At 39.6% G+C, this 57,671-nt stretch carries 52 protein-coding genes and 1 pseudogene (1 of these 53 only partly in view); 13 read left to right on the top strand and 40 right to left on the bottom strand.

The genetic code is table 11. The features are described from left to right. The 3 genes from gmk to metK form a co-directional block, all read right to left on the bottom strand. Positions 1–133, bottom strand: the 5' portion of a protein-coding gene (gene gmk, locus LACDD01_RS08750) for a guanylate kinase (protein WP_017369120.1). It extends 497 nt beyond the left edge of the window; 133 of the gene's 630 nt are visible here — the first part of the coding sequence; its start codon is at positions 131–133; its stop codon lies beyond the left edge, outside the window. A 152-nt stretch (positions 134–285) separates the two neighbouring features. After that, positions 286–1,902 carry a ribonuclease Y gene (rny, locus tag LACDD01_RS08745; protein ID WP_061414476.1) on the bottom strand — a complete coding sequence of 539 codons (1,617 nt, stop codon included), beginning with the start codon at positions 1,900–1,902 and terminating at the stop codon, positions 286–288. A 299-nt stretch (positions 1,903–2,201) separates the two neighbouring features. Next, entirely contained in the window at positions 2,202–3,395 is a 1,194-nt protein-coding gene (metK, locus tag LACDD01_RS08740) for a methionine adenosyltransferase (RefSeq protein ID WP_017370549.1), read from the bottom strand. Positions 3,396–3,540: 145 nt separating this feature from the next. Between metK and LACDD01_RS08735 the strand changes: the two genes are divergently transcribed. Continuing rightward, on the top strand, positions 3,541–4,290 hold the full coding sequence (locus tag LACDD01_RS08735; protein WP_061414472.1) for a biotin--[acetyl-CoA-carboxylase] ligase: 750 nt from the start codon (positions 3,541–3,543) through the stop codon (positions 4,288–4,290). Positions 4,291–4,357: 67 nt separating this feature from the next. On the opposite strand, the gene LACDD01_RS08730 is transcribed toward LACDD01_RS08735, so the two are convergent. The 4 genes from LACDD01_RS08730 to LACDD01_RS08715 all read right to left on the bottom strand — a co-directional run bounded on the left by LACDD01_RS08730 (position 4,358) and on the right by LACDD01_RS08715 (position 7,842). Beyond that, positions 4,358–4,717: a PspC domain-containing protein gene (locus tag LACDD01_RS08730; protein ID WP_017370547.1), complete on the bottom strand. Its 360-nt coding sequence runs from the start codon at positions 4,715–4,717 to the stop codon at positions 4,358–4,360. Between the two features lie 34 nt (positions 4,718–4,751). After that, complete coding sequence (locus LACDD01_RS08725; RefSeq protein ID WP_230316018.1) at positions 4,752–4,913, bottom strand: PspC domain-containing protein; 162 nt, start codon at positions 4,911–4,913, stop codon at positions 4,752–4,754. Between the two features lie 76 nt (positions 4,914–4,989). Then, the gene (locus LACDD01_RS08720; protein ID WP_061414469.1) at positions 4,990–6,078 is read right to left on the bottom strand and encodes a DUF4097 family beta strand repeat-containing protein; all 1,089 of its coding nucleotides are present in this window, start codon (positions 6,076–6,078) and stop codon (positions 4,990–4,992) included. A gap of 150 nt (positions 6,079–6,228) precedes the next feature. Then, positions 6,229–7,842, bottom strand: a complete 1,614-nt coding sequence (locus LACDD01_RS08715; RefSeq protein WP_061414466.1) for a glucosaminidase domain-containing protein — start codon at positions 7,840–7,842, stop codon at positions 6,229–6,231. A 199-nt stretch (positions 7,843–8,041) separates the two neighbouring features. Here LACDD01_RS08715 and LACDD01_RS08710 point away from each other — a divergent pair, with 199 nt between their 5' ends. Then, positions 8,042–8,773, top strand: coding sequence for an alpha/beta fold hydrolase (locus tag LACDD01_RS08710; protein ID WP_061414463.1), 732 nt, complete (start codon positions 8,042–8,044; stop codon positions 8,771–8,773). 15 nt (positions 8,774–8,788) lie between these two features. Here the strand turns inward: LACDD01_RS08710 and LACDD01_RS08705 are convergent, their stop codons facing one another. The 20 genes from LACDD01_RS08705 to rsgA all read right to left on the bottom strand — a co-directional run bounded on the left by LACDD01_RS08705 (position 8,789) and on the right by rsgA (position 33,547). Beyond that, entirely contained in the window at positions 8,789–10,225 is a 1,437-nt protein-coding gene (locus LACDD01_RS08705; RefSeq protein WP_061414460.1) for a glycoside hydrolase family 1 protein, read from the bottom strand. 1 nt (position 10,226) lies between these two features. Further along, positions 10,227–11,672, bottom strand: a complete 1,446-nt coding sequence (locus tag LACDD01_RS08700; protein ID WP_061414457.1) for a glycoside hydrolase family 1 protein — start codon at positions 11,670–11,672, stop codon at positions 10,227–10,229. Positions 11,673–11,686: 14 nt separating this feature from the next. Next, positions 11,687–13,612 (bottom strand): beta-glucoside-specific PTS transporter subunit IIABC, encoded by a 1,926-nt coding sequence (locus LACDD01_RS08695; RefSeq protein WP_061414454.1) that lies wholly within the window; start codon positions 13,610–13,612, stop codon positions 11,687–11,689. An 80-nt stretch (positions 13,613–13,692) separates the two neighbouring features. After that, complete coding sequence (licT, locus tag LACDD01_RS08690; protein ID WP_061414451.1) at positions 13,693–14,532, bottom strand: BglG family transcription antiterminator LicT; 840 nt, start codon at positions 14,530–14,532, stop codon at positions 13,693–13,695. A gap of 181 nt (positions 14,533–14,713) precedes the next feature. Further along, positions 14,714–15,214: a YcjF family protein gene (locus LACDD01_RS08685; protein WP_061414447.1), complete on the bottom strand. Its 501-nt coding sequence runs from the start codon at positions 15,212–15,214 to the stop codon at positions 14,714–14,716. Between the two features lie 313 nt (positions 15,215–15,527). Continuing rightward, positions 15,528–16,424: a class II fructose-bisphosphate aldolase gene (locus LACDD01_RS08680; RefSeq protein ID WP_017370538.1), complete on the bottom strand. Its 897-nt coding sequence runs from the start codon at positions 16,422–16,424 to the stop codon at positions 15,528–15,530. Between the two features lie 157 nt (positions 16,425–16,581). Continuing rightward, positions 16,582–18,522, bottom strand: coding sequence for a threonine--tRNA ligase (thrS, locus tag LACDD01_RS08675; protein ID WP_061414444.1), 1,941 nt, complete (start codon positions 18,520–18,522; stop codon positions 16,582–16,584). Between the two features lie 364 nt (positions 18,523–18,886). After that, on the bottom strand, positions 18,887–19,834 hold the full coding sequence (hemH, locus tag LACDD01_RS08670; RefSeq protein WP_061414440.1) for a ferrochelatase: 948 nt from the start codon (positions 19,832–19,834) through the stop codon (positions 18,887–18,889). A 192-nt stretch (positions 19,835–20,026) separates the two neighbouring features. After that, the gene (locus LACDD01_RS08665; RefSeq protein ID WP_061414437.1) at positions 20,027–20,257 is read right to left on the bottom strand and encodes an LPXTG cell wall anchor domain-containing protein; all 231 of its coding nucleotides are present in this window, start codon (positions 20,255–20,257) and stop codon (positions 20,027–20,029) included. Between the two features lie 128 nt (positions 20,258–20,385). Then, entirely contained in the window at positions 20,386–24,918 is a 4,533-nt protein-coding gene (locus tag LACDD01_RS08655) for a hypothetical protein (protein ID WP_231863415.1), read from the bottom strand. Positions 24,919–25,502: 584 nt separating this feature from the next. Then, positions 25,503–25,820: an ATP cone domain-containing protein gene (locus LACDD01_RS08650; RefSeq protein WP_003133409.1), complete on the bottom strand. Its 318-nt coding sequence runs from the start codon at positions 25,818–25,820 to the stop codon at positions 25,503–25,505. Positions 25,821–26,025: 205 nt separating this feature from the next. Further along, entirely contained in the window at positions 26,026–26,634 is a 609-nt protein-coding gene (locus LACDD01_RS08645; RefSeq protein WP_019292184.1) for a nitroreductase family protein, read from the bottom strand. 149 nt (positions 26,635–26,783) lie between these two features. Beyond that, entirely contained in the window at positions 26,784–27,413 is a 630-nt protein-coding gene (gene upp, locus LACDD01_RS08640) for a uracil phosphoribosyltransferase (RefSeq protein ID WP_003133406.1), read from the bottom strand. 74 nt (positions 27,414–27,487) lie between these two features. Beyond that, positions 27,488–28,615, bottom strand: a complete 1,128-nt coding sequence (locus LACDD01_RS08635) for a cation:proton antiporter (RefSeq protein ID WP_061414434.1) — start codon at positions 28,613–28,615, stop codon at positions 27,488–27,490. A 90-nt stretch (positions 28,616–28,705) separates the two neighbouring features. Next, positions 28,706–29,575, bottom strand: coding sequence for an aldose 1-epimerase family protein (locus tag LACDD01_RS08630; RefSeq protein ID WP_061414430.1), 870 nt, complete (start codon positions 29,573–29,575; stop codon positions 28,706–28,708). A gap of 15 nt (positions 29,576–29,590) precedes the next feature. Continuing rightward, on the bottom strand, positions 29,591–30,535 hold the full coding sequence (locus tag LACDD01_RS08625) for a 3'-5' exoribonuclease YhaM family protein (RefSeq protein ID WP_003133400.1): 945 nt from the start codon (positions 30,533–30,535) through the stop codon (positions 29,591–29,593). A gap of 1 nt (position 30,536) precedes the next feature. Beyond that, on the bottom strand, positions 30,537–31,823 hold the full coding sequence (gene rmuC, locus LACDD01_RS08620) for a DNA recombination protein RmuC (protein ID WP_061414427.1): 1,287 nt from the start codon (positions 31,821–31,823) through the stop codon (positions 30,537–30,539). Next, a complete protein-coding gene (rpe, locus tag LACDD01_RS08615; protein ID WP_061414424.1) occupies positions 31,820–32,479 on the bottom strand; it encodes a ribulose-phosphate 3-epimerase in 660 nt (219 codons plus the stop codon). The genes rmuC and rpe overlap by 4 nt, the downstream gene beginning before the upstream one ends. 8 nt (positions 32,480–32,487) lie before the next feature. Further along, positions 32,488–32,694, bottom strand: a complete 207-nt coding sequence (locus LACDD01_RS08610) for a hypothetical protein (RefSeq protein ID WP_019292188.1) — start codon at positions 32,692–32,694, stop codon at positions 32,488–32,490. Further along, positions 32,666–33,547, bottom strand: a complete 882-nt coding sequence (gene rsgA / locus LACDD01_RS08605; RefSeq protein WP_019292189.1) for a ribosome small subunit-dependent GTPase A — start codon at positions 33,545–33,547, stop codon at positions 32,666–32,668. Before rsgA ends, LACDD01_RS08610 begins: the two co-directional genes overlap by 29 nt. Positions 33,548–33,639: 92 nt before the next feature. On the opposite strand from rsgA, the gene LACDD01_RS08600 reads away from it, so the two are divergent. The 4 genes from LACDD01_RS08600 (at position 33,640) to LACDD01_RS08585 (ending at position 35,548) form a co-directional block, all read left to right on the top strand. Continuing rightward, the gene (locus LACDD01_RS08600) at positions 33,640–34,221 is read left to right on the top strand and encodes a DUF2975 domain-containing protein (protein WP_231863414.1); all 582 of its coding nucleotides are present in this window, start codon (positions 33,640–33,642) and stop codon (positions 34,219–34,221) included. A 14-nt stretch (positions 34,222–34,235) separates the two neighbouring features. Then, a complete protein-coding gene (locus tag LACDD01_RS08595; protein ID WP_019292191.1) occupies positions 34,236–34,442 on the top strand; it encodes a helix-turn-helix domain-containing protein in 207 nt (68 codons plus the stop codon). A gap of 114 nt (positions 34,443–34,556) precedes the next feature. After that, positions 34,557–35,330, top strand: coding sequence for a S24 family peptidase (locus LACDD01_RS08590; protein WP_061414421.1), 774 nt, complete (start codon positions 34,557–34,559; stop codon positions 35,328–35,330). Between the two features lie 23 nt (positions 35,331–35,353). Next, a complete protein-coding gene (locus LACDD01_RS08585) occupies positions 35,354–35,548 on the top strand; it encodes a hypothetical protein (protein WP_061414418.1) in 195 nt (64 codons plus the stop codon). A gap of 151 nt (positions 35,549–35,699) precedes the next feature. Here the strand turns inward: LACDD01_RS08585 and LACDD01_RS08580 are convergent, their stop codons facing one another. From LACDD01_RS08580 to LACDD01_RS08560, 5 genes are all read right to left on the bottom strand, one after another. Further along, positions 35,700–36,731, bottom strand: coding sequence for a 3D domain-containing protein (locus LACDD01_RS08580; protein WP_061414416.1), 1,032 nt, complete (start codon positions 36,729–36,731; stop codon positions 35,700–35,702). A 159-nt stretch (positions 36,732–36,890) separates the two neighbouring features. Continuing rightward, a complete protein-coding gene (gene pheT, locus LACDD01_RS08575) occupies positions 36,891–39,299 on the bottom strand; it encodes a phenylalanine--tRNA ligase subunit beta (RefSeq protein ID WP_061414413.1) in 2,409 nt (802 codons plus the stop codon). 48 nt (positions 39,300–39,347) lie between these two features. Further along, positions 39,348–40,388 (bottom strand): phenylalanine--tRNA ligase subunit alpha, encoded by a 1,041-nt coding sequence (gene pheS / locus LACDD01_RS08570; RefSeq protein WP_061414411.1) that lies wholly within the window; start codon positions 40,386–40,388, stop codon positions 39,348–39,350. Between the two features lie 364 nt (positions 40,389–40,752). Further along, positions 40,753–40,893, bottom strand: a complete 141-nt coding sequence (locus tag LACDD01_RS12085; protein ID WP_231863413.1) for a hypothetical protein — start codon at positions 40,891–40,893, stop codon at positions 40,753–40,755. Between the two features lie 184 nt (positions 40,894–41,077). After that, positions 41,078–42,367, bottom strand: coding sequence for an adenylosuccinate synthase (locus tag LACDD01_RS08560; RefSeq protein WP_017368598.1), 1,290 nt, complete (start codon positions 42,365–42,367; stop codon positions 41,078–41,080). A 308-nt stretch (positions 42,368–42,675) separates the two neighbouring features. Between LACDD01_RS08560 and hslO the strand changes: the two genes are divergently transcribed. From hslO to LACDD01_RS08540, 4 genes are all read left to right on the top strand, one after another. Then, complete coding sequence (gene hslO, locus LACDD01_RS08555) at positions 42,676–43,560, top strand: Hsp33 family molecular chaperone HslO (protein WP_061414405.1); 885 nt, start codon at positions 42,676–42,678, stop codon at positions 43,558–43,560. Next, complete coding sequence (locus tag LACDD01_RS08550) at positions 43,557–45,101, top strand: ClC family H(+)/Cl(-) exchange transporter (RefSeq protein WP_061414402.1); 1,545 nt, start codon at positions 43,557–43,559, stop codon at positions 45,099–45,101. Before hslO ends, LACDD01_RS08550 begins: the two co-directional genes overlap by 4 nt. Positions 45,102–45,188: 87 nt before the next feature. Continuing rightward, on the top strand, positions 45,189–46,184 hold the full coding sequence (dusB, locus tag LACDD01_RS08545; RefSeq protein WP_003133380.1) for a tRNA dihydrouridine synthase DusB: 996 nt from the start codon (positions 45,189–45,191) through the stop codon (positions 46,182–46,184). A gap of 66 nt (positions 46,185–46,250) precedes the next feature. Beyond that, positions 46,251–46,493: a hypothetical protein gene (locus tag LACDD01_RS08540; RefSeq protein WP_019292200.1), complete on the top strand. Its 243-nt coding sequence runs from the start codon at positions 46,251–46,253 to the stop codon at positions 46,491–46,493. Between the two features lie 39 nt (positions 46,494–46,532). Here LACDD01_RS08540 and LACDD01_RS08535 read toward each other — a convergent pair whose 3' ends face one another. The 8 genes and pseudogenes from LACDD01_RS08535 to yfmF all read right to left on the bottom strand — a co-directional run bounded on the left by LACDD01_RS08535 (position 46,533) and on the right by yfmF (position 55,889). Further along, positions 46,533–47,414, bottom strand: coding sequence for a YitT family protein (locus tag LACDD01_RS08535; RefSeq protein WP_017368602.1), 882 nt, complete (start codon positions 47,412–47,414; stop codon positions 46,533–46,535). A 122-nt stretch (positions 47,415–47,536) separates the two neighbouring features. Beyond that, positions 47,537–48,401 (bottom strand): annotated as a pseudogene (locus LACDD01_RS08530) (YitT family protein). Between the two features lie 10 nt (positions 48,402–48,411). Beyond that, a complete protein-coding gene (gene aspS, locus LACDD01_RS08525; RefSeq protein WP_061414399.1) occupies positions 48,412–50,160 on the bottom strand; it encodes an aspartate--tRNA ligase in 1,749 nt (582 codons plus the stop codon). Positions 50,161–50,215: 55 nt separating this feature from the next. Then, a complete protein-coding gene (gene hisS / locus LACDD01_RS08520; RefSeq protein ID WP_019292203.1) occupies positions 50,216–51,499 on the bottom strand; it encodes a histidine--tRNA ligase in 1,284 nt (427 codons plus the stop codon). 321 nt (positions 51,500–51,820) lie between these two features. Further along, the gene (gene pgsA, locus LACDD01_RS08515) at positions 51,821–52,372 is read right to left on the bottom strand and encodes a CDP-diacylglycerol--glycerol-3-phosphate 3-phosphatidyltransferase (RefSeq protein ID WP_061414397.1); all 552 of its coding nucleotides are present in this window, start codon (positions 52,370–52,372) and stop codon (positions 51,821–51,823) included. 48 nt (positions 52,373–52,420) lie between these two features. Further along, a complete protein-coding gene (locus LACDD01_RS08510; protein ID WP_061414393.1) occupies positions 52,421–53,329 on the bottom strand; it encodes a helix-turn-helix domain-containing protein in 909 nt (302 codons plus the stop codon). Between the two features lie 51 nt (positions 53,330–53,380). Next, on the bottom strand, positions 53,381–54,664 hold the full coding sequence (gene yfmH, locus LACDD01_RS08505) for an EF-P 5-aminopentanol modification-associated protein YfmH (protein WP_061414391.1): 1,284 nt from the start codon (positions 54,662–54,664) through the stop codon (positions 53,381–53,383). After that, entirely contained in the window at positions 54,645–55,889 is a 1,245-nt protein-coding gene (gene yfmF / locus LACDD01_RS08500; protein ID WP_061414388.1) for an EF-P 5-aminopentanol modification-associated protein YfmF, read from the bottom strand. The genes yfmH and yfmF overlap by 20 nt, the downstream gene beginning before the upstream one ends. 133 nt (positions 55,890–56,022) lie before the next feature. On the opposite strand from yfmF, the gene LACDD01_RS08495 reads away from it, so the two are divergent. From LACDD01_RS08495 to LACDD01_RS08485, 3 genes are all read left to right on the top strand, one after another. Further along, positions 56,023–56,385 carry an RNA-binding S4 domain-containing protein gene (locus tag LACDD01_RS08495; RefSeq protein WP_019292208.1) on the top strand — a complete coding sequence of 121 codons (363 nt, stop codon included), beginning with the start codon at positions 56,023–56,025 and terminating at the stop codon, positions 56,383–56,385. Positions 56,386–56,387: 2 nt separating this feature from the next. Then, positions 56,388–57,482 carry a DNA replication/repair protein RecF gene (recF, locus tag LACDD01_RS08490; protein ID WP_061414385.1) on the top strand — a complete coding sequence of 365 codons (1,095 nt, stop codon included), beginning with the start codon at positions 56,388–56,390 and terminating at the stop codon, positions 57,480–57,482. After that, positions 57,454–57,671: hypothetical protein (locus LACDD01_RS08485; protein ID WP_061414382.1), on the top strand; the 218-nt coding region annotated here is incomplete at its 3' end. The genes recF and LACDD01_RS08485, both read left to right, overlap by 29 nt.

Raw genomic sequence — 57,671 nt, 5'->3', positions numbered from 1 at the left:
GGCGTTGTGCACGTGTTGTCATTGATACAGAGTAATCAAAGTTATTTTCATTTTCAAAAATTTTCGCACGGACAGTACCTTTTCCTACTCCCGAAGGACCAGAAAAGACAATTAATAAACCACGTTCGGGCATCTTTTTAACCTCACTTATTGTTTACAATCTATTCTAGCAAAGTTGGGCTTATATATCCACTTTACGTAACACAAAGTAACTTTAATTAACTCAATTGTAACATAACTTTTTTATTCTTCTTCAAAATAAAAAAGTACTGCTGGGAGTACTTTTTATTTTGCATAGTCAATAGCTCGTGTTTCACGAATAACTGTAACTTTAATATTTCCTGGATAATCCATCTCGTCTTCAATACGATTTTTCACATCTCGTGCAAGAATTACGATTTGATCATCTGTAAGCTTTTCTGGCTTAACCATGACACGAACTTCGCGTCCTGCTTGTAATGCAAAGGCACTTTCAACACCGTCAAAACTTGTTGAGATATTTTCCAAATCACGCAGTCGTTTAATATAATTTTCAATCGACTCACGACGTGCCCCAGGACGCGCTGCACTTAAAGCATCAGCTGCAGCAACCAAAGTAGCAATATTACTGTTTGGTTCAGTATCTCCATGGTGACTCGCAATAGTATTAATAACGATTGGATTTTCCTTGTACTTACGTGCAAGTTCTGTACCAATCTCGACGTGGCTACCTTCAACTTCATGATCCAGAGCTTTACCGATATCATGTAAGAAGCCGGCACGTTTTGCAAGACTCACATTTTCTCCCATCTCTCCAGCAAGGTTTCCAGCAACATTTGCCACCTCAACTGAATGGTCAAGAACATTTTGACCATAAGAAGTACGGAAATGCAAGCGACCCATGATTTTCATTAAATCTGGATGGAGGTTATGTGCTCCCACTTCAAAGGCAGCTTGTTCGCCATACTCGCGCATCTTGTGATCCAATGCTTTGCGATTTTTCTCAACAAGTTCCTCAATACGTGCAGGGTGAATACGACCATCTTGAACCAGTTGCTCCAAGGTCATTCGTGCAATCTCACGTCTAATCGGATCAAAGCCAGATAATACAACAGCTTCTGGAGTATCATCAATAATTACGTCAATACCCGTCAAGGCTTCAAAGGTGCGGATATTCCGACCTTCACGTCCGATAATCCGTCCCTTCATGCCATCATCTGGTAAAGTAACTACTGATACCGTTTGTTCAGCAACCGAATCACTAGAGACACGTTGGATTGCAAGTGAAACAATGTTTTTCGCACGTTTATCAGCTTCAGCATGTGCTTTTTCTTCACTTGAACGTATCAGCTGTGCCATTTCTTTGGTTAAACCATCACGGGTTTCACTAAGAATGATTTCTTTCGCTTCATCTTTTGTTAAAGCAGCGATACGTTCTAATTCTTCTTGTTTCTTTTCTTCAATTTCTAAAAGTTCTTGCTCACGTTTATTGAGTATATCAGTTTTTTTAGAGAGCGCTTCCTCTTTAGAGTCTAAGCTACGTTCTTTATTTGTAAGTTTATCATCCTTACGGTCTAGAACTTCTTCACGTTGTTTTAGGCGTTGTTCAGTTTCTTTTAACTCCTTACGATCTTGCTTAAATTCATCTTCGATTTCACGGCGTTGCTTTTGTTCTTCTTCACGAAGGTTAAAGCGTGCTTCTTTCTTGAATGCTTCTGCTTCATCCCTCAGGATCTCCGCTTCTTTTCTTACAAGAGCAGCATCACGCTGTGCATTTGCCGTTATCTCATTTGCCTTGTTTTCTGCCTGCATAAAAAGACTCTCAGCATCTTGCTTGTTTTTCTTAATATTTTGGGCATAAAAAATAAAGGCAATAACCAATACAATCAACAAGACAAGCAGAACGAGTGATATGACGTTCATTTGTCTCCTTTTATTCATACCTGCCTTATCGCGGTTCAATAAGGCAGATAGCTTGATTATAATTCATATGTGTTTGCAGAGAAACACTCCCTATATTTTACCATTTTTTAGGATATGTTTCAATTAAGTATTTTACCGCTTTCAACTTTTTGACATTTTGATTTTAAAAGCATGATATCCTGAAGAGTGAAAGATGAAAGATTATGATTAGTAAAACCAGTAAAGCAACTGCGTAATAACGTCCTGTATAGCATTTTTATAAAATAAAAAAACTGTGCATAATAACACAGTTTTGTTGTTTAAAGCAATTCTTTAAGTGTTTCAACCTTGTCTAAACGTTCCCATGGAAGATCAATGTCTGTACGACCAAAATGACCATAAGCGGCGGTTTGTCCATAAATTGGACGGAGCAAATCTAGCATTTCGATGATACCAGCCGGACGCAAATCAAAGTTTTCACGGATAGCTGCCAATAAGATGTCGTCAGAAACTTTTCCAGTACCAAAAGTTTCAATATTGACAGAGGTTGGTGTAGCTACACCAATCGCATAAGACAATTGGACTTGAGCTTTATCTGCCAAACCGGCAGCAACAATATTTTTGGCAACATAACGTGCTGCGTATGAAGCTGAACGGTCAACTTTTGTGGCATCTTTACCTGAGAAAGCACCACCACCGTGAGGTGCGTACCCACCATAAGTGTCTACGATTATTTTACGTCCAGTCAACCCAGAATCCCCTTGAGGTCCACCAATAACAAAGCGACCTGTAGGATTAATAAAGTATTTTGTTTCATCATCAAGAAGATTTTCCGGAATAACTTCCTTGATTACTTTTTCAATAACATCTCGGCGAATTTCTTCATTAGTAGCTTCAGCTGCGTGTTGTGTTGAAATAACCACTGTATCTACACGCTTAACTTGTCCTGCTTCATCATATTCTACTGTAACTTGTGATTTTGCATCTGGACGAAGGTAGCTGATATCACCTGACTTGCGTAAGTCTGCTAATTTTTTCACTAGCTTATGGCTAAGTGAAATCGCAAGTGGCATATATTCTTCTGTTTCGTTGGTTGCATAACCAAACATCATCCCTTGGTCACCAGCACCGATAAGATCGAGTGGATCAATGATTTTTCCATCTTTACCACGAACTTCTTCTGCTTCGTTTACCCCTTGGGCAATATCTGGTGACTGCTCTACAAGTGAAACATGGACACCGACTGATTTGTAGTCAAATCCATTTTCACTGTCTGTATAGCCAATATTTTTGATAGTCTCACGAACCACTCCAGCAATATCAACATAAGCTGATGTTGATATCTCCCCAAATACATTAACTGTACCTGTGTAAACTACTGTTTCACAGGCTACGTGTGCATCTGGGTCTTGTGCCACAATGGCATCAAGGATAGCATCCGAGATTTGGTCAGCAACCTTATCTGGATGTCCTTCTGAAACTGATTCTGATGTGAATAGACGTTTTTCTGACATTCTTTATTTCCCCTACTTCTTAAGTATTTTTCGGTTACAGGCTTAATGGTAGTGATTGCTCACTTGGAGAGTTCTCTCCCGCCATCGGAAATTGTAACTCCTTTATTTTAGCACAAAAAGAGAATTTTTGATATACTTTGCCTAAATGAAAAATCCTTTAGATAAAAAAATTATTTTAGATGCTAATCCTTGGTTAAACGACGTTAAAATCCTTGATGAATCCATCTCAACACAGTTGGATGCTAAAGCTGATGGTCAAGCCAACACTTTATATATGTCTGAAAAGCAAACAGGTATTTATGGCCGTTTTGGGCGGGAATACTATGCCAGTCCTGAAGGAGGTATCTATATGACACTCCTCTTAAAGCCTGTCGGATCTTTGGGAACTCTGCCTAATTACACACTGCTTGCCGCTGCAGCTGTCGTTTCAGCAATTGAAACACTGACCACAAAGAAAGTAGATATTAAATGGGTCAACGATATTTATCTCAATCATAAAAAAATTGTAGGGATTCTCGCAGAGGCCCAAGTCCAACCAGATGCGAGTTTGCAGGTCGCCTTGGGCATCGGAATAAATTTTCATATTTCAACATTTCCTGAAGCAATCGCTCACAAAGCCGGCTCATTATTTACAGAAACTCCTACAATAACACGCTCTGAGCTTGTTGCCAAAATCTGGTCAGAATTTCATCAGCTCTCTAAAAGAGACTTCTTTGAAATTTATAAAACTCATTCCTTCATTCTTGGGAAAACAGTAGAATTTGAGGAAAATAAAGTCTTATATAGAGGTACCGCAGTAGACTTAACACCATCTGGTCAACTCATTGTTCACCTTGAAGACGGTCAGATAAAAACTCTCTCAAGCGGTGAAATCTCGCTAAAAAACTGGACGTGATGGACGTCCAGTTTTAATTTTTTCATTTATATTATTAGGAGTTTAGGAAATTCGGAATTATTATTTTTTAAAAATCTGACCAGTCATCTTTTTTCTCATCTTCAACTGGTTCAGCCTCTTTCATCTTACGGCCAGATGAGTGAGATGAAGATTTGCTTTGCCAACGGTCCGCATAGCTTGACCAGTTTTCTTCATTTGTTCTGCGGTAGTTTTGTCTCCCAGCATTACTTCCAGCACTTGGAATAATCCAACTGGCAATAAAGTATACAGGAATAAGACTTCCCCAACTTCCGAAAGCTAAGAGGACATACAAGATCCGTACAAAAGTAATGATATCAGGGCTCCAACCAAAGTATTCACAGATACCTGCAATCGTACCCGTCAACATTCGATTGTTTGGTGATTTTGTTAATTGTTTTTGAGACATTTTCTTTCCTTTCTAGAAGCTGTCCTTCGAATGATTAATGAGGGCTAGGTATTAGCCAACTCGCTACGATATATACAAGTGCAAGTGTTCCAAAACTTCCTAAAGCGAAGAACACATACAAAATACGCATTAGTGTAATTATATCACGACTTAAGCCAAAATACTCGCCTACGCCAGCTATGGTCCCCGTCAGCATACGGTTACTCGATGATTTTGTAAGTTGTCTTTTAGACATATGTTTTCCTTTCTAAAAAGTTTGGAAGGATTTCTGCTTAGTCAATATCTTTAAGCCAGATTGTTCCTGATTTTGTTTCGAGTTCAAAGGTTAAAGTATCTGGACCAGTACGAACGACTGCCGCACCATTACGACTTGCTTCAAAAGGATTATCCAAGTTCAAACGTGTTTTATAGCCACCAAAGACTGTACGCACATGTCCAACAAGACCGAGATATTCTGGTACAGAAAGTTTCACATCACCATTGACATTTTTCACCATTAATTTTCTTGGTGTATCTTGGTTTTGTGTCAAGAGAATATTCCCATTAACCAAGTTGACATCTCCATCTTCAAAAGCTGATGTAACTCGAATGTTACCATTGACTGAATTCAACTTCAAAACATTTGTTGAACCATCTAAAACTTTAATTTCACCATTTTTAATAGTTACGTTAATGTCTTTGTTGGTTGTTTCCACAAGTTCAACTTCACCATTGACTTGATCAATCTCTAAGTTATCCACTGCTATTTTTTCTACTTTAATATCCCCATGTGCAAACTTGAAATCAAAAGTTTCATACACTTTTTCAGGTAAGTAAAGTTCCAAATTAACAGCTGTACGCAAGCTATCAGATGTCGTAATCTCTAAAACGCCGTCGTTAACTTCGAGTTTTGTTTTTTCAGCCAGATATTCATCAATTTTTTCTTGATCCACTGCACCGTAAATTCTGTATTCAGCTTTTACATGAGCATTTTCACCAGGATAAACGGAAATTTTACCTGCCTTAATGTCTAAATTAACGGAATGAAAGTCGCCTTCAATATCTTTTTCCACAGTTTTTACTGTTGATTTTACTTTTGGAAAGCCTTTAGAGAAGTCGATATTGTCATCGATTGCTTTCGAAGCATCTTTGAACACTACTTTTCCTTTTGACACGATTTGGTCCATGATACCTTTGAAGGAGTCCATAAAGTCAACCTCGTGGTTAACAAATCCCTCTGTATCTGTATAATTAAATTTTTCTTTATTTTCGCTTTGGCCTTCTTCAGCCATAGGATTTGATTTATCAAGCAATTCCAAAGCTTCATCTTCGGTGATAATTCCCCGACGCATCAAGTCCATAATTCTATCTTTTTTATTCATTTTTGTTCCTCCTGTTATAGAACTGAGATCTGTCAATCTCTATATTTAAATTATCCCATACTTTATTGTGGATAATCTCAGTCTTTGGACTGATTTTTTTCTTTAACTTTTTTTAAAAAGAACAAAAAAAGGTTCTTACGAACCGTTTTTTTATTTTTTAGGTTGAATATATGTGGATAAACTTGCATCGCTTGCAGATATCGTACGATAGTCCACAACATTGAGGCCTTTAACATTCATTTCGGAAACAAGGATTGAACCATCCTTATTTACTTTTTCCACAAAAGCAACGTGACCATACTCAGCAGAAGCTCCAGCTACACCCGGTGGGAAACTTACCGCATAACCCACTTGTGGAATAGTCGTTGTGTAATAACCTTGTGCGGCACCGTTTGAACCCCAAACGCCACCATTACCCATGAATTGGCCAATTTTTCCACCCAATTGGAAGATACGGTTATACACATATTGTGTACAATTTCCCCAAGCATAGCTTGAGGCACCTGGATATTGTTTGCCATCATATTCTGGGAATTTCAAGTCAGTCGGCATTTTTTCCAATAATGGACTTGCAGGAGCATCGAGATTTTTAAACTCATCTGACAAGTTTTCAATATCGTCATACTGAGTCAAGTTGTATTCTTTAATAATTTGAATGAGCTTAGCGGCATACTCCGGATCCGTAGCAAAAATTCCTTGCAATGAACGTGCTGCATCCTCAACACTGTCACTATTGACCTTCCAGCTTCCAGCATAAATCTTGCTGTTCCAAGTTGTCCCATGCAACATCAAGTTGATGTAATCTACAAGGGATTGGTCAAAATTATCATAGGCCCGATAAGTTCCCGAAGAAATTGTTACGGACTGTCCATTAAATGCACCAATGATATTAAACAAATTGTGGTAGATAGATGCGACATTACTATGTCCGTAGCCTGACTCCAAAATAGCTTGGGCAATAATTAAAGAAGCATAGAGATTATTTTGTCCTGCAAGTTGTGAAATTCGAGGAGCAATGCTTTTGATAAAATCTTCAACAGTTGTGTTGTTAATTTTTGTCAATGGAAGTACTGCAATATTTGTTTTATTGAATTTCAAATCGCCATCTGTACTTGCCTGTTTATAAGTCGTTACCGCATCCTGTGCTGTATAATTTGCTCCAGAATAAACGGGTGCCACATAATTATAGTTAGGTGCAGATGGAGCTGGTGTAGGCGCCGGTGCCGGAGTGCTAGGTTTTGGCGTTGATGGTTTTGGTTTAGAAGGCTTTGGCTTTGATGGTTTCGGCTTTTCTGGTTTTGGTTTCTCAGGGTTCACAGGTTTACCAGGATCTGTTGGGTCAACTGGGTCTGTAGGATCTACTGGATCCGTTGGGTCAACCGGGTCTGTAGGATCTACTGGGTCCGTTGGGTCAACCGGGTCTGTAGGATCTACTGGATCTGTTGGGTCAACCGGGTCCGTTGGATCTACTGGATCCGTTGGGTCAACTGAGTCCGTTGGATTTGTTGAATCCGTTGAGTTTTCTGAATTACTACTGCTCAACTGCCCATCATCCCCAGCTTCAATCTTGTTTACCTCTGAGTTCTGAGTCACAGTATCTACATTCGTTACCACTTTGAAATCTGATGAAGCAGTTGTTGTACTATCCGCATGAGCATTCGCACCAAAAGCAGCGACGCCTAATACTGCCGCTGCACTTAGAGTGACCTTTGGTAGAGCTTTACGCTCCTTTACCTTCATATGTTTATATTTTTTTTCAGCCATTGTTAATTTTATCTCCTCAAGTCAATCAAAAAATCTTGGTTTTATAATCTTTTTTTAATAAAACGATTGGTCACTTTATTCTAACAAAAATTATTATTTCACTCAACCAATATGAGCGATTATTTTACAGTTATTTCATTTATTTTACAAGCCCCCATTTCCCAAGCTAATCTGCTATACTAACATCAAGGACAAAATCATGGAAAAATATATTATTACAAGTGATAAGGTGAAAATTTACTATAAAGTTGAAGGTAAAGGACCTACACTTTTACTGTTGCACGGCAACTCACAAAATAGTAATATCTTTAAGCCACTTATCAAAAGGCTAAAAGGTGATTATACTTGCATTTCAATCGATACACGCGGTCATGGAAAAAGTATTTTTAGCGGAAAAAAACTTAGTTTTAATCGTTTAATGGAGGATGTACTTGAAGTGATGCAAGCTGAAAATCTCCAGTCTATCAATCTGCTTGGTTTCAGCGATGGCGCAAATATTGCAATGCTTCTAGCCAGCAAGAACCCTACGCGCATACATCGCTTAATCCTTAACGCTGGCAATTCCACCTATGCTGGACTTTATAGCTTGGTACGCTTCACAGTAAAATCACTCAACATTTGTGCACATTTACTGCGTAGACCTTCACCTGCTTTGCAACTTCTTTTAGAAGATGTGCTTCAAAATATGGATGAACTAGAAAATATCACTGCTCCCACACTTGTCATCAATGGCCAGTTTGATGTGGTTAAAACTGCCCATGCTCATGATATTGCAAAGCATATTCCTAACAGTCAGTTTTTTATTATCCCTTGGGGAAGCCATCTGAGTTTCTATTTTCGTCCCACAAATTTCAGTCAGATTGTCCGTCATTTTCTAGAGGATACTTGGAAACCTCCTGTTAATAAATCTCTCAATAAAAAAACCACTTAAAGTGGTTTTTTTATTTCAAAGTCTTTGACCGTTGGATGCAATAACTTCTTTGTACCAGTCAAATGATTTTTTCTTCGAACGTTTTCCTGTGCCTTGGATTGTATCGTCTAAGTCTACATAAATGAAGCCATAACGTTTGCTCATTTCCCCGGTTGAGGCAGAGACAAGATCAATACAGCCCCAAGGTGTATAACCCATCAAGTCTACACCGTCTTCGACAGCTTCTTCCATAGCCACAATGTGTCTACGTAAATAGTCAATGCGGTAATCATCTTGAATGCTGCCGTCAGCTTCGACTTTATCGATAGCACCTAAACCATTTTCTACTATAAAGAGTGGAATCTGGTAACGTCCATAAAGATCATTTAAGGCGTAACGCAACCCATCAGGATCAACGGCCCAACCCCATTCACTTTCTTTAAGAAACGGATTTTTTACACCCCCGAGTACCATATTCCCACTTGCTTCAACTCCTTCTTGGGTTTTCGATTCTACAGTTGACATATAGTAACTAAAACCGATGTAATCGACTGTTCCTTTTTTCAAAGTTTCCAAATCTTCTTTCGTTATCTCTAAGTCTTCTTTTTTAATTCCATATTTTTTATGAAGTCGATGTGTAAATACAGGATACTCCCCTCGCACTTGAACATCATTACAGAAGTAATTGAATTCTTGAATACTTTGTTGACCAGCTATCTGATTGATTGGATTGGCATCAAAAGCATAAGTTGTCGAATAAATGCTCATACAACCGATGTGTAAATCTTTGTTTAAGGCATGTCCAAATTCTACAGTTAATGCACTTGCAACAAATTGATTATGCCAAGCTTGGAAGACATTCTTTTTATCATCTCCACCATTTGAAGGTACTAAACCTTGACCCAGAGCCGCAAAGAAAGTTGCAGAGTTAATTTCATTGAAAGTCATCCAGTATTTCACTTTGTCTTGATAACGCTCCAACAAAACTTTGGCATAACGAACATAGAACTCAATCAATTCCCGATTTTTCCATCCACCATATTCTTTAGCAAGATGAAGCGGCATTTCATAGTGAGAAATTGTGACTACAGGTTCGATATTGTATTTCAAACATTCGTCAATCAATTGGTCATAGAATTTAAGACCGGCTTCATTAGGTTCACTTTCGTTTCCCTTCGGAAAGATGCGGGACCAAGCTACAGAAAAGCGATAAGCTTTAAAACCCATCTCGGCGAACAAGGCGATATCTTCTTTAAAATGATGGTAATGATCAATCCCTTTGTGGTTGGGATAAACATATTTGTCTTCATCAATGGTCCAGTCAAAGTCTGGTGAATTGAGAATTCCTAAGCGTTCTTTCCCACCTGGCATCGCATCTGCGACCGAAAGTCCTTTTCCATCCACATCAAAGGCACCTTCCAATTGATTAGCAGCTGTGGCACCGCCCCATAAAAAGTCTTTTTTAAATGTCATTTTATTTCTCCCCTAAAATCGTTTCGCCATTTGAGGCAATTACTTCTTTGTACCAGTCAAATGATTTTTTCTTTGTACGTTTTAATGTTCCTTTACCGTCATTGTCCATATCCACATAGATAAAGCCATAACGTTTCCGCATTTCCCCAGTTCCTGCTGAAACCAAATCAATACAGCCCCAAGGTGTATAACCCAGGAGATCCACACCTTTATCAATTGCACGGCTCATCGCCTTGATATGTTTTTGGAAATAATCGATACGATAATCATCATTGATTGTACCATCTGCTTCGACTTTGTCTTCCATACCTAAACCATTTTCCACAACAAAGAGCGGGACTTCATAGCGGTCATACAAGTCCATTAAGGTATATTCTAACCCTGTCGCATCAATCTGCCAGCCATATTCACTGGCTTCCAAGTAAGGATTTGCTGCACCTCCCATCAAGTTCCCCATCGAAGGCTCTGCCCCTTCTTGAGTCGTTACGCAAAGTGTCATATAGTAACTGAAAGTGTACATATCAACTCTTCCTTCTTGGAGCAGCGCATCATCACCTTCTTCTTTTTGGATTTCAATTTTTTTATTTTGAAAGTATTTTTCGATGAGCGCTGGATATTTTCCTTTAACTTGGACATCACCGACAAACTTATTCACAAGCAGGTCGTATTCTTTGGTTTGCAAGATATCTTCTGGGTTTGGTGTAAGAGGGTACATAGTCAAATGAGCAATCATACAGCCAATCTTAAACTCTGGATTAATCTTATGGCCCTCAATGACCGCCTTTGCACTGGCAATAAAAGTATGGTGTAAGGCTTGAAATCTTTTATGCTCATCTTCTGGAATCGCATTGAGCGCAAAATCACCATGTGGATGAAGGCCTAAAACTGTAAGTTCACCGTGTGGCATTGTACCAAAATTTAGTTCGTTAAAAGTGATCCAGTATTTCACTTTATCTTTGTAGCGCTCAAAACATACTTTGGCATAATTCACATAGAAATCAATGGTTTCCCGGCTTAAAAAGCCATCATATTTTTCCATCAATCCCAAGGGAATTTCAAAGTGACTGAGTGTAACCAACGGTTCAATGCCATGTTTCAAACATTCATCAAATACGCGATCATAAAAGAGTAAACCTTCTTCATTAGGTTGCGTTTCGTCTCCCTGAGGGAAAATGCGCGACCAGTTTATACTCAGTCTAAATGTTTTAAAGCCCATTTCTGCAAATAAAGCAATGTCTTCTTTGTAATTATGATAGAAATCAATCGCGCGATGTGAAGGGTAATATGTCTCCTCGTCAAGCACTGGTGTAAAATGACGTTCCTTATTTTTTCCACCTACTGTTTTCATATCAGCTACAGACAGTCCTTTACCACCAACATTATAAGCACCTTCTGCTTGATTGGCCGCGATAGCTCCACCCCATAAAAAGTCTTTTTTAAAGCTCATTTCTCTCTCCTTTTTTATACCGGCTGAACGACCAAACCATCAGCTGTTTTTACAAGACCAGTTAATAACTCTTCTGCTTTATGAATAACTGTCTTGTCAGTGATTACAATATCTGCAAAATCACTGCTATTAGTTATAATAATCGGTACTTGTGTACTGAAACCTGCAGCTTCAATAGCTTCCAAATCAAACTTCAACAATAAATCGCCTTTTTGAATCTTTTGTCCCTGTGAAACAAAGGATTCAAAATATTTTCCTTCTAGCTGCACGGTATCAATACCAACATGTATAAGGAGTTCTGTTCCTTGCTCTGAAATTAAACCAATAGCGTGTTTTGTAGGGAAAACAGTCATCACTTGTCCATCAAATGGGGCATAAACTTCACCAAGTGTTGGCTCAATTACTGCTCCTTTGCCCATCACACCCGCAGCAAAAGCTGCATCATTGGCTTCAGATAATGGAAGGACTTTGCCTTCTAAAGGAGTCGTAATATGTTCTTCACCTACTGCTTGTGATACACGAGTTTGATTATTTGTTGTTTCTTTTGGTTGTTCTTCCTCTGAGTTTTCATCTTCAAAACCAAGAATCCATGTCAAGGCAAAACCTGCGATTACAGCAATGATTGCTAAAATAATCATCTTAACTGCTCCCGAAATATCACCATCTAAACTGATATTTGTTGTGAAACTAAAGACACCTAAGCCGCCCATTGTGTATCCTTTAATACCCATTCCCATAGCAAATGCACCAATAATACCACTTACCACACATGAAGCCCAGAAAGGACGTTTCTTTGGAAGTGTTAGCCCGTAGATTGCTGGCTCTGTTACGCCAAACCATCCTGAAATGAAAGCAGGGATTGCTAACTCACGTAATCGTTTATCTTTTGTTTTCACCATTACTGCTCCCACTGCACCCGTCTGAGCAAATGAAGCACCTGCTGCCGGAATAAGTAATGCAGTTGGTTCACCTTGTGCTAAAGAAATGATGGCAAAAGGAATAAGCGCCCAGTGCAAGCCAAACATAACCAAAATTTGCCACGTAAAGCCTAACACAAGTCCAAAGATAATTGGACTGAAACCTTGCAAGGCGAGAAGTCCTTTCCCTAAAGCATCAGAAGCAATATTCATGACTGGCCCAATAATGAGAAAACCTAAAGGAATTGCAATCAAAGCTGTAAAGAAAGGTGCTAAGAAAAGTTTTACCACGTCAGGGATAATTTTCTTGAGCTGTTGTTCAAGAAAGGCCGCAAAAGCTGTAATAGCGATAATAGGCATAACTGATGAACCATAACCTGCTGCTGGCACTGAAAATGGAATGCCAAAGAAGTTTAGCCCTCCACTCTCAGCGAAAGTTTTTGTGACTGAACCATCCACAAATCCAGGATAAACCAAGGCTGCAGCAATCAGCATCCCAACAAATGGCGAACCGTTAAATTTTTTCATCGCTGTATAGCCGATAAAAATTGGTAAGAACAAGAAAAGTCCATCGCCCATAGAATTAAGGACAGCATAGGTTGATGAAGCCTGGAAGCTTGCACCCAATGCAAAGGATAAAATCGCGTTCAACCCTTTAATCATACCTGCTGCCGCTAAGGGTGCTAAAATAGGCTGGAAAATTCCTGAAATCATTTCGACAAACTTATCGAAAATATTTCCCTTGGCTTTCGTCTGAGAAGAATCCATCTCTAGCTTACCGATAACATTATCTACGTCAGCGCGGACATCAGGAACATGGTTCCCAATGACAACTTGGTACTGTCCCCCAGCTTGCTTGACAGTGACAACACCATTCATCTTCTTCAGTACTTCTGTATTCGCGAGACTTTCGTCTTTCAACTTAAAACGTAGTCGCGTAATACAATTTGTCAATGAGAGGATGTTTTCTTTCCCTCCCACATTTGCTACAATGTCTTTTGCAAGAGCTTCATATTTGCCCATCACAAACCTCCATAATATAATATATTTTTAGAGGTCTCGCCAACTTAATGTCACGATCCATTTGTTACCAAAGTTTAGTTTTATTGGATTTTCTCCAAGATACGTGCCAAATGCACAGTCATGTAAATCTGTTCGCTTTCAGAGACTTCATAATCCCTTGTTTGATTTAAAAATTCGCTCACTTTACGTGTGCCAAGATAAGCATTGGGATATTTGCGCACAATAAGAGCAAAAAGTTCCTTGTCGGTTTCTTCTACTCTAGTACTACCTGCTAAAATCCGCTCCGTAAAGAATTTTAAATGTGTAATGAAGCGTTGGAAGTAAATATCTTGTTCATCAAAGGTGATTTTCAAAGTATACTTTAATGTCGTTAAAATTTCTTCCATAAGCTTGGTCAGCTGCATCGCGTACTCATGACCAGTACCAAGTGTACCGTTAACGATATGCATCGTCAGAAAACCTGCTTCATCTTCTGGCAGCTCTACACCAAATTGTTCTTTGACCTTTTCCAATGCTTTCAAACAGATTTTGAACTCTTCTGGAAAGAAACGTTTAATATCCCAGCGCAGAAAATTCTTCACCGCGATATTTTCTTCAGTACGCAGAAGCGCTGCATGAAGATGGTCCGCAAAAGCAACAAGCGTTGTATCTGAAACTTCCTTATCAAACTTAACTTTAACCTCGGATAAAGTCACCATCGAAAGCTCAATGATAGCACTCGGAATTTCGTTTAAAATCTCCGAAAAACTCTGTATATCTGAACTGGCTTTTAAACCAAAAATCTTTTCGATTTTATCAACCTCAACTGCTTGACCTATTCTTTTCTTGAAACCAATACCAAGCCCCATAAGGATGATTTCTTCATTTCTGCTATTAATTGCTATGACCACATTATTGTTTAGGATTTTTCTGATTTGCACAATTCACCCCTCATTTCACAAAAATAGACCCTATCGCCCCTATGACAAAAATAGAGTACGATAAGGTCTAGCTTAACTTAATAATCACTATCCGTTTTTACGAAACCGCTTTTATATTAGTATACTGTATTATCAAAATCTTGTCAAGGATAAATTTTAAAATAAAAAAAACTGCTAATGACTAGCAGTTTTTATTTTTTTGTTGAATTAAAGTTTTAAGTGTATCTGTCAGTATTCCTTCGAATTTTTCAGTATCTTTCGTGATATCGATGCCTTTTTCTAATGACGCAGCTGCACTCCAGCCAATCGCTTCAGTGATTACCGCAGCTATTGAAGCATTGACCACACTACCTACACCTGGAATCAAAGTAGCCAATGATCTTCCTATATACGGAATCAATGTCACCCTTATAAAGTTTACGACAAATTTATCACTAAACTTCACGTCATAAATATTATAAATATTTTTCAGCATCTTTAACTGAATAGGTACTAAAATTAAAGCATCAGCAATAGGTATCGGCAGAGCACCTACGCCCGCAGCAGTGATCGAGGCTCCGTGAATTGTTCTATGAACCTTAGAAGCTTTATCACTACTTATAGATTTTTTTACCGTTTGAGGTATTTGTCCGTTCATTTCTTTTGAAACTTCTGTATTCTTACGTTTTTTTATTCCTATCATCTCTCCCCCTCATTTCTTCACTATTTATTGTCTGAGCTTCATCGATCTAAGTTTCAGATTTATCCTGCAAATCGTATGTTCTTTGCTCTTCTTTAAGTTTAACATTTTCTTTCAAATTTTTGACTCAATCTGACTTCACTTACTTCCTACTCCGAAGTTCACACGAAAAAAGCTTGCCAAAAGTGACAAGCGTTCTTTTAATCATATTTCAAAAAACTGATTAATCTTGGTTTGCTCACAATCAAAGATTGCTTCGCAGAACAAAAACTATATTTGTTTGCTCACAATCAAAGATTGCTTCGCAGAACAAGGCTTACGCCTTGTTTGCTGAACCGAAAACGTCGATACGTTCTTCAACTGATGCAGTGATTGCGTCGAAACCAGGTTTCAAGAATTTACGTGGGTCGAAGAGTTTTTTCTTCATGTATTCAGCTTCATTAGCGTTAAATTCAACGACGAATTCACGAGTTGCTTTTGCAAATGCAAGTTGGCATTCTGTGTTTACGTTGATTTTAGCTACACCGTTAGCGATTGCTTCGCGGATTTGATCGTCAGGGATACCTGAACCACCGTGCAATACGATAGGAACATTTTTGCCCATAGCTTCAACGAGTGCTTCGTTCAATTTAGTCAAGTGATCGATGTGGAGACCTTTCCAGTTTTCTGGGTAAGGACCGTGGATGTTACCGATACCAGCTGCAAGGAAGTCAACACCAAGTTTAGCCATTGCTACTGCATCTTCGATAGGAGCAAGTTCGCCTTCACCGACGATACCGTCTTCTTCACCACCGATAGAACCAACTTCACACTCAACTGAGATACCTTTAGCGTGAGCTTTTGTGATAACTTCTTCAGCAAGTTTAAGGTTTTCTTCGATTGGAAGGTGTGAACCGTCAAACATCAATGAAGAGTAACCAACTTCGATACATTCCAAAGCATCATCAAAGTGACCGTGGTCAAGGTGAATAGCTACTGGTACAGTGATTCCCATTGATTCTACAAGAGTTTCAATGAGGAGTTTACACATTTTGTAACCACCCATGTATTTAGCAGCACCCATTGAAGTTTGGATAAGTACTGGAGTCTTTTTAGCTTCTGCTGCGCGCAAGATAGCTTGAGTCCATTCAAGGTTGTTTGTGTTGAAACCACCGATAGCGTAACCATTGTCACGAGCGGCTTGTACGAATTTTTCTGCTGAAACGATTGCCATTTCAAATTCCTCCGAATATTTTCTATTACTGTCTTAGTATAGCATTTTGTGAACTATTTTTCTAGTTATAAGTCGTGAATGCGCTTGTATTCTGGTTTTTTTAGAAAATAAAACCTATGGTAATAACAAATAAAAAGAGAGTTTCCTCTCTTTTTTATTATTTAGTACGGCTGTAGTTAGCTACGTCTTCTTGAATATTTTCGATAAATTGCTCCAAGCTAATAACTTCAGTATCTGTTGAACCATAACGGCGAATGTTTACAGTACCATCTGCCATTTCTTGGTCACCCACAACGATTTGATAAGGAACTTTACGTGTTTGGGCTTGACGGATTTTATAACCCATTTTTTCATTTGATTCATCAACAACGATACGCAATCCTTTTTCTTGGAGACGTTTTTTGATTTCCCATGCGTAATCGGCATGAATTTCGTTGTTTACAGGAATGATGATTGCTTGAGTAGGTGCCAACCAAGTTGGGAACGCACCTTTATAAAGTTCAATCAAGTAAGCTGTAAAGCGTTCCAAAGTTGAAATTACACCGCGGTGAATCATGACTGGACGGTGTTTCTCACCATCTGCACCAACATATGTGATGTCAAAGTTTTCAGGGTTAAGGAAGTCCAGCTGGATAGTTGAAAGTGTTTCTTCATTACCTAAAGCTGTCTTAACTTGGATGTCCAATTTTGGTCCATAGAAGGCTGCTTCGCCTTCAGCTTCAACGTAGTCAAGATTCATATCATCCATTGTTGCTTTAAGCATACGTTGTGATTTTTCCCACATTGCATCATCTGGGAAATATTTTTCTGTGTCTTCCGGGTCACGATATGACAGACGGAAGCTGTAATCGTCGATACCAAAATCACGGTACATTTCCATAATCAATTCAAGAATTTTTCCAAATTCTTCTTGGATTTGATCAGGTGTCACAAATGTGTGACCATCATTCAGTTGCATCACACGTACACGTTGAAGACCTGAAAGTGCGCCTGATTTTTCATAACGGTGCATTGTACCGAACTCAGCGATACGGATAGGTAATTCGCGGTAGCTGTGTACGTGGTGTTTATAGATAGCAATGTGCGATGGGCAGTTCATTGGACGAAGCTCCATTTGCTCGCCATCACCCATATCCATTGGTGGGAACATGTCTTCATGATAATGTTGCCAGTGACCTGATTGTTTATAAATGTCCAAGTTCATCAAGTTTGGTGTGTTAACGTGCAAGTAGCCTGCAGCGATTTCACGGTCTTCTACGAAACGTTGGATTGTACGGCGAATAGTTGCTCCATCTGGAAGCCAGTAAGCTGTACCTGCTCCCAAAGAAGCTTCATTGAAGAAGAGATCTAACTCACGACCGAGCTTACGGTGATCACGTTCTTTCGCTTCTTCACGCATTCTCAAGTTTTCTTCGAGGTCTTCTTTATTAAACCAAGCAGTACCGTAAACACGTTGCATCATCGCGTTATCACTATTTCCACGCCAGTAAGCTCCTGCCACATTAAGCAATTTGAAGAATTTAATAAAGCCAGTTGATGGCACATGTGGGCCACGGCAAAGATCTGTGTATTCGCCTTGACTATAGATTGTCAAGCCGCCTTCATCTTCATTGTGTTCTTCGATAAGCTCAAGCTTATAAGGATCACCAGCAAAGATTTCTTTCGCTTCTTCTTTGCTTACTTCTTTACGAATTGAAGGGAAATTTTCTTTGGAGATACGACGCATTTCTGCTTCGATTTTTTCCAAATCATCGTTTGAAATTTGTCCTTCTTCATTATCAGTATCGTAGTAGAAACCATTTTCAATAGCTGGACCTACACCAAGATGAATATTTGGAAAATGACGACGTGCTGCTTGAGCAAATAAGTGAGCTGCAGAGTGACGAAGTAACCCAAAAGCATCTTCATGATCCGGTGTTACAATTTCAAAAGTTGCATCTTCTTTGATTGGACGGGTCACGTCAATAAGTTTGCCGTTGACTTTACCAGCCAAGGCTTTTTTAGCCAAACCAGGTGAGATTGATTTCGCAATTTCAAGTGTTGAGATACCTGCCTCAAATTCTTTGACAGCACCATCTGGGAAAGTGATTTTAATCATATAAGCCTCCAATTTTTTTGTTAACATATTTTAATTTTGGGGATGAGCACTGAGGAAATAAAAAAACGCAAATCAGCTTCCTCTAAAAGGACGCGATTTGCGTGTTACCACCTTCTTAATTTTTTCGGCACAAAAGAGCCTCAAAAACATCTCATCTTTGACGTAACGTGTCAGCCGCGCTTTCTGTTCTCAGAAAGAATTATCAGAGTGGTATCTTTAGCAATCACAATACGAGTTCGCACCACACACTCGCTCTCTTGGAAAGAATTGGTTAAAGACTTGTCTCTAATGACCATTTTAGGATTTTCTTTATCTTTTGTCAAGTCCTTTTGAGTAAGTTTTTTGATTTTTTAGAAAATAATATTTATTTTTCCTCTGCAATCTCTTTGACAAGCTCAGCAAAAGCCATATCTTCATTAAACGGTGAGACATAGACATACTTTTCACCACCATTTTCAAGGAAGTATTCTTTATTTTCCTCTTCAAGCTCTTCAATCGTTTCTAAACAGTCAACTACAAAGCCAGGTGCAACGATAAGAATTTTTTTGACACCTTGTCCTGGAAGTTTCTTCAAGGTATCATCGGTTGCGGGAGTCAGCCATTCGGCGGGGCCAAATTTTGACTGATAGGTTTGATAATGTGGGAAATCGCCAAGTTCTTCCATAATTAAACGTGTCGTTTCCGTGCATTCGTCTGGGTAAGCATCTCCATCCGTTACGTAAGAAAGCGGGATACCGTGGTAAGAAAAGACCACAGCTTCAATGTCCTCTTCATTTGCAAGGGTTTCTTTTATCTTCTCAGCAAAATATTTGATATAGAGAGGTTCTTTATAAAAGGAGCGTATAAACTTTAAATCCACAATATGATCTTTTTTCAAAAAAAAGTTCATGACACTATCAAAGACCGAACCTACTGTTGTCCCTGAATATTGTGGATACATAGGAAGAACCGTTAACTCCTCCACACCTTTACTTAAGAGAGTTTCCAGACTACTTTCAATACTCGGTTCACTGTAGGACATCCCCATAGCTACTTCAATGTCAGGACAGATTTCCTGCAGGTTTTTTTCCTGAGCTGCTGTGTAGGTAAGTAGTGGAAACTCACCGTCTTTGACAATCTTTTCGTAAAGCTTAGCTGATTTTTTCGGCCGAGTATTAAGAATGATACCGTTGAGAAGCGGTTGCCAGAGCAAAGGATGAGTCTTAATTACGCGCCGGTCAGATAAAAATTTCTTCAGATATTTTCTTAGAGCTTGGGCCGATGTATTCTCAGGTGTACCAAGATTAACTAAGAGGATGCCTCTTTTTTTCATGCGATATATGTCTCCTGTATTTTCTAAAATTCAACGGACAATCCAATTATCCTATTTTCTATTTTACCTGAATTTCATAAGTTATTCATTAATATTTTGAGAAAATCTATGACTTAGAGCAAAAATGACAAGAAAAAAACGAGAAAATCCGTATATCTTCTCGTTTTGAAACATTCTTTTCAAGAGTAGAGCTTACTCTTTTTTATTCTTTTTTCGTAAAATAGCTGCGCTGGCTAGAGCTGCTAAGCCAAGGATACCAAGTCCAGAGGCAACCATATCTCCTGTCCTTGGTAATTCTGCTCTTTCATCTACCTTCCTATCAGGAATTGGACTTGAAACTGTATCTGGTGTTGGTACTGGAGTTCGTGCTGGCTCTGGTGTTGGCGTTGGTCTTGGAGTCGGAACTCTTTCTCCCAAAGTCACAACAGCAAGCCCCTCACTAACCTCCCCTTCATAACGATTATGGTGCTCTGCTTGACGCGCAAAGAGGTAGTACTCTGTAGCCGGTATCAGACCTGTGAATGTTGTTGACTGTTGCCAATCCTCTGCGTCTAAATCTGCTGGGTTATTCGTCCTGTGAAGATCAGGCGCTCAATCTCACGTAAGCCATTGTCAGCAAGAGTGATGTTGTCATGCGTAAAGCCTGCAATGCTTATGCTAAGTGGCTTGTCCGTAACATTCCCGTTATCGTATTCGACATCTTTGTCAAAGAAGCGGACATCAAGATTTACCAAGTTAGCTAGTGAAAGTGCGATTTCTTTATCTTGTGCATTGCGGAGGGCAAAGACAGGTTCGATCCGCACATCTTCGTTGAGGTCAATCTCAGCGCTACCATTATATTGCCGTTGGATATAGCCTGTCTGGATGTAAAGGACGTTGGCTTCCATCTCGTCTGGATCTGCTGGCATTGGGCGTACTTCTGTGACAGCAACTGGCTTGATGTTGGCTGGTCTGAACTCTGGTTGGTCTATTTCTCCTGCCTCGTAAGGACTTCCAAAAGTATAATTTTGCAGTGGATGATTAATGGCGTCCTCTGTCAACAGATTCCAGTTACCATCTGAATGGACCGCAATATCATCGCCGACTGCTGTCTGGCTAAATCTTGCCCAGCCTTTCTCTACAGTAATGTAATCTTGGTCACGCGCTACGATAGAGACTTCATTTCTATTGCCATGACGTCCTAATTCAGGTTCGATAAGAATTTGGTGTACTTCATCAGTGCCGTCCCACTCCTTGTTGGCAACTGTACCTGGAATCCACTCAATAAGACGTGGTGTGATTTGTGCCTCTTGATAGTCTAGGATTACCTGTATAGTATGCTCACGAATCTCTCCTTCATCCGCTGGATCGAAGAATTCATAGAGCTTCTCATCAAAGACAATATCGTAAAAGTTAAGCTCATTTGTGCCAGCATGTACTTCCTTAAAGTGCAGGCCTTTCACACGGTAAGGCAGTTGAATCTCATAACCCCCGTCAAGAACAATCGTAGCCACAAAGCTATTCTCAGCAATGTCAGATGTACCGTCATATTCTCGGCTCTCAACAGTAAAGTTATAAACCATATCATACTTTTCAATATCTAGTGGTAAGATTGACGCCCAAGTAGTACCAGAATCTGGAACGACATAGTTATTTTCATGCCTTGCGTCATCAAATACGACTCTTAAAGCCATATCATCGTACCAGCTAAATTCATAGCTTCCTACCGCTGAATCTGGGAAAGCAAGTCCATCTGTATCATACTCTACACGCACATGATTATCTAGGATATCATGTCCTGTTATTGCTGGGATTAAGTTTGGTGCGACAACTTCGCTAATATCAATTTCATCCGTATAGCCAAACGTACGTGATGGTATACGACCGCCCTCCCAGCGCAGGACACGCGGTGTGATTTTTGCCTCAAAGAGACTGTCGAAGTTAAAGTCATCAGCAAGCTTTTGGTTAGGACCAATCAAGTCATTCAGTTGCTCACGAACACCTGCCTCATTTCCAATAGTCAGTGTATTCGCAATCACATTGTTATCGTTAAAGGATAGCTCCCAACTATCAATCTCCAAGTTCTCGCCAGACAAGCGTGGCAGATGCGAGATATGCTCTTCCGTAACATGAGTTGTATCATCAAAGAGTTTGGTCGCAAAACCTGCTTGTGCACCAGCTATATCTCCCCAATGCTGTACCTCTTGAGCAGTTATTTCCCACTCAATAGTGGGAGAATCTCCTAAGCGATAGTTGGTATGGTAAGGTCCGTCAATATCCCAACCTACCAACTTCGAGCTTGCCGTACCTGCGTTAAGATTATTAACATGCGTAAAATCACCCTTAACTGCCGTTATTCTACTCCCCAACTCTTGGTCTAATACGACTTGCTTGTCATCAAGAACCGTGCGTAAAGTTGGCAGATTGAACTCGTCTCTTGCTGGGTTTATCGGCATACTTGTATATTCCCTGCTGTCGTTCTGTAAAGAGCCACCGGTGAAATGAACATCTAGCGGGTGAATCGTTGCATCAGCAAAGCTCGGGTTCAGAAGTGCGTTATGCAAGAAGTTGGGCATTCCGAAGGCAGATTGACCGAAAAGATTGTTTGGCATGTCAAAGCCAATCGTCCTTGCATCTGGATGCACCACTATGATATAGTTATCCGCATATCTTCCGCCTCCGATACTCCAATTGCCTGTAGCAGTAACTTCTTGTGCCACAATATTGCGATTTTCACGCCTAACATTTTTAGACGCGAATGCAGCTGACCTTCTGTTTACGACAAGAGCTTCAGAACCCTCTTCATCTATAGCAAAGATACCAGTACTTCCATCACTTGCTGCCAAAAGTTGTGGATATACTGAAATCTCGGCTGTGTCAGTTCCATCATAATCCTTGTCTTTCACCTCACCCATGCCCCAGAAAACCTCACGTGGCGTAATTTTGCCGAGGAAAAGTTCTCCACGTAGAGCCTCTTGCAAGTCTGAGGAAAGTTGAACAGGTTGATCCGTACTTCCCTGACTTTGTAAACCAATCGCTGAGTTTTCCAAAACTACCGAAACCAAACCATATGTGACATGTCGCTCAGGAAAACGTAGAAGAGCAGCTGCTTCAAAGACAAACTGATAGGTATTTTCATCATGCACACCTTCAATAGCGACATTAATTCGTGGCAAGTTATTTGTGAAAACATCTGTTGCATCATATTCACGATTAACCGGAGCTTTATCAAAAACAAGGCGGTCAATATCGTCAACATCTAGAACCAAAGGATGAATGGTCGCAGGATTAAAGGTCGGAGTGCCAACAATCTCATAGTTGAAATTACCAGCTATATTCTCATCCAGACGATTGAGCGTACTTTCATCGAAATCAAGCCCTTCAATCTTCCACGTCCCCGGTAAACTTTGAGCAAACTGCAAACGTTCTGCCAAGTTAGTACCAAAGTCAACAGTAATGATATTATCGTCACCATCAACGAAACCAGTTAATTCAGGTGCGACAAAGCTTATTACATTCGTAGTCCCGTCATAATTCTTGTCAGCAACAGTTCCTGCTGTCCATGTGACTGGTCGAGGTGTAATCTGTGCATAGCTAAAGAGTCCGCCATTCTCTGCCAGAGTCTGAATTTTCGCTTCGAGTTCCTCACGGTATTCCGCTTCGAAAACTGTCAAATCTTCTGCGTTGAAAGCATCAGTTGCTCCAGCAGTGAAGTCCAAGGTCGTGTAAACATAAGGCGAGATTATGATTTTGTGAGTGCCTGCATGAGAGCCGGCGAATTTCAAATATTCACGCTCGATAACCAAGCTTGCTGTGGCAAAACGTTGTGTTCCACCAGGACTATCTCCCATGATTGCAAACTCAAAGACATATTCGTCTTGGGCACCCACGACAAGGTCAGTATTATCAAAAACCTTATTGGGCACACTTTGGAGTTGACCAATAGTCGTTGGCGTAAAACTGGCATCAGCAAGGCTTATCTGACCGTCGTAGAGACCATTTGCGTTAGGTTGATTACGTACCATTGACTGAGCGATGATGCTCTCGGTCAGTTGTTGGAGCAATTTTTCGCTAAGTTCTTCTGGAAGCGAAACCTCAGCAACGGCTTGCGCTACAGCTTCCTGAACTGCTGCACGCTGATCGCCATGTCCTGCCAGATGAACGAAAGATGCCCAAAGTCCTGCTTGGTCGTAAAGCAAACTCTCTACGGGCAGTTCAATCGTTAACGGTGGGGTGTCATCAATAATTTCACCGTTCGCCATTTCAATTTCAAAGGAAAGTGAGAGGTGCTCCTCGATATGTTTTACTGTCCGAGTTGCATCGAAAGGACGTGTCTCTACCCGACCACGATTGACCACGATATTTTGAAGCACCACAGGTACATTTTCACGGATTTGTGCTTGCTCGAAAAGACCTGTGTTAGTAAAATTTTGTAAGGTAGAAAGGTCGACTTGATAGTACTGCCCTGTTGAGAGATTGGTTTGGTCATAAAGTTCATCTTCAATAGCTCCACGTATCTTTTCCCAATCAACAGCTCCATAATTGATTTGTGACGGTCCAACAGTAGCTGTGCTTGCAAAGACGATATCTGCTATGTTATCGGTAAAACGGACCTCCCCTGTAAATCCCAACTGTGACAAGTCCAAGGATGGCCACTGAACAACATTAGCTGTTAGTGGATCATTGACAAACTTATCTGTCACTCTACCAAGACGAATGTGTTCCTCTGTGATAGCGATTGGTACGAAAGGGTTGGGTGGTAAGACACCGCCATGGAGGCGGAAGGAGTTATCATGTCTGTGATGAGTATCACGTATATAAATGCCGATATCACCAAAGGAATCTTGCGGTATCCCCTCCAAAACAATAGCATATGTGTTACCACCTTCTGAACCAACGAGTTGCACATCCAAGAAACCATCACTGCTTATTATCCCTACTCTCAATTCCATGTCCTTAATCTGACCACCACCTAGAGTTGTAGAGCCGTCAGAAAGAGTTGTTGAAAACTCAATCCTAACACGAGTTTGGGTAGCCCACTGCACACTAAGAATAGCCGCATAAGGCCATGTATCTTTAACCGCCCAATCCCCTGCCAAAGGCACAATCCCACATAAGCATCACTGGCCTCAAACTGAGTCAATCCCCCTTCAGAAAAACGTGGTGCCTCAAATTTTTGTGGCGCTTCAAAAGTAGCTGGAGTTTCGGAAATTTCCTGTATCTCCAGTTCTTCTAACACTTCGGTTTCTTTTTCTTCTTCATAATCTGCTTCAGCAGGCATTTCTGGCAAGACAACGTCTGCGATTTCCTGCTCAGGCATTTCGACAACTTGTTCGATACCGGGCACTTCTTCATCATGTCGGCCCCGGATGAGTGTAGCTACAGGTGCACCTTTGGACATTACAAGTGGCAACATTGCAGCGACAGTGCCTGCTTTTTTAAGTCGCGCACGGCGTATGGCTTGCTTCTTTGCTTTGATTACTTTTCTTTCTGTCATATATTCTTCTCCTGAAATCTTTGGGGAATCTCATGATACCGGTCGGATATAACGTAATGTTTCTCATATTACAAATTATATCAAAGATTAAAATTATAAAGAAGTAATATTACACTCATTTATTTTTAATTAAGGAACACAAAAAGCAGATTCTTTGAGAATCTGCTTTTTATGTTCAATCTAGTCTGGCTATTAGTGCTTACGATTAATTTCTTGTTTCACTTTATATTCAAGGAAATCTTTTGCCACTTCTTTGTCAAAGTCATTGAGCTGATTGACCACTTGGTTTTGAATTGTGTCAATCTCAATCTTATCAAAAGGAATTTCAGCGATGACTTTCTCAACAACCTTGGCAACATTGTTGGCAATCATATTGGCATGCAAGGGTTTGTCTTTGTATTTTCCATTAATTGCAGCTTTAAAAACTGCTGTTTGTATACGAAATGAATCCCAATCGACAACGCGACCATTACGTTTTATCACTACTTTATTGAGCAATTTTGCTTCCATATCTTCTCCTTTATGTGCTGTATCTTGCGTCCTTAGTTCTAAGGAATTTTTCGAAATCATATTTTGGCTCATATCTTGATTATTTCAAAATATTTTATTGCCTCAAACAGTAGCAACGCTAGTCTTTTTCGAGTAGTATTACTTTCTTTTATTATAGCAAATTATCATTTTTCCTACAAAAAAAAGCCCTAAGGCCTTTATTAACTTATTTTACGATAATGAAACGATCATCATCTGCCATGTAAGTTTTTTCTCCTGCTTCGTCTTCGATAGAACCGAATACGAGTTGACCACGTAGTTTCCAGTTTGCTGGAACGTTCCATTCTTTAGCAACTGCTTCATCAATAACTGGATTGTAGTGTTGCAAGTTTGCCCCAATACCAAGTTCTGCAAGCGCAGTCCATGCATTGACTGAAGTAATACCTGAAGCTTGCTCGCTCCATACTGGGAAGTTGTCTGCATAAAGGGCAAATTGTTCTTGCAAACCTTTTACAACGTCTTGATCTTCGAAGAAGAGGGCTGTACCATAAGCTGCTTTGAAACCATCAAGTTTTGCTTTTGTACCTTCCCAAGCTGACTCAGGAACACCTTGTGCTTTCATTGTTGCTTTCAATTCGTCAGCCACGATTTGGCCCCAAAGTTTTTCTTGCGCCTCACCTGTAACGATAAGTACACGTGTTGTTTGGCTGTTGAAAGCTGATGGGCTGTGTTTTACTGCTTCTTTAATTGTTTCGATAGCTTGGTCTGCATCTTTAACATCTTTACCAAGTGCATAGATTGAACGACGATTTTTGAGTGAGTTGATAAATGACATAGTAATGTCTCCTTTTATTTTCTTATTTATGTTTACAAGTGTAATCTTAACACATAAATTTACGTTTGTAAACTATTTAGCTCAGGATTATTATTTTTTTATAAAAAAAACGCTAGAAAGCTTTTACTCTCCAACGTCTTAAAGTTTTATTATTTTGTTCCGAACAAACGGTCTCCAGCATCACCAAGTCCTGGAACGATGTAGCCATGTTCGTTAAGGTGATCATCAAGTGCTGCAACATAGATATCAATATCTGGATGCGCTTCTTGTACTGCTTTTACACCTTCTGGTGCTGCAACAAGACAAACGAACTTGATATTGTTGGCATTACGTTTTTTAAGGCTATCAATTGCAAGAATTGCTGAACCACCTGTAGCTAACATTGGATCAACCAAAAAGATTTGGCGCTCAGCGATATCTGTTGGGAGTTTAACCAAGTATTCAACTGGTTTGAACGTTTCTTCATCACGATACATACCAATGTGGCCCACGCGCGCTGCTGGGATAAGTTTCAAGATACCATCTACCATACCGATACCTGCACGAAGAATTGGCACAACTGCTAATTTCTTACCTGCAAGTTCTTGCGCAGTCATGTGCGCAACAGGAGTATCAATTTCGACATCTTGTACAGGCAAGTCACGAGATACTTCATAAGCCATAAGCATACCAATCTCGTCAACGAGTTCGCGGAACTCTTTTGTTGAAACGTCTGCACGACGCAAGATTGAAAGTTTGTGTTGGATAAGTGGATGTTTTACTACTTGACAGTTTGACATAAGAAACCCCTTCATTTTATATACTTTGACTATTTTATCATTTTTCTTGTCATAAGTCTGTTATTATTGTTATTTTAGTCTTTTTTCAAAGAGAGCTTGATTAGGAACGGTGCAATCAGCGTGCTGAGGATAATCACGATAACCAGCTCTGAATAAATATCGCTATTAATCACTTGTGAAGCAAGACCAATCTGCGCGATGATTAAAGCCATTTCACCACGAGAAACCATTCCTGTACCAACCAAGGCACTGTCTGAGGTTGTAAGTCCTGTCGATTTCCCGATGAAATAAGCCGGAATAAACTTCGTCAATACGGTTAATAAAGTAAAGAAGAGAATCAAGATTGGATGTTCAAAGATGCTCTCGAAAGTTACGGAAATCGCAATGGAAACGAAGAAAACTGGGATGAAGACGACATAAGCAATAGCGGAACTGTATTCCTCAATCTTATGAGAAACGTCTGTTTGACTTAAAGCTAATCCAGCAAAGAAAGAACCAATCACAGCTGACATACCCGCTGCATCAGCAAGGAGGCTTAAAACCAAACAGAGAATGAGCGCTGCTGTTGTATTTTTTGCGTAGACCGGAAGTTTCTCCACAAAACGCCAAACTTTAGGGATTGACTTGTGTACCAAGACAAGGAAAAGAAGGAAGAGAAATTCCATGAAAAACTGCTTTGGCAAGTTACCAGAAGAGCTTTGTGTAGATGTGAAGATAGATAAAGCTAAAACAGCCAGAATATCGTCTACAACAGCCGCACCCAAGATAATAGAGCCTGCCTTTGTGGAAAGCTTACCGTATTCTTGCAAAACTTCAACTGTAATCGAGACAGAGGTTGCTGCAAAGACGATACCATAAAAGATAGCCGTTGAGAAGGCATAGCCCATCATCGTTGTTACGCCCCAGAAAACCAGTAAAGGAACAAGGACACCCGCTAGGGCAACCAGTAAAGCAGGTTTAAAGTTTTTCTTTAAGACCCCTAGGTCACTCTCTAGCCCTGCCAGAAACATGAGCAGAATCACCCCAATTTCGGAGAGGACCTCAATGGTGTGTCCTCCTTGCAACCATCCCAAAGCAGCAGGCGCTAAGACAATACCAATCAGTATTTGACCGACTACTGCGGGAATTCTTATTCTTCTTGCGATTAAAGTTGCGACTAATGAAGCCACTAAAATCAGTGTAAGTTGGAAAATATCATTCATACTTTCTATTATAGCAATTTACAGCTGCTTTTTCTCGCGGTCTTTCTTAAAAATATAGAAAAAGATAGACTTACTGTCTATCTTTTTGTCTTAGTTTATTTCAATAATATATTCACAGCTAAAAGTTTCATGTGGAGCAAGTTGATTCATCCCAAATTTTTCGGTAAGTTCGCCCGTTGTGCTAACTTCATCTGCTATACCAGCCCAAGGTTCGATACAAACAAAAGGAGCTTCAGCTGGATAGGGACTCCAAAGACCAAAGAAAGGCATGTTTTCCCAAGTGACTTTCACACTTCGGCTATCTAAACGGTTTGTTAAGGCCACTGACATTTCATCTGATGATGTATAAACGAGCGCGTCTTTTGAAAAGCGTTCATGATTCAGTGTTATATCCCTCACCTCAACCTCAGATTGCTCTTCTCTCTTAAGCGTACCCGTTGGTAAATCCAAAGGAATAAATGTACGTTTTTCGGCTGGGGCTATCGTCAAGGTGTAATCTTCAAAGCTGCCTTTTTCGAGAGGAACATTAAAGGCTGGATGAGCACCCACGCCAAAAATCATCGTCTTTTCATCTTTGTTTTCCACTTGATAACGTACGCGCACTTGATTTCCTATCAATTTGTAACTTACCTTAAAGCTAAATTCAAAAGGATATTGTGCAAGTGTATCAGCATTCGAGGTAATTTCATAAACCAACTCATCCTCTTTTTCCTGTACGAGTTGGAATTCTGTATCACGTGCAAAGCCGTGTCCTGACATCTCATAGTTTTTACCTGCGTAGCTGTAATGTCCGTCTTTTAACTTCCCAACAATCGGGAAAAGAACAGGAGCATGACGTCCCCAAAACGCTGGGTCTGCTTGCCAAAGATATTCGATACCCTCTTTTTGAACAGAGTGTAATTCTGCACCAAAAGTGTCAACTGCAACCGTTAATGTATTATTTTTAAGTGTGTGTTTCATCTTTTCTTCTTCTCTTTAGTTATCTAATGGTTTATAAAAGTTACGATTTTCCAAGGCAAAGACGCGTTGACTTGATTGTCCCGGTTCAACATTATTTAGAGCGGTCATCATCATCATCATGCTAGCATCCATCATATCAATCTGATGAATGATTTCTGCTTCCATGATTTTAGGGCGGACAGGACTGCCATATTCTAACTGGCCGTGATGACTCAGTAAAACATGACGCAGTAAAAGCAAGTCCTCTTTTTCATCACTGATGTCAAGTTCGATCGCTGCTTTACTGACTTCTTCATCGATAAGAACGATGTGTCCTAAGAGATTTCCACGCAACGTATAACTTGTGTTTTCATAACCAGTAAACTCTAAACATTTGGCCATATCATGCAAAAGAATACCTGCAAACATCAAAGATTCATTGAGCTGTGGATAAACTTCACATACTTTTTCGGCCAGTTGGAGCATCGTGGTTGTATGATAAGCCAAGCCACCTTCAAAGGCATGATGATTGGTTTTTGCAGCAGGAAACTGATAAAATTCACGGTCAAATTTTTTCAAGATATGACGAACGATACGATTCCATGTTGCATTTTCAATACGGAAAACGATACTTTCAACATATTTACGGAGATCCGTCTCATTTACCGGTGATTTTTCGCGATAATCTGCAGGATTAGCTGGTTCGTTACCTTCTGGCAAACGTAGGCTAATGCGATTGACTTGCGGCATGCCGTTGTAGAGTTCTTTTAAGGCTTTCATATGAACCACACGCCCCGCAACAAACTGCTTGACAGCTTTAGGATTGGCATCCCAAATATTGCCCGAGATTGTTCCTGTCCGATCTTGAAAAACAATCGCAAGGAAATCCTTACCTGCGCGTGTTCGACGAAGCTCGACTGATTTTATCAGGTAGAATCCTTCAAAAAATTCTCCCATAGCTATGTTTTTTATCAGAACCATCTTAGTCCCCTTCTATTTCTAAAAGCGCAGCACTCGTGTCTTTGTCAACGGCATCAATCGTGCGCAATTTACGATTCATGACATTCGTTCTTGTCGTAATCAGCGTATTGATTTCTTTTTCGGACTGTTGCAAACGTTCGTGAACTTTCTTAAGCGAGGTTTCAAACTTACCAAATTCGGTTTTAACAGCCCCAAGCATTTCATAAACTTCACTTGATTTTTGCTCGATTTGTAGAGTTTTAAAGCCCATTTGCAAGCTATTCAAGACTGCTGTCATGGTTGTTGGACCAGTAACATTTACCTTATAATCACGGCTGAGTTGCTCATAAAGCTCTGTGTTATTTACCACTTCCATGAAAAGTCCCTCAATAGGTAAAAACATGATTGCAAAGTCGGTTGTCTTTGGCGGTAAGATGTATTTCTCCGAAATTGATTTTGCCTGAGCTTTAACCGCGGCAAACAAGGCTTTTCGTGATGCTTCAATCGCTAGCATATCGTTTGTTTCAAGCGCAGTTTGCAGGCGTTGGTAGTCTTCCAAAGGAAACTTTGAGTCAATCGGCAATAAAACATCACTGCCTGCTACTTTACCAGGCATGATAACCGCAAAGTCTACTGCATTTCGGTCTTGAATGTTGACTTGCTCCTGGTATTGACTTGAGGTGAAAATTTGCTCTAAGATACGGCCAAGTTGTACCTCGCCAATAATACCTCGTGTCTTCACACCCGTCATTACTTTTTGTAGGCTATCGACATCACTGGCTAGGTTACGCATCTCGCCTAATCCTTTGTCAACAGAAGTTAGAAGATTTGTGACCTGTTCAAAGCTTTGGGAAATCCTTTTGTTTAATGTTTCCTGAAGCTTTTCATCCACCGTATTCTGAATTTGACTGAGCTTTTTATCATTAGCTTCTTGCAGCTCCTGAAACTTACGGTCAAATTTATCCGTAATAGCTGCTGACATTTCTGCTAAGTTAAGCGCAATTTTATCTAGTTTTTGCTCGTTGGAACTTTGTAAATCCTTAAACTGGTAATCAAACTTAGCATTGATATTTTCTGTCAGATTTCCTAAGTTTGCATTCATATTATGCGATAAGCTTGAAACTGTTCCGGAAATTTCTTGGCGATTTTGTCCCAACTGTTGCGACATTTCTATACGTAACTCTGTCAGGTTTGAAGACAGATTTTCGACCCGCGCATTCAGTTTGGTGTTAGACGTTGGCTTTTTGAAAAAATTAGCAATCCCGATCAGAACGGCCAAAATCAAAAGAATAATAATGACGACGTTCATAATCTATCTCTTAACTTTTGAATGTTATCAGCTACATCGCCTTTAAAGACAAAAGATCCAGCCACAAATACATTGGCACCTGCTTCACGTGCTTGATCAACTGTTTTATCATCAATGCCACCGTCAACTTCAATATCAAATTCTAGATTGTTAGCCTCACGCAATTTCACAAGTTCACGAATTTTATCCATCGTTTCAGGGATAAAGGCTTGACCTCCAAAACCAGGATTGACAGTCATCACTAAGACCATATCCACCATGCCGATAACAGGTTCAATCATTGAAACGGGAGTTCCAGGATTGATGACCACGCTTGCTTTCATTCCGGCTGCTTTAATCTTTTGCAATGCACCATGGATATGTGCTGTTGCTTCAACATGAATACTCATGATATCCGTACCAGCTTTCGCAAACTCTGTGACGTATTTTTCTGGATTTTCGACCATCATGTGCACATCCAAAACCATATCTGTATGTGGGCGAAGTGCAGCAACGACACCAGAGCCAAAAGTCAAGTTGTCAACAAAATGACCATCCATAACATCAATGTGTACATAATCAGCACCGGCAGCTTTAATCTTTGCGACTTCTGCTGTAAAAGCACCAAAGTCAGCAGCGAGAATAGATGGTGCGATTTTATTTGTATATTGTTTCATGTTTCCTCCTATTTTTTCAAGCCAAAGAAAGCTTTATTGATTTGGTATAAACCCCAAATAGTTAAGACAACAAGCAAGCCAAAAAGTGGCCACTTCCAATCTCCTAAACTATTTTTAAACAGAATGATAAGGCCCCAAAGAATCACTAAACCTAAAAAGCCGGCTTGCTTCATCCAAATGTTCCCTTTAATTTTGTTTTTTTCTTTGTTTGGCATAAGTTTCCCTCGTGTTATTTATTTCAGTTAATAATTGTAGGTAGTTCTCATAACGGCTCGCTAAAATCCTACCTTCTTCAAGTGCTTCTTTGACAGCACAAGAAGGTTCATGTGTATGGGTACATTCTCTAAACTTACACCCATGACTTTCTCGTAAAATTTCTGGAAAGGCCGCATTTAAATCGGGTTGGTTAGAGACATCATAGTCTAGATTTGAAAATCCTGGGGTATCTGCAATTAAGCCTGATGCCACTTCAAAGAATTCCACATGACGAGTAGTGTGACGTCCACGTCCTAGTTTGTCTGAAGTTTCTCCCGTAGCCAAGTTCATACCTGGCGCAATTAGATTCAACAAAGTTGTTTTTCCAGCGCCCGTTTGCCCCATAAAGACCGTAACTTTATCTGCTAATACTTCTGTCAGTTCTTTCCAGTCAAAGAAAACTTGATAGCCAATCGTTTCATAATTTTTTTTGAACTGTTCATACTCACTGACATCCTCAAGCAAATCTAGTTTCGAAATGTAGATGAGAGGCTGAATATCTTTATGTTCCAAAAACACAAGAAAGCGATCCAACAGGTTCAAGGAAAAATCAGGATTAACCGTTGACATGATGATGACAGCCTGATCGATATTCGCAATGGAAGGACGAATCAAGCTGTTTCTGCGTTTGTGTATATCTAAGATATAACCTTCTGAATTTTCTTCAGCTGAAAAGTCCACAAAATCACCAACGATTGGTTTCATCCCTTTCTTACGAAAGTTACCACGCGCTCGCGTTTGATAAACTTGTCCCTCAGATTCTACATTGTAAAACCCTGCTAAAGATTTAATAATACGTCCTTTTTTTACCATACTGATATTTTAACACATTTCATATAATTATTATTCTCTGCTCCTTGAAACCCTTACGACTATCTCTCTTATAAAAAACAATTGTTCTTTGAATGATACATCTATACGTACAAAACCATAGTCAACTCATATCGCAAAACGATATTTTCATCTTGACAATCAATCATCCATCACTTATAATGAACAACATGAAAGAAATATCGAAAATTAAGACCACCTTTCTCAAGGTTGCACTTGTACCTGTTATTGCATTTATCCTTTTTTTCTTTGTTGTTTTGACACAAGGGCTCATCAGTTCCTACTCTGATCATGATATTTATTTTGTAAAAATTCTCTTTTATTTGGCGCTTTACATAGCTGCGGCCCTATCTCTTGTCGTAACGATTTTTGTCTATCGTATACTGTTACTTATTGAGCGTGGTACAGCCTTTACTGAGCCGGCCTTAAAGATAATTTCTACTATTAAAAAATTATCATTTGCAACTTTCTTTGTGCTTCTTGGAATTTTACCTATGACCTATCACATCATCGAGGTGATTCATGCACCGGTAATTATGGTTATTGGTGTAGCCATTAGTGTTACTCCTTTAATCGTTGCTATCTTTATTGCAACAATTGAAAAGCTCCTGCAAAGTGTCATTCAGATTAAATCAGAAAATGACCTCACGGTTTAAGAAAGGAGTATAAAATGGCAATAAAAGTACATATAGATCGAATGCTTGTAGAGCGTGAAATGTCTGTGACTGAACTTTCAGAACGAGTGGGTATCACAATGGCTAACATTTCTATTTTAAAAAATGGTAAGGCTAAAGCAATACGCTTCTCTACACTTGAAGCACTTTGCAAAGCACTCGACTGTCAACCTAAAGATCTCCTTGAATATCGAGAAGATTAATAAATGCAAGGAAGCAAGCCCGCTTCCTTTTATTGACTCATTCAATTTTTTAGCTTGACTTCTATTCTATTTTAGCTTATAATATTGATAAATTCAATAAAAGAGGATGGAAGCATGAATCTAGGACAAACCTTAAAAAAGCTACGTAAAGAACATCAGTTTACTCAAAAAGACATTGCCAAGATGCTTGACATCACTCAAGGGACTTATGCGCTTTGGGAGAAGAAAACCAGTAATCCTGCTTTAGAAATGATTACTAAACTTGCAGATATTTACAAAACACCTATTGATCTTATCCTCAACGAAAATCAAGAGCATTCTCCTTTTATTGAGCTTCTCGATATTTACAAACAGTTAGATGCTGAACAGCAAAAGAATGTCTTGAATTTTTCACAGTTTCTTGCCAGTCAGAAACCACAACCTATTCCTGACTCAGATAATATCATTCCTTTACGTACTTACCGTCGTGAGGAACTATATACGATTGAGGTAGCTGATGAGCAATTATCTGCTGGTTTTGGTCAGGCTCTGAATGACACCCAAGAGACTTACACCATCTTTACAGATGTACGTCCAGGCCGTTATGACGGTGCTGCACGCATCAAAGGAGACTCTATGCAACCAGAGTATCCTAACTTCTCTATTGTCACCTTTGTTACGACTGGTTTTGATAGAGATGGCGATATTTATGTCATTTCAGAGGGCGGACCCGGAGAAGAACAGCTGTATTGCAAGCAAGTTTTTCGAGACGGAGAAAGTTTCCGCTGTCACTCACTCAACACCGATCCGCAATACAAGGATTTTTACTTAGATGAAGAAACTTCAAGAATCGTCGGCCCTGTCGTTGATTGTATCGAAGAAATAACCCCCGAATTAATCGAGAACTAAGAATATTATAAAAGAAGGTCACAATGGAATTTATAGAAATTGTTTTAATGTTTGGTGGAATAGGCTTAGGTTTTGCAGCTCTCTATGAAATAGCCCTCTGGTTTAGTCCTGAGGAGCGAGATTTACGTAAGACTAAAAAAGTAAAACAAGTTGAAGCTCAAAAATTCATCACTCTGCCAACGGCGATAAAGTTAAAAACTGGTCAGAAAGTTTCATGAAAGAAAGATAAGTGCAGCCTTAGCTCACAAAAAAAAGCCCAAGAAGACTTTGAATAACCTCTTCTTGTGCTTTTTTTAGTACTCATAAATGCAAAAGAAAAAGCATACTTAAAGTAGTTTTGAAAGGCTACTGTAGATATGCTTTTGTTTGTTAAGCAAGTACATTAATCTGAATTGTTTTACGACCCCAAGCTTGCGCTTGAGCTGTTGTTGGAAGGTGAACATCAATAATATTTCCCTTGATAGCTCCTCCTGTATCACCTGCAATAGCAATGCCATAACCTGGGACTTCAACCATCTTTCCTAAGGGAATGACAGAAGGATCTACGGCAATACACATTGGATTTTGGTGCAAGTTAATCCCTGTAGCTGTGATAAAACCTAAGCCGTTATCTGAGGAGTAAGCTGTAGCCGAAACAGTCAAGGAAGTTCCACCATCACTACTCGGAGCTGTAATCGTAGTATCTTTAGGCTCCGAAACTTGAGGTGCTTCATTTTTCTTTGAAGCCAACTGCTCTATTTTAGGCTGATCTGCATTCTCGTCTACTGTTGTATCTTTAGACATTTCTGCTTTGGCTTTCATCTCCTCCAGTATGTTCTGGTTATCAGTCATTTTATTTTTTAGGGTATGAATACTCTCTTCAAGGTTCTCCGCTTGCTCTTGGTAGTCTGCCTGAGCAGTTTTTAACTCATCTTTGGTTTGCATAAGTGAGCTTTGCATTGTTTCCAAATTTTTCTGCGTGTCAACTAAGTCCTTAGCTTGCGCATCCTCAGCTCTTAATATCACACTCAGGTTTGTCCAAGCCTGTATTGCTTCATGAAAATCATTAGCATTCAATACTACATTAAGAACAGAAGCTGAAGCTCCACCGTGAGCTTGCATGGCACGCATTTGCTTCGCTACTGTTTCTTTTAAAGAATTGTATTTTCCCTCAGTTCTTTCAATTTCTTGATTCAGACTTGCAATCTTTTCTTGCGTTGTTTTTAGCTTATTTTGCGAATCAGTTGCTTTTGCGTAGATAGCATTTGTCTGAGAAAGTTCTGAGTTGAGCTGTTGTTGAAAGTTCTCGATATCTTTATTAATCGTACTTTCGTCAGCTTTAGCAACTTGTAGGTCCATTGTCAGCATTCCGACTGACAGTCCAAGTAAAGTTGCACCTTTTTTCCAATTGTTCTTTTTCATATTTTACTATTTTAACACAAAAAGAACGCAGGTTGATGTCAAATACATTACGCAGAGACATACAAACTTAATGTAAACCGCTTTTATTAATACTTTATCTCTTGACTTTTTTTAAAACTCATAATAAAAACCTTAGAATATACTTCTAAGGTTTTTCATTTAACGGATTTCAACCGCTAAAGTTTCTACAAGATTTTTCGTAATTTTTGCCATTGCTTTTGCAATTTCTTCTTCTGTCATTGTCTTTTCACGACTTTGGAAAGTTAAGCTATAAGCCATTGATTTCTTACCTTCTGGTAAGTTTTCACCTTGATAAATATCAAAGAGCTCAACTTTGCTTAATGTTTTAACTTTACTTGAAGTGATTGTTTCTACGATTTCAGCATGTGTTTTCTCTGCATCAACTAGCATCGCAATGTCACGATGCACAGCTTGAACTTTTGGAATTTCCACAAAGACTGTCTGCGCTGGTGCAAGCTCAAGCATTGCATCCAAGTCCAGTGAAGCCACATAAGTTTCTTTCACATCATAAGCTTTTGCTGTTGCAGGATGAACTTGCCCAACAAAACCAACTTGACGGTCACCCAAAAGAATACGTGCAGTACGCCCTGGGTGCATTTCTTTGACTTCGGAATAAGCTTCAAAAGCAAGGTTGTCATAACCTGCTAGGAGTCGTTCAACAATAGCTTTTGCATAATAAAAGTCCACAGCTACAGCATCAGAACTGTAGGTTTTGTCTTCTACATTTCCAGAAATAGCAAAGGCAAGATGTGGAATTTCAAGAGGACGTGTATCTTCAGAATCTGTCGCTACAAAAATATTGCCTACTTCATAAATTGCAACATCTGCATTTTTGCGGTTTTGATTGTAATTAACAATATCTAAGAGACCCGGAATTTGACTGCCACGTAAGGTTTGACGATCTTCTGTCATGGGTAACATCAACGATGTTGTTGGCCCTTGTTTTTCTACAAATTCTTGCGCTTTTTCTGCTGTGGTTAAAGAATAACCAATAACTTCTGAAAGTCCTGCCGCTTCAACGTTTGTGCGTACCTTGCGACGTAATTTTTGCATGGCAGTTAATTCACCTGCTGTCGCACCTGAAGGTAGAGTACTAGGTAAATTATCATAGCCATAAATACGAGCTACTTCTTCCACGATATCGGCTTCAATCTTGATATCCCAACGTCGTGAAGGAATTTGAATGTTAAATTGTCCTTCTTTTTCTTGTGTTTCAAAACCAAGTTGCGCTAAAATCGCAAGTACTTCTGCATCTTCAAGTGATGTTCCTAAAGCCGCATTGATACGGTCCAAAGTAATGTTAACTTCTTGAAGCTTGGGCATGAAGTCATTTGACTCTACCACACCTGAGAGAATCTCTCCACCAGCCAGTTCTTGAATCATGGCTGCTGCAAAGTCTAGTGCTTCACGTACGGTACCTTGGTTGATTCCTTTTTCAAAACGGCTTGAAGATTCTGAACGTAAGGCAAACTTATGTGAAGTTTTACGGATTGAAGTGCCGTTGAAAAGTGCAGCTTCTAAAGCTACTGTGACTGTTTGATCAGTAATTTCACTGTCAAAGCCACCCATGACACCTCCAAGAGCTACCGGTTGTCCATTAGCTGTAATTACGATATCCTCAGGGCTAAGTTCCCGCTCTTGCTCGTCGAGAGTAACGATCTTCTCTCCTTGATCCGCCTGACGCACCACAATTTCATCTGCACCAAACTTATCAAAATCAAAAGCATGAAGCGGTTGGCCGTAGTACATCAAAACATAGTTGGTTACGTCAACGACATTATTAATGGGGCGAATACCAGCATTCATCAAGGTATTTTGTAGCCAAAGTGGTGATGGAGCAATTTTGACATTTTCAATCATACGAATTTTGTAAGTCGGAACTTGTTCTGTACTTGTTTCCACTTTTACAGCTACCTTGTCAGCCGCTTTTTTGGCTACTTCGGTTACCGTTTTTTCTTCAAAGTTGACTGTTTTACCATAGATAGCTGCTACTTCATAAGCAACACCACGCATTGACATTGCATCAGCACGGTTGGCCAAGATATCGGGTTCGATAATTTCATCATCTAAGTCAAGATATGGCAAGACACTGTCACCAATCACTGCATCTTCAGGTAAAATATAGATACCATCTTCATGCTTCATTGGATTAACAGATTCAGGAATACCAATTTCATCAAGTGCACACAGCATTCCTAAGGAAACGATACCACGGATTTTTCCTTTTTTGATTTTATAGTTATCCGCGATACGTGCACCCACAAGTGCTGTAATGACTTTAATTCCAGCTTTGACATTTGGAGCACCACAGACGATTTGGAGCGGTTCTTCTTCACCAACATCAACTTGGCAAATATGTAGATGTGTTTCAGGTACATCTTCACAAGTCAAGACTTGACCGACAACAATTTTTGACAAACCTTGTCCTGGTACAGTTACACCTTCAATTTCAATACCTGAAAGTGACATTTTTTCTGCCAAATCAGCAACAGGAACATCATCAAGACCGTTGACTAATTTTTTTAACCATTTATATGATACTAACATTTTATTTTTCCTTTTATTCCGTATTCTTTTATGTCTTTACTTCTGAAATTATTTTCCGAATTGTTCTAAGAAACGTAAGTCACCTTGATAGAAGCCACGAATATCGTTGATACCATAGCGGAGCATTGCGATACGTTCTTGTCCCATACCAAAAGCAAAACCAGAATATTCCTTGCTGTCGATACCACTCATTTCTAAAACGTTAGGATGAACCATACCCGCACCGAGAATTTCAATCCAGCCAGTATATTTGCAGACATTACATCCCTTGCCGCCACATTTGAAGCAGCTTACATCGACCTCAACAGAAGGTTCCGTAAATGGGAAGTAAGAAGGACGTAGACGAATCTCACGGTCAGCACCAAACATTTTTTGAATGACAAGTTCAAGCGTACCTTTAAGATCGGCCATCGTAATGTTTTTATCCACAACTAAGCCTTCAACTTGATGGAATTGGTGGCTGTGAGTAGCATCATCCGTATCACGGCGGTAAACGCGACCTGGAGCAATCATGCGTAAACCACCTTTACTAAAGTCATGTTGGTCCATCGTGCGCGCTTGCATTGGCGATGTATGTGTGCGTAATAATACCTCGTTTGTTACATAGAAAGTATCTTGCATATCACGCGCGGGATGATCTTTAGGCAAATTCATACGCTCAAAGTTATAATGATCCGTTTCGACTTCATAGCCGTCAACAATCTCATAACCCATACCTAAGAAAATTTCCTCAATCTCTTCTGCTGTTTGAGTCAAAATATGACGCGCACCTTTTTTAGATGCATGACCGGGTAAAGTCACGTCTAAAGTTTCAGAATTTAAGGCTGCATTCATGGCTGCTGCTTCAAGCTCTGCTTTTTTCTCCTCAAGTTTCGCTCCGAATTCGTCACGGAAGGCATTAGCTAGAGCACCGATAACTGGACGTTCTTCATTTGTTAGGTCTTTCATCCCTTTGAGGATTTCTGTCAGCTCACCTTTTTTACCCATGATTGCTGTTCGCAAATCATTCAGCATTCTTTCTTCAACAGCTACTGTTAAATTATTCAAAGCTTGTTCGCGTAAAGCTTCAATTTTTTCTTGTAAATTCATTTCTTCTCCTAATACCTTCTAACCGTGATGACAAAAAATACCACGATTTCAACCCCTAAACAAAGGAGCGAAAACCGCGGTACCATCCTATTTTATCACTTAATTAAAGACTATTTTAAATTAGAACGAGGTGAACTTCAATAACTTTTCCGTGTGATGATTTGCAGTCGACGACATCACTCCCTTAAACGTTCCAGTAACCTACTCTTCTCATTCTTTATATGTTCTTATTTTAGCAGATTTATCTCATTTGTCAATGGTTATCGCTGCCTTAAGTATTTTCCACAATTATTAACAATTTCAAAGAATTATTACTTCTTGATTTTAAGGATATACCCCTTACGCCTATTGATTTCTTTTTCTTCTACTTCTGTTTCTGGTGGCAGATTGAAAGCTGGCGGACATAGGTGGGATAGACTACGGCATTTCCTGAAAACATCCCATCTTCAATCGTTTTTACTACTGCAGCATCCGTTTCAAAAGCCGTACGGAGCCATTTTTTCACGACTATAAACATAGCAATAAGTATTTGGACAAAACTCAGGCTCACAAACAGCACTACTCTTATTCTCTTTTTCAATAATATTCTCCTCCAAAAATCAATAATTAATTTTTAGCAACTAATACGAGAAAAAAGGCACCAAAAAAAGCAATCAACTCAATGATTGCTTGCTTTTAGATTTATTTCCTTAGGCTTCCCAAACGTTTTCCAAAACGTTTGTTTGGTCACGGTCTGGACCAACAGAGAATGTTGAGATACGGACACCAACGAGTTCTGCAACACGAAGAACATAGTTGCGTGCTGTTTCTGGAAGTTCTTCCAGAGTACGCATTCCAGTAATATCTTCAGACCATCCTGGCATTTCTTCGTAAATTGGTTTGCAACGTTCCAATTCTTTAAGACTTGCTGGGTAGTGAGTGATTTCTTTTCCGTCAAGTTCGTAAGCGACACAGATTTTCACTGTTGGTAATCCTGCCAGAACATCAATAGAGTTCAAGCTAAGATGAGTCAGACCTGAAACACGTCGTGAGTGACGCATAACGACCGCATCAAACCATCCTACACGGCGTGGACGGCCTGTTGTTGTACCATATTCATGTCCAACTTCACGGATTTGGTGACCTGTTTCATCAAAAAGCTCTGTTGGGAATGGACCATCACCAACGCGTGAAGTGTAGGCTTTACATACACCAACTGCTTTATCAATTTTTGTTGGACCAACACCTGAACCGATAGCTACTCCTCCTGCCAATGGGTTTGAAGATGTAACAAAAGGATAAGTTCCTTGGTCGATATCTAGCATAACACCTTGTGCACCTTCAAAGAGGACGCGATGGCCTTCATCAAGCGCATCGTTCAAGATTACTGAAGTGTCCGCTACATATTTTTTAATTTGTTGACCGTATTCATAGTATTCGTTAAAGATTTCATCGAAATCAAGTGCTTCACTATCGTAAAGTTTAACAAATTCACGGTTTTTATTTTCAAGATTTGTACGTAGACGTTCTTCAAAAATTTCTTTATCAAGAAGGTCTGCGATACGGATACCGACACGTGCCGCTTTATCCATGTAAGCTGGGCCGATACCTTTGATTGTCGTACCAATCTTTTGATCGCCTTTAGCTTCTTCTTGAAGGGCATCTAACTTGATATGGTAAGGCAAGATAACGTGGGCGCGGTCTGAGATACGAAGATTGTCTGTTGTTACACCGTTTTCGTGGAGGTAAGCAATTTCTTTTACCAGGGCTTTGGGGTTGATGACTACACCATTACCGATTACAGATGTTTTTTCTGGGAAGAAAATACCAGATGGGATAAGGTGGAGTTTGTACTTAAAGCCGTCAATAACAATAGTGTGACCGGCATTGTCCCCTCCTTGGTAACGCGCAATAACCTCTGCGTCTGAGCTGAGGAAGTCAGTAATTTTACCTTTTCCTTCATCTCCCCACTGCGTTCCTACAACAACAACTGATGGCATAATAGCTCTCTTTTCTTTTAATATTTGTACGCTCTATGTCTCCTTTTCAAGAGGCACAGCTGGCATTTTGATATTGAAAAGCTCCTATCGCACTATTCCTATTATAGCAAAAAATATAATTTACTTTGAGTAAGAAACGAGTTTTTTTCTATAAAACTACTATTTTGTTCGGAAATATCTAACTTTATTTCTATTTTTTCTAATAATCTTACTTTTTTGACTACCTTCGTTCTCGTTATAAAACATCAGTGTCAAAATAAAATCCTAACAATCCATGACGTTAAAAATATGTTAAAATAGAAGAAGTTATGACTGATAAAATATTAAAATCCATTTCAAAAAATGGTCACTTTCGTGCTTTTGCTCTTGATTCAACATTAACTGTCCGTGAAGCTCAGGAACGTCATCAAACGATGCCTACTTCTACTGTTGCCCTTGGTCGTACCTTGATTGCTGCCCAAATTTTAGGCGCTAATGAAAAAGGGGACAGTAAAATTACGGTCAAAATCTTGGGTGATGGTGCTATGGGTGCAATTGTTGCCGTAGCAGATGCTAAAGGAAATGTTAAAGGTTATGTTCAAAACAAAGATTTAGACTATAAAAAAGCTTCAACAGGAGAAGTACTTGTTGCTCCTTTCATTGGCAATGGCTTCTTTGTCGTCATTAAAGATATGGGACTTCGTCAACCTTATACAGGACAAACTGATTTAATTACTGGAGAAATTGGGGAAGATCTGGCCTGGTATTTTCTCTCTAGTGAGCAAACACCTTCTTCTGTTGGTTTAAATGTCTTGCTCAATGATGGGGAGGACAGTGTTAAAATCGCAGGGGGATTTATGCTCCAAGCCTTGCCCGATGCAACTGATGATGAAATCACACTAATGGAAAAAAATATTAAAGCAATGCCAAGTATTTCGGAAATGCTTTTAAAAGAAAATCCGCTCGAAGCCATGCTTGCTGCACTTTATGGTGAGCTTGAATATACGATTCTAGCTGAATCACCCTTAGCCTTCGAATGTGACTGTTCAAAGGATCGATTTGCTGAAGGATTGCAAAGCCTCGGTAGTCAAGCACTCACCGAAATTATCGAAGAAGATCATGGGGCTGAAGTCCTCTGCCAATTTTGCGGACGCAAATATGAATTTACAGAAAAAGAACTCAATGATTTAATCTTGGGAGCTGCTCAAAAATGAGACTATTGATTAAAGATCTTTCACAATCGTCAAACAAAAATATAGGTTTAATTTTTTTAAGTCTATTGGTTGGACTGGCAGCTGGCTTCTTAGCCAGCTTTTATCGTTTGGCCCTTTCTCTAGCTGAAAAATTAGGTGCTGCTCTCTACCATCAAGCCAGCACTCACCTTATTTATGGGCTTTTCCTCCTTCCCACATTGCTTCTCCTTGTCTTTATTGTCAGTACCTTGATGAAAAAATACCCTATGTCGACTGGTAGCGGAATCCCTCAAGTCAAAGGGCAATTGCTGGGCTACTTTAAACCAGACTGGTTTTCAACGGCTTGGGCTAAGTTTGTCGGAGGAACACTGGCCATGTTTGCTGGGTTATCCTTAGGTCGTGAAGGACCGTCAATCCAGCTCGGGGCTGCGATGGGACAAGCCTTTGGTCAAAGATTTTCCTCTACTAAGCGGCACCAACGTTTGTTGATTGCTTCTGGAACTTCCGCTGGTTTATCTGCTGCTTTTAATGCACCGCTTTCGGGAATCATGTTTACGCTTGAAGAAGTATTCAAATACTTCTCACCTTTGATATTATTAACTTGTATGAGCTCTGCTATTATGGCTGATGCCGTTTCGCGTATTATTTTTGGTCCAGCCAGTATCTTTGATTTCCAAATCGTGAGCAGCTTTCCCCTCTCAGATTATTGGCTACTCTTACTTTTAGGTATCCTTATGGGAATTTTTGGTGCAGTTTATAATGCTGCTCTTCTAAAGAGTCAAAGCCTCATGAAGGGGAAGATAAAAAGTCCTTTTCTTCGTGTCTTGTTCAGTTTTGCTGCTTCTGCTCTTGTCGCTCTCTTCTTTCCACTAATCAGCGGCAGTGGTCACCAGTTGATTGACCAATTGACGCTTACCTGGGGACTTGCCTTTCTCTGTCTGGTCTTTGCTGCAAAGTTTTTGATTTCCCTCATCAGCTATGCTTCAGGTGTTCCCGGAGGAATATTCTTCCCCCTCTTAGTACTCGGTGCTAGTCTTGGTAGCATTTTTGCTACAACAGTCATTCCTCTCTTGCATTTGTCGCCCAACCTTTTCCCAAATTTTATTATTTTAGCGATGGCTGCAACTTTTACTGCTATCGTTCGTGCACCAATGACTGGAATTCTCCTTTTAGTTGAGATGACAGGTTCCTTTGATCATTTATTACCTCTGGCTTTTGTTTCTCTAATTTCCTATCTTGTGGCCGAGCTTTTACACTCTGAGCCAATCTACCACTCATTACTCCACAATCTACTTACTGTTGATTGTGGAGTAGCTACTGAAAAAGAAGGTCATATTATGATTGAAGCCTTGGTACAGTTTGATTCGGAAGCTGACCATCAACCGGTTCAAAATCTCCATCTTCCTAAAGATAGTCTTCTGATTGCTATTCAAAGAAATGGTGAAAAAATTATTCCACGAGGAGATACACTACTCCATGCTGGAGATGTTGCAACCTTTTTAACCACTCAAGCTCAGGAAGTTTCTGTACGCCAAAAAATAAAGCACTTATTTACCGATTAAGCTAAAAAACCTTCGTTTATTTATCTACGAAGGTTTTTTCAGTGCAAAGTTTTAGCAAATCCCCTAAAAAATGGTAAAATATTCTCTATGACTATGGATTCAAAATACACACGCCCATGGAAAATTGGGGATATAGAAATTGCTAATAAAATTGTACTCGCTCCAATGGCGGGAATTAATAATAAAGCCTTCCTGACAACAGCTAAAGAGTTTGGAGCCGGACTTGTTGTTACTGAAATGATTTCTGATAAAGGTATCGAGCATCGTAACAAAAAAACGCTTCAAATGATGGACTTTGAAGGTGTTCCGCATCCACTTTCCATGCAGATTTTTGGTGGTGAAGTTGATACACTGGTTGAAGCAGCGAAATTTGTTCAAGAAAATACAGTAGCAGACATCATTGATATCAATATGGGCTGTCCTGTTCCGAAGGTAACCAAAAATGAAGCGGGAAGTCGCTTACTACTTGACCCTGATAAGGTTTACGATGTTGTGAAAGCTGTCAGCTCTGCGATTGATCTACCACTCACTGTAAAAATTCGTATCGGTTGGGATTCTGATCATCTCTACGCTGTCGAAAATGCCAAAGCTATTGAAGCAGCTGGTGGTGCAGCTGTTGCAATGCACGCACGGACACGCGCTCAACTCTATGAAGGTAAAGCTGACTGGACATGGCTTGAAAAAGTAGCAAGCAATATTAACATTCCTTTCATCGGTAACGGCGATGTTAAAACACCTGAAGATGCTAAACGCATGATTGATGAAACAGGTGTTGATGCAGTCATGATTGGTCGAGCAGCTCTCGGAAATCCGTGGATGCTTCACCGTACGGAACACTACCTTCGCACAGGGGAACTACTCCCTGAACCAACTGTGGATGAAAAAATGCGTATCGCTAAGATTCACTTGCAACGTCTTGTTGACCTCAAAGGCGATAACTTAGCGTCACGCGAATTTCGTCAACATGCAGCTTACTACCTCAAAGGTGCAAAACGTGCTGCAAAAGTTAAAGTAGCTGTAAATCAAGCAGAAACACAAGCAGAAATTGTCAAGATTTTAGATGATTTCGTTGCCCAAAATTAAGAGATTGGCTTTTGCCAGTCTTTTTGTTTATAATAAGGTTAGTATCATAAAACAAGGAGGGACTCTATGCGTACATCAAAAGCTCTTGTCGAAATCGAAAAGGCAATTATTCACCTCAAGAAAGCTAAACGTGAGATTAGTAATTATAGCTTTGAAAATCAAACTCAAAGCCTCATTCAAATCAATCAAGCTATCGATCGCTTACAAATTCTTAAGGACGGCGTTAATGCTGATTCTTCTGATGTAGAAGGTGTTTCTTCTGTGGGCCGACTTGAAGGCGAACGTCTAACTTCAAAACTTTTTCAATAATAGCCATTAAAATAAAAAGAACCAAAATCTGGCTCTTTTTTATTTTTTCTTACGTTTATATTTACTTTGTGGATAAGTAAAATCTCCCATAACTTCATGCACATTTATTACTGTTGAGAAGGCTTGAGGATCTATTTCAGCAATCAGAGCTTTAACCGTCATGACTTCTCGAGGGTTAAGCACCACATAGACCACACGTTTTTCTGTACCTGAATATGCGCCTTCACCATGTAAGAATGTTGCACCACGTCCAAGTTCTGCCAAGATGGCATTTGAAATTTCTTGATACTTAGGACTGATAATAAGCATCCCACGAACGGTATAACCACCAGATTGGATAAGGTTAATAACTTGAGCACTTACGAAACTTGCAATTAATGTATAAACCATATGATTAACATCAATGTAAGTGAGAGAAAGTGTCATTACAAAAAGGTCTATTGTGAAAATCACACGCCCCACTGCTGTGCCTCGCTTAATTTGCAACAGCTGAGCAATGATGTCTGAACCTCCAGTTGTTCCGCCAAAGCGGAAGATAATCCCAATCCCCGTTCCGGCAAATACCCCGGCCAGGAGAGCTGCGACTAAGTTATCATGCAAAAGATTAATACTAAAATCAAATGCTTGGAAAACTGAAAGGAAAAGCGAGATGTTAACAATCGCATAGACCGTATAGGTAAAGGTCCGTTGTCCTAGGAAACGGTAACCAATAAAAAGCAAGGGGATATTCAGAATAAACTGACTTAGGGCCGGATCCAACTTGAATAATGCGTGCAAGATCAAGGTAATACCCGAAAGGCCACCTGCCGCCAACTGATTGGCCATATTTAACTTTACAAAACCAAAAGCAAAGATAATTGCGCCTAAGCTGATGGCAATAAAGTTACGAAAATGGATTTTAATGAGGCTCATATCCTTCATACAACTCTCCAATCTAATACCATTTTTACCTTATAAAAATGGCTTTATAATTTCTTGTAAAACCTCTGTCACAGTTGACAGAGGCCTTCTCTAATTTATACTAAAACGGTCATTTTGTCAACTTAATCAGTAATCTCACTAAAGTTCCCTATTACACGAACGTTTTCTGAGATAGAGACAAAAGCTTTCGGATCATATTTTGTGATGATTTCTTTAAAATCTTGATACTCATACATGGTGATAACCGTAAACAAAATTGTCCGTTTCTCATGTGAGTATGCACCTTCAGCATTGTTCAAAATTGTTGCACTGTGATGCATTTTTTTCAAAGAGTTTGCGGATGATGATTTCAGGATTCTCGGTAACTATCATCACCTGCATACGTTTTTGACGCGTAAAGATTGCATCTGTGACACGTGAGCTCACAAAGATAGCAATCATAGAATACAGCATATATTCCCAGCCAAAGAGTACGCCTGCAGTAAAGATAATTACTCCGTTGACGATGAAACCTAGTGTACCAACATTATGGCCTGTTCTCTTCCGGATATAAAGGGCAATGATATCCGTACCACCACTTGAGATACCATTACGCATGGCATATCCAACACCTGCACCCATGATGGTACCACCAAAGATGGCATTGATGATTGGATCAGGTGTCAGCGTTGTTTCAGGAACAAAGTGGATAAAAATGGAGCTCATGGTAACCGTTAACAAGGTAAACAGAGTAAACTGTTTTCCCAAACGGAACCAAGCTAAAATCATTAAGGGAACATTGATCAGGAAGAGCGTGGCTGATATGGGAAGATAGTTGTGCCCCAAAATTCGTGTTAAAATTTCCGTTGCCACCTGTGCTGCCCCTGTCGCGCCACTTGCATAAACTCTTCCGGGTTGATAAAAGAAGTTCAATGCAAAAGCAGATGTGATTCCATATAAGACAGATGCTGAGAAACGATGTGTCAACTTTTCCCAGCCACCAAACATGTTGATAAATTTAGTCAAGTTTTTCAAGTTTAATTCTCAATTCTTCCAGTTGGCTCTCACTGACTACTGATGGCGCTTGTGTCATCGGGTCTGTGGCTTTATTATTCTTAGGAAAGGCAATAACTTCACGAATATTGTCTTTTCCTGCAAGCAACATAACGAAACGGTCCAAACCAAGGGCCAATCCTCCGTGTGGTGGGAAGCCATAATCTAAAGCTTCCAACAAGAAACCAAATTGCTCTTTGGCATCTTCTAAACTAAAGCCTAGCGCTTTGAGCATTTCTTCTTGTAATTCACGCGTATTAATACGAAGTGAACCACCACCGAGTTCGTAACCATTCAAAACAATGTCGTAAGCATGCGCACGTACTTTACTAAGATCTCCTGAAAGTTCCCCTTGTGTTTCAGCAGTTGGTAAAGTGAACGGGTGATGCGCACTCATATAACGCCCTTCTTCTTCTGACCATTCAAACATTGGCCAATCAATAACCCAGAGGAAATTGAATTTCGAATAATCAATTAAGCCTTGCTCTTTGGCAATCGTTTGACGTAAAGCACCCAGTGCTGAATTTGCCACTTCTAAACTGTCCGCCACAAAGAGAACCAAGTCGTTGTTTTCTAAGCCTAAAGTTTCAACGAATTCTGATGTTTTATCTGTCAAGAATTTAGCAATTGGACCTGCCAATTTATCGTCTTCAAACTTGATCCAAGCTAAGCCTTTGGCACCATTTTGTTTGGCTTGCTCTGTTAATTTATCAATAGCTTTACGAGAGTACTTATCGGCATTATTTTTAACAACAATGGCTTTAACAACTGACGCCTCACTAAACACTTTGAAATCTACAGTTTTCGCAAGGTCTGTCAAATCTGTCAAAAGCATCTCGTAGCGTGTATCTGGCTTATCTGAACCATAGAAATTCATAGCATCATCGTATTTCATACGCGGAAATGGCAAAGTTACATCAACGTTTTTAACGTCCTTCATAACTTTCGCAATCAAGCCTTCAGTTAAATCTTGAATTTCTTCTTCCCCAAGAAAACTTGTTTCTAAGTCGACCTGGGTAAATTCTGGTTGACGGTCACCACGCAAGTCTTCGTCACGGAAACATTTCACGATTTGATAGTAACGATCAAGGCCCGCAGTCATCAACAATTGTTTCATAAGTTGTGGACTTTGTGGTAAAGCATAAAATTCGCCTTTATTAACACGAGAAGGAACAAGGTAATCACGTGCACCTTCTGGAGTTGATTTATTCAAGAAAGGTGTTTCAACATCGATAAAGCCTTGATTATCTAAGTAGCTACGGATAGCACGTGTTGTCGCATGACGCATCGTAATATTATTAAGCATTTCCGGACGACGTAAGTCGAGATAACGGTATTTCAACCGTGTATCATCAAGCACCTCAACTCCATCTTTAATCTCAAAAGGCGTTGTTTTTGAAGTGCTGAGAATTTGCATTTGGTTGGCTTCAATTTCAATTCCACCTGTTTTAATATTTTCGTTTTTGCTGGCACGTTCAACAACTTTACCTGTAATTTCAAGGACGTATTCGTTCCGGACTTTATCTGCTACCTCAACAATTTCTTTTGCTGCTGTTTCTGGGTTAACGACAATCTGGACAATACCTTCGCGGTCGCGCAAATCAATAAAGATTAAGCCTCCAAGATTGCGACGCTTCGCAACCCAACCTTTTACGGTAACTTCTTGATTTAAATATTCTTCGGTAATATTTCCTGCATAGTTTGTTCTCTTCAAATTTAATCTCCTTATGTTTTTTAGTACTCGTGTTCTCTAGAACTACTGAACTTTGTTATTCTCCAAGCGCTTCCTCAAAGATAGGCGCAAATCCTTTCGCAACTTCTGCCAAAGTTGTTTTCACTTCTTTACGCGTTTGGTTATGTTTAACTGTAATTTCACCTGTTTCCACTTCATTATCCCCAAGCGTAATTATCACTTCTGCTTTTGCTTTTTCTGCTGATTTAAATTGTGCGCTAAGCTTGCGATTAGAGAAATCACGTTCGACTTTAAAGGCTTGAGCACGGAGGCTTTCTGCGAGTTGTGTCGCTGCTAAGCTGGCTTTATTCCCCATAACGGCAATATAAACATCAAGTGTATCTTCTTCATGGAAATCAACACCTTGCATTTCAGCAACCATCAACAAGCGCTCTACACCCAGTCCGAATCCAAAACCTGGTGTGGCTGGACCATCAAAGTATTCAACCAAACCATCATAACGGCCGCCTGCACAAACCGTCAATTCTTGTCCTTTGACATCTACGATAAATTCAAAAATTGTATCATTATAATAGTCCAAACCACGAACCATATTAGTATCAATGACATATTCAATGCCTAAACCATCGAGCAGATCACGTGTCATGTCAAAGTGATTTTGAGACTCTTCTGTAAGAAAGTCCAAGATAGATGGTGCATCCTTGACGATTTCTTTGTCTTCTTTTTCCTTGCTGTCAAGTACTCGAAGAGGATTTTCGTGAAGACGACGTTGGCTATCTTTTGAAAGTTGTTTTTCAAAAGGTGTCAAATAATCAACCAAAGCTGTACGATAAGCCTTACGTGTTTCTAAATCCCCCAGAGAATTCAAGTGAAGTGTCACACCAGAAATACCGATTTGTTCAAATAATGATTGTGCCATGGCGATAATTTCGACATCAATTGCCGGATTTTTTGCTCCGAAACACTCTACACCAAATTGATGGAATTCACGTAAACGTCCAGATTGAGGGCGTTCATAGCGGAACATTGAGCCCATATAATACATTTTGACAGGTTTTGGCACTTCTGGGGCAAAGAGTTTATTTTCAATATAAGCGCGAACAGTTGAAGCAGTTCCTTCAGGACGTAAGGCAATATGACGTCCACCTTTATCGTCAAAGTCATACATTTCTTTCGTCACAATATCACTTGTTTCACCTGTTGCACGACTGAACAGCTCATAACTTTCAAAAAGGGGTGTACGGATTTCTTTGAAATTATAATCTTCAAATACTGCACGTGCCATCATTTCTACATATTGCCATTTTTGTGACTCTTGAGGCAGAATATCTGCCGTACCTTTTGGTTTTTGTAATTTCATATTATCTCCTTTGTATCGAATACATTTATGATTTAAACATTATTAAGAAAGCCTTTGTGAGCCTTGCCGTTCAGCATTAGCACCTTTAGGTGCAATGCTGGTAGCAAATTAAAACGCCCCAAGCATAAAAGCTCTAGGGCGTCAGTAATCTTATCGCGGTACCACCTAAATTTGTCCTGTCTTCCAGAACCTCAGTTTAGCTATAACGTTGCTACCGTTTTTTATCGTCACTTTAGGTTTTGTAAGCTTTCAGCCAAGTCTTACTCTCTGTATGTTTAAGTATAACGCAGACTTCTATTTTTTTCAAGCTTTAAATTCACATTAATTTTTAAAAACTTGCATATTTTTGGCAAAGTAATCATAGCCGGAATAAATCGTGAAGATAAGGCAAACATAAAGTAAGATTGTGCCAATATAAATGGGATCACCAATTAGTAAGAAAATAATAGATAACATTTGTGTAAATGTTTTAATTTTTCCTGGCATAGCTGCAGCCAAGACTGCACCACCTTGTTCAACCAGTAAAAGGCGAAGTCCAGTCACAGCAAGTTCACGACATACGATGATTGCAACAACCCAAGCTGGAGCTAAGCCTAGAGCAATTAGCATCACAAATGCAGCCATCGTTAACATTTTATCCGCTAAAGGATCTACAAATTTACCAAAATTAGAAACAACTTTCCATTTGCGCGCCAAATAGCCATCAAGCCAGTCTGTAATTGAAGCTACAGCAAAGATAATTGCTGCAACAATCCATGAAACATAGCTGGCACCCACAGCTGCACCATGTGGCAGATAAAGGACAATGAGAAAGACAGGAATCATAAAGATTCTTAGTATCGTTAGTTGATTAGGGAGTTTTTCTTTTTTCATAATTACTTTCTTCGCTTCTTAGAGTTGGCCTGCTCGTGGCTCAACTTTTTATTGTGTTACAGGTGCTGTAGTGCTTGCATAAGTCACCGTTAATTGCACTTGAACTGGAACGCCTACTGTAAGAGCAGACAAATCGACAGTGCTACCGTTGATTGTCATTGTAAGTCCTTGGGTATTGGACAGGTTAATCACGGAGTTAGTTAATCCAGCTCCGAGCGTTGCTGTAGCTGTATTTTCGGCATCAGATAACGTGCGTACTGTTGCCCAATCCGCATTGGTCAATGAAACAGTTGTCACTGCGCCAGCTGCTGTTGTAAAGACAATTTGTGTTGGGCTCGTAGCATTTTCTACCTTGACATTGAGCTGCGCACCACTTCCAGTAATCGTAATTTGGTTTTGGGGCTCTGGTTTTGATTCAACAGGCTTTTCTGATGATTCTGTTGTTTTCTTTTGTTCTTCTGTTGCCTTTTTTGTTTCGCTCGTTTTATAAGTATAAGACGTATCACTCAAGTCTGGCTTTGGCGGGCGCGTAAGTAATACAACAGCTGTGACACTTCCGACAATGGCTAGTGCAACAGCAGAAAGCAAGATAATGGGAACATAATGACGCCATGCAGGCTTATTACTTTCTTCCTCTTCCTCATCCTCTTCTACGCGTTCACTTGGTTTCACAAATCGATAAGTTTCTTGGATGTCTTCGTGTTCTTCAACAGACATTGATCCATCCTTCTCATATGCAAACATGATTTGATCTGCATCAAGATCCAACTTTTCTGCATATTGTTTAAGATAAGCTTTAATATAAAAATCACCGGGTAAAGCCTTATAATCCCCTGTTTCTAAAGCAATAATATATAATTTCGGAATATTTGTAAGTTTTTCGGCTTCACTTAGCCCGAGGCCAAGTTCCGTCCTCTTGTCTTTGAGGACTTCGCCTATTGTTTTAATTGCCACCATGTCCTCCTCTCAGCTTTATGAAATACATGGATTTATTCATAACTGTTCGTATTATTTAGGGTAGATGATAAAATCTACAGTTTGCATATTCTCAACAAATTTTTCAGCGTGTTTGCTGACTTTTTCAAGGGTTAATCCTGATAAAATTTCAGGTAGATCAAAGAAGTTAATCTCGCCATAAATATTTGATGAAAATTGATTGGCGATATATTCTAAAGAGTTTAGGGATTTATAATAATCCCCTAGTGTTTCTCGTTTCAGTATTTCTAGATTTTCTTTTTCAAAATCCTTATCTATTTTATAACTTTTTAGGGCTTCCTGCAAAACTTTACTTACTTGCTCTGGTTTTTCAGTATCTACGGTAATATTCGCAAAGTGAAAACTTTTATCCATATCAAAACCATAGCCAAAAGAATCATCAACTAAACCTGCATTATACATTTCCTCATAACGATGACTCGTTTTCCCAAAAAGCATATCGAGAAGCAACTGATTTGAAAGTTTATATTCTAATAATTCGCGGGCATCAGTTGGTAAAGCATCTTCTCCACGAAAACCAAGAGCCAACTTGGGCATCGCAACTTCAAACGCAAGAGTTTTTCCTGCAATCGGCTGACTCCCCTCAACAGTTTTTCTCTGTATGGGTTCAGCTTTAACAAAAGCTTTCTTCTCTTGATTCTCATTTACAAATGCAGCCATGTAATCCACATCAAAAGGACCTGTTAAAAAGAGGTTCATGTTTGAGGGATGATAAAAAGTTTCATAGTTAACATACAAGTCAGCTGCGGTAATTTCCTTAATCGAACGTGGAGTACCAGCAATATCATCTGCCAATGGTGACTCAGGATAAAGCGAAGCTAAAAGCCCTGCAAACAAACGCCAGTCACTATCATCTTGATACATCTGGATTTCTTGTTGAATAATACCTTGCTCTTTTGCAACATTTTCTTCCGTAAAGTAAGGTTCTTGCACAAAATCAAGCAGTAAGTTCACACACTCATAGATATTTTCACGTGTCGAAAAAAGATAAGACGTTCTCGAAAAGCTTGTAAAAGCATTGGTTTGCGCCCCATAGGCACCAAACTTGTACATTACATCCCCTTCTTTTTTCTCGAAGAGTTTATGCTCCAAAAAGTGAGCGATACCTTCTGGAAAAGTCTTTATCTCTTGACTTCCCATAGGGACAAAAGAGGTATCCAATGACCCAAAGTTTGTCGTAAAAAGACCGTAGGTCCGATTGTAATCAGGTTTCGGTAAGTAATAAACCGTTAAACCGTTGGCTAGAACATCAGTATATAAGATTTCACCCGTTTTTTCATAGCTCTTCTTCTGCATAAACTTCTCCTTTCATGAAATATTGAGCCTGTAGTTTTAAACTTTGCGCCAAGCGCATAATATCTTCTTTGCTCACAGCTTCTAATGCTTTCAAAAAAGTTGCTTCATCAACATAAAGTTCAGGCAAAACTTCGTGAATAAAAGCTTGTTCAATGAGATTCGAAGAAGAGTCAAGCGACATGAAGTAAGAATTTTTTAGCATTGTTTTAGTTTGCTCAATTTCTTGTGCGGTAAAGTCTCCAGATTGCATGGCTTGAAGTTGTTCTAGAATCAGCTCTCGTGCCTGTTGATAATTTCCTGCATCAATTCCTGCATTAACTCTTAGCAGGCCTGTAAAACTATCAAAAGCTGAACTTGCATAGTAAGCCAAGCTTGCCTTTTCACGGACATTCATAAATAATTTAGAATGTGCAAAACCACCAAAAAGGCCATTCATCACTTGTAAAGTCATGTAATCCTTGCTGCCATATGTTGTCGGTTGCGCAAAGGCCATTTGTAAAATAGACTGTTGCACCTCTTTAGCTTCGATTTTTTCTTGATAATCCTTGAGCTCTTGCTTATAAAAAATTTCAGAATGCCCCTGGCGATCCTTAAAGTCAAAGTTTTGGAACAAACGTACAACTTCAGCTTCTTCCACATCACCTAGAACAAAAATATCAATCAGATTGTGATTAAGCATTTCAGTGTAATAATTAAAAACAGCTTCTGCTGTTTCTGCCTGCAAAAGTCCCACCGTTGCTACACCTGGGAGAGATTGATTTGGATCCGTAAAGAAAAGGGCAGCCAACTGACGGCTGGCATAATAAGAGCGATCTTCATTCATAGCTTTAAGGTAGTTGATGAGATTTGTCTTTTCCCGCTGGAAAACTTCAACATTATTATCTGGACTAAAGAGCGCTTTATGCATAAAGTCAACGGCACCTGCCAAAGTATCCACATCAACAAACTTAGGATTAACAAGATTCATATGAATGCTCAACAAATGTTGACTGCCTTTTTTATTTACTGCAGTTGAGAAAGATGTCCCATAAAGTTCTGACAAGCGGCTTGAAAATGCTTGAGCTGTTGGGTATGCTGCATTGGTCGTTTCCCATAAATTAGAGATAATCACGCGTTTAGCAATATTTTCTCGCGAAAGTTCTTCACGAAAGCGCACCATGAGACGTATTGTTTTGAATTTTGTTTCTTTTATAACATGGAGATTTACTCCGCTGGCTAGTTTCATAGATATCCCTTGTCTACTCCTCTTTTTAAGTTTAAAGGAACTTCTTTTAATCCTAAAAAGAGCAGGAGCTGTAATATCTCTATTATAGCAAATTTTCCACTATTTTTGAGACTCTTTATGCTAAAATAGAGTTATGCAAAATTACATTTTATTTGAAGAATACATCACTTTAGGACAAGTCATTAAAGAATTGGCCATTGTCAATACAGGAGGCCAAGCTAAGCTTTTTCTCGCTGAAAATGAAGGCAATATTTTCTTAAACAAGGAAGCTGAAAATCGCCGTGGCAAAAAACTGCGTGCGGGAGATGTTTTGGAGATTCCTGAATTTGGACTGATTCTCACATTTGTCCAAGCTTCTGAAGAAGAAATTGCTGAACGTGAAGAAGATAAGGCCGAGGAAGAACGCGTCAAAGCACTTGTCAAGAAAATGAACGCTCAAGTCAAAACTCAAAAGCCCAAAAAAGCGGCCAAGCCAAGATTCCCCGGCGCTAAATAAGCATGAAACTTAACAATATACAGCTCTATAATTTCCGAAATTATGATAAGCTTTCCCTTGAATTTCATCCCAATCTCAATATCTTTTTAGGACAGAATGCCCAAGGTAAAACAAATCTTTTAGAAAGTATCTACTTTCTTGCTTTAACACGTAGCCACCGCACCCATCATGATCGGGAACTGATTCGGTGGGATGCCAAAGAAATGAAGGTTTCTGGTACTGTCACAAAAGGCCACAGTAATATCCCTCTAGAAGTTGCTTTAACTCCTAAAGGACGTACGGCTCATGTCAATCATCTGAAAGAAAACCGCTTAGCAGACTATATCGGTCAGCTGAACCTTATCATGTTTGCACCTGAGGATTTAGAACTTATCAAAGGTGCCCCAAGCATTCGCCGTCGCTTCCTTGATATGGAGATTGGTCAAATACGTCCCGTTTATCTTTATGATTCGGTGCGCTATAACCGCGCTTTAAAAGAGCGAAATGCTTACCTCAAGATGGAACGCAAACAAATTGACACTACTTTTTTAGATGTTTTAGACAGCCAACTGGCAGAACACGGTCAGAAGATTAGTACTGAACGTCAAAATTTTATTGACAAACTGGAAAAGCTGGCACAAAAAATTCATGCTCAACTCACTCATGGGCTTGAGGAGCTGCAGATTAATTATAAAGTTAATTCCACAGCTCTCTTAGAAGATTTGAAAAGCGCACGTGATAAGAATATCTTTCGTCATCAGACCTCTGTCGGTCCTCACCGAGATGATTTGACTTTTTTTGTCAATGGTATTAATGTTGCGGACTTTGGCAGCCAAGGCCAACAAAGAACCGTTGCTTTATCTGTCAAGCTCGCTGAGATTGATTTAATTTTTGAAGAGACTGGAGAATATCCTATTCTTTTGCTCGACGATGTCATGAGTGAGCTCGATAATAGCCGTCAGTTGGATCTTTTAGAAACAACGCTCGGAAAAACACAAACCTTTATTACTACAACGACGCTTGACCACCTCAAAAACCTGCCAAAAAACTTAAGTATTTTCAATGTGAAGCAAGGAGAAATTGAAACAAATGGACAAGAAAGAACCACCACTGACTGAGGATAACCTGATCAAATTTAAGGCACTGGAGGCAGAAGGGGATTCTACGTTATTAAAACGTATTTCCCTTCTTGTTGAACAAGAACGTGAATTACGTCAACAAAAAGATAAACTCGAAGAAGATTTACGTGTATTGGTTCATATCAAAAATAGCCATTACTCACAATTAGAGCAAAAAAATTCGGAACA

It is taken from the genome of Lactococcus sp. DD01 (genome assembly GCF_001578715.1).
In the GTDB taxonomy this organism is placed as follows: domain Bacteria; phylum Bacillota; class Bacilli; order Lactobacillales; family Streptococcaceae; genus Lactococcus; species Lactococcus petauri.
Note: the sequence above shows the minus strand (reverse complement) of the source record. Positions and strands in the feature narration are given on the sequence as shown.

What these genes read in the sequence shown, in the direction of transcription:
- rny (WP_061414476.1), bottom strand. Translation starts at nt 1,902, where the DNA reads ATGAACGTCATATCACTCGTTCTGCTTGTCTTGTTGATTGTATTGGTT.
- metK (WP_017370549.1), bottom strand. Translation starts at nt 3,395, where the DNA reads ATGTCAGAAAAACGTCTATTCACATCAGAATCAGTTTCAGAAGGACAT.
- LACDD01_RS08735 (WP_061414472.1), top strand. Translation starts at nt 3,541, where the DNA reads ATGAAAAATCCTTTAGATAAAAAAATTATTTTAGATGCTAATCCTTGG.
- LACDD01_RS08730 (WP_017370547.1), bottom strand. Translation starts at nt 4,717, where the DNA reads ATGTCTCAAAAACAATTAACAAAATCACCAAACAATCGAATGTTGACG.
- LACDD01_RS08725 (WP_230316018.1), bottom strand. Translation starts at nt 4,913, where the DNA reads ATGCTGACGGGGACCATAGCTGGCGTAGGCGAGTATTTTGGCTTAAGT.
- LACDD01_RS08720 (WP_061414469.1), bottom strand. Translation starts at nt 6,078, where the DNA reads ATGAATAAAAAAGATAGAATTATGGACTTGATGCGTCGGGGAATTATC.
- LACDD01_RS08715 (WP_061414466.1), bottom strand. Translation starts at nt 7,842, where the DNA reads ATGGCTGAAAAAAAATATAAACATATGAAGGTAAAGGAGCGTAAAGCT.
- LACDD01_RS08710 (WP_061414463.1), top strand. Translation starts at nt 8,042, where the DNA reads ATGGAAAAATATATTATTACAAGTGATAAGGTGAAAATTTACTATAAA.
- LACDD01_RS08705 (WP_061414460.1), bottom strand. Translation starts at nt 10,225, where the DNA reads ATGACATTTAAAAAAGACTTTTTATGGGGCGGTGCCACAGCTGCTAAT.
- LACDD01_RS08700 (WP_061414457.1), bottom strand. Translation starts at nt 11,672, where the DNA reads ATGAGCTTTAAAAAAGACTTTTTATGGGGTGGAGCTATCGCGGCCAAT.
- LACDD01_RS08695 (WP_061414454.1), bottom strand. Translation starts at nt 13,612, where the DNA reads ATGGGCAAATATGAAGCTCTTGCAAAAGACATTGTAGCAAATGTGGGA.
- LACDD01_RS08685 (WP_061414447.1), bottom strand. Translation starts at nt 15,214, where the DNA reads ATGATAGGAATAAAAAAACGTAAGAATACAGAAGTTTCAAAAGAAATG.
- LACDD01_RS08680 (WP_017370538.1), bottom strand. Translation starts at nt 16,424, where the DNA reads ATGGCAATCGTTTCAGCAGAAAAATTCGTACAAGCCGCTCGTGACAAT.
- thrS (WP_061414444.1), bottom strand. Translation starts at nt 18,522, where the DNA reads ATGATTAAAATCACTTTCCCAGATGGTGCTGTCAAAGAATTTGAGGCA.
- hemH (WP_061414440.1), bottom strand. Translation starts at nt 19,834, where the DNA reads ATGAAAAAAAGAGGCATCCTCTTAGTTAATCTTGGTACACCTGAGAAT.
- LACDD01_RS08650 (WP_003133409.1), bottom strand. Translation starts at nt 25,820, where the DNA reads ATGGAAGCAAAATTGCTCAATAAAGTAGTGATAAAACGTAATGGTCGC.
- LACDD01_RS08645 (WP_019292184.1), bottom strand. Translation starts at nt 26,634, where the DNA reads ATGTCATTTATCAACTCACTCAAAAATCGTCGTTCAATCTATGCACTT.
- upp (WP_003133406.1), bottom strand. Translation starts at nt 27,413, where the DNA reads ATGTCAAACTGTCAAGTAGTAAAACATCCACTTATCCAACACAAACTT.
- LACDD01_RS08635 (WP_061414434.1), bottom strand. Translation starts at nt 28,615, where the DNA reads ATGAATGATATTTTCCAACTTACACTGATTTTAGTGGCTTCATTAGTC.
- LACDD01_RS08630 (WP_061414430.1), bottom strand. Translation starts at nt 29,575, where the DNA reads ATGAAACACACACTTAAAAATAATACATTAACGGTTGCAGTTGACACT.
- LACDD01_RS08625 (WP_003133400.1), bottom strand. Translation starts at nt 30,535, where the DNA reads ATGGTTCTGATAAAAAACATAGCTATGGGAGAATTTTTTGAAGGATTC.
- rmuC (WP_061414427.1), bottom strand. Translation starts at nt 31,823, where the DNA reads ATGAACGTCGTCATTATTATTCTTTTGATTTTGGCCGTTCTGATCGGG.
- rpe (WP_061414424.1), bottom strand. Translation starts at nt 32,479, where the DNA reads ATGAAACAATATACAAATAAAATCGCACCATCTATTCTCGCTGCTGAC.
- LACDD01_RS08610 (WP_019292188.1), bottom strand. Translation starts at nt 32,694, where the DNA reads ATGCCAAACAAAGAAAAAAACAAAATTAAAGGGAACATTTGGATGAAG.
- rsgA (WP_019292189.1), bottom strand. Translation starts at nt 33,547, where the DNA reads ATGGTAAAAAAAGGACGTATTATTAAATCTTTAGCAGGGTTTTACAAT.
- LACDD01_RS08600 (WP_231863414.1), top strand. Translation starts at nt 33,640, where the DNA reads ATGATACATCTATACGTACAAAACCATAGTCAACTCATATCGCAAAAC.
- LACDD01_RS08595 (WP_019292191.1), top strand. Translation starts at nt 34,236, where the DNA reads ATGGCAATAAAAGTACATATAGATCGAATGCTTGTAGAGCGTGAAATG.
- LACDD01_RS08590 (WP_061414421.1), top strand. Translation starts at nt 34,557, where the DNA reads ATGAATCTAGGACAAACCTTAAAAAAGCTACGTAAAGAACATCAGTTT.
- LACDD01_RS08585 (WP_061414418.1), top strand. Translation starts at nt 35,354, where the DNA reads ATGGAATTTATAGAAATTGTTTTAATGTTTGGTGGAATAGGCTTAGGT.
- LACDD01_RS08580 (WP_061414416.1), bottom strand. Translation starts at nt 36,731, where the DNA reads ATGAAAAAGAACAATTGGAAAAAAGGTGCAACTTTACTTGGACTGTCA.
- pheT (WP_061414413.1), bottom strand. Translation starts at nt 39,299, where the DNA reads ATGTTAGTATCATATAAATGGTTAAAAAAATTAGTCAACGGTCTTGAT.
- pheS (WP_061414411.1), bottom strand. Translation starts at nt 40,388, where the DNA reads ATGAATTTACAAGAAAAAATTGAAGCTTTACGCGAACAAGCTTTGAAT.
- LACDD01_RS08560 (WP_017368598.1), bottom strand. Translation starts at nt 42,367, where the DNA reads ATGCCATCAGTTGTTGTTGTAGGAACGCAGTGGGGAGATGAAGGAAAA.
- hslO (WP_061414405.1), top strand. Translation starts at nt 42,676, where the DNA reads ATGACTGATAAAATATTAAAATCCATTTCAAAAAATGGTCACTTTCGT.
- LACDD01_RS08550 (WP_061414402.1), top strand. Translation starts at nt 43,557, where the DNA reads ATGAGACTATTGATTAAAGATCTTTCACAATCGTCAAACAAAAATATA.
- dusB (WP_003133380.1), top strand. Translation starts at nt 45,189, where the DNA reads ATGACTATGGATTCAAAATACACACGCCCATGGAAAATTGGGGATATA.
- LACDD01_RS08540 (WP_019292200.1), top strand. Translation starts at nt 46,251, where the DNA reads ATGCGTACATCAAAAGCTCTTGTCGAAATCGAAAAGGCAATTATTCAC.
- LACDD01_RS08535 (WP_017368602.1), bottom strand. Translation starts at nt 47,414, where the DNA reads ATGAAGGATATGAGCCTCATTAAAATCCATTTTCGTAACTTTATTGCC.
- hisS (WP_019292203.1), bottom strand. Translation starts at nt 51,499, where the DNA reads ATGAAATTACAAAAACCAAAAGGTACGGCAGATATTCTGCCTCAAGAG.
- pgsA (WP_061414397.1), bottom strand. Translation starts at nt 52,372, where the DNA reads ATGAAAAAAGAAAAACTCCCTAATCAACTAACGATACTAAGAATCTTT.
- LACDD01_RS08510 (WP_061414393.1), bottom strand. Translation starts at nt 53,329, where the DNA reads ATGGTGGCAATTAAAACAATAGGCGAAGTCCTCAAAGACAAGAGGACG.
- yfmH (WP_061414391.1), bottom strand. Translation starts at nt 54,664, where the DNA reads ATGCAGAAGAAGAGCTATGAAAAAACGGGTGAAATCTTATATACTGAT.
- yfmF (WP_061414388.1), bottom strand. Translation starts at nt 55,889, where the DNA reads ATGAAACTAGCCAGCGGAGTAAATCTCCATGTTATAAAAGAAACAAAA.
- LACDD01_RS08495 (WP_019292208.1), top strand. Translation starts at nt 56,023, where the DNA reads ATGCAAAATTACATTTTATTTGAAGAATACATCACTTTAGGACAAGTC.
- recF (WP_061414385.1), top strand. Translation starts at nt 56,388, where the DNA reads ATGAAACTTAACAATATACAGCTCTATAATTTCCGAAATTATGATAAG.